Annotated in this window: 38 protein-coding genes, 1 tRNA gene, 3 pseudogenes and 1 riboswitch; of the genes and pseudogenes, 22 read left to right on the plus strand and 20 right to left on the minus strand. The window is 56.5% G+C overall.

What is annotated here, in order from left to right; genetic code table 11:
- Window positions 1–1,442, plus strand: a 1,442-nt coding sequence (gene fruA / locus HA43_RS13050) for a PTS fructose transporter subunit IIBC (protein WP_128083817.1), incomplete at its 5' end; no start/stop codon positions are given.
- A 49-nt stretch (window positions 1,443–1,491) separates the two neighbouring features.
- Here the strand turns inward: fruA and nfo are convergent.
- Both nfo and HA43_RS13060 read right to left on the minus strand, forming a co-directional pair.
- Window positions 1,492–2,340 carry a deoxyribonuclease IV gene (gene nfo / locus HA43_RS13055; protein WP_094111857.1) on the minus strand — a complete coding sequence of 283 codons (849 nt, stop codon included), beginning with the start codon at window positions 2,338–2,340 and terminating at the stop codon, window positions 1,492–1,494.
- Between the two features lie 56 nt (window positions 2,341–2,396).
- Window positions 2,397–3,437 carry a YeiH family putative sulfate export transporter gene (locus HA43_RS13060; RefSeq protein ID WP_071668033.1) on the minus strand — a complete coding sequence of 347 codons (1,041 nt, stop codon included), beginning with the start codon at window positions 3,435–3,437 and terminating at the stop codon, window positions 2,397–2,399.
- Window positions 3,438–3,540: 103 nt separating this feature from the next.
- Between HA43_RS13060 and HA43_RS13065 the strand changes: the two genes are divergently transcribed.
- The 5 genes from HA43_RS13065 (at window position 3,541) to HA43_RS13085 (ending at window position 8,582) form a co-directional block, all read left to right on the plus strand.
- Complete coding sequence (locus tag HA43_RS13065) at window positions 3,541–3,918, plus strand: YkvA family protein (RefSeq protein ID WP_039385465.1); 378 nt, start codon at window positions 3,541–3,543, stop codon at window positions 3,916–3,918.
- Between the two features lie 9 nt (window positions 3,919–3,927).
- A complete protein-coding gene (gene yieE, locus HA43_RS13070; protein WP_071668032.1) occupies window positions 3,928–4,794 on the plus strand; it encodes a DNA-binding transcriptional regulator YeiE in 867 nt (288 codons plus the stop codon).
- Window positions 4,795–4,926: 132 nt separating this feature from the next.
- Complete coding sequence (locus HA43_RS13075) at window positions 4,927–6,393, plus strand: amino acid permease (RefSeq protein WP_094111858.1); 1,467 nt, start codon at window positions 4,927–4,929, stop codon at window positions 6,391–6,393.
- A gap of 321 nt (window positions 6,394–6,714) precedes the next feature.
- The gene (locus HA43_RS13080) at window positions 6,715–7,794 is read left to right on the plus strand and encodes a FecCD family ABC transporter permease (protein WP_094111859.1); all 1,080 of its coding nucleotides are present in this window, start codon (window positions 6,715–6,717) and stop codon (window positions 7,792–7,794) included.
- A complete protein-coding gene (locus HA43_RS13085) occupies window positions 7,794–8,582 on the plus strand; it encodes an ABC transporter ATP-binding protein (protein WP_094111860.1) in 789 nt (262 codons plus the stop codon). Before HA43_RS13080 ends, HA43_RS13085 begins: the two co-directional genes overlap by 1 nt.
- Before the next feature lie 237 nt (window positions 8,583–8,819).
- Here HA43_RS13085 and HA43_RS13090 read toward each other — a convergent pair whose 3' ends face one another.
- Window positions 8,820–9,290, minus strand: a complete 471-nt coding sequence (locus HA43_RS13090; RefSeq protein WP_094111861.1) for a hypothetical protein — start codon at window positions 9,288–9,290, stop codon at window positions 8,820–8,822.
- Window positions 9,291–9,385: 95 nt separating this feature from the next.
- Between HA43_RS13090 and HA43_RS13095 the strand changes: the two genes are divergently transcribed.
- The 5 genes from HA43_RS13095 to HA43_RS13115 all read left to right on the plus strand — a co-directional run bounded on the left by HA43_RS13095 (window position 9,386) and on the right by HA43_RS13115 (window position 15,805).
- Entirely contained in the window at window positions 9,386–10,231 is an 846-nt protein-coding gene (locus tag HA43_RS13095; RefSeq protein WP_039385452.1) for a helix-turn-helix domain-containing protein, read from the plus strand.
- A 755-nt stretch (window positions 10,232–10,986) separates the two neighbouring features.
- Window positions 10,987–11,508 carry a fimbrial protein gene (locus HA43_RS13100; protein WP_094111862.1) on the plus strand — a complete coding sequence of 174 codons (522 nt, stop codon included), beginning with the start codon at window positions 10,987–10,989 and terminating at the stop codon, window positions 11,506–11,508.
- A gap of 43 nt (window positions 11,509–11,551) precedes the next feature.
- Entirely contained in the window at window positions 11,552–12,220 is a 669-nt protein-coding gene (locus HA43_RS13105; protein ID WP_039385448.1) for a fimbrial biogenesis chaperone, read from the plus strand.
- Window positions 12,221–12,312: 92 nt separating this feature from the next.
- Window positions 12,313–14,787: a fimbria/pilus outer membrane usher protein gene (locus HA43_RS13110; protein WP_244555233.1), complete on the plus strand. Its 2,475-nt coding sequence runs from the start codon at window positions 12,313–12,315 to the stop codon at window positions 14,785–14,787.
- Between the two features lie 10 nt (window positions 14,788–14,797).
- Window positions 14,798–15,805 carry a fimbrial protein gene (locus HA43_RS13115; protein ID WP_094111864.1) on the plus strand — a complete coding sequence of 336 codons (1,008 nt, stop codon included), beginning with the start codon at window positions 14,798–14,800 and terminating at the stop codon, window positions 15,803–15,805.
- Between the two features lie 108 nt (window positions 15,806–15,913).
- Here HA43_RS13115 and fghA read toward each other — a convergent pair whose 3' ends face one another.
- The 3 genes from fghA to ptrR are packed head-to-tail and all read right to left on the minus strand — an operon-like array spanning window position 15,914 to window position 18,868.
- Window positions 15,914–16,756, minus strand: coding sequence for an S-formylglutathione hydrolase (fghA, locus tag HA43_RS13120; RefSeq protein WP_094111865.1), 843 nt, complete (start codon window positions 16,754–16,756; stop codon window positions 15,914–15,916).
- Window positions 16,757–16,767: 11 nt separating this feature from the next.
- Window positions 16,768–17,892 carry an S-(hydroxymethyl)glutathione dehydrogenase/class III alcohol dehydrogenase gene (locus tag HA43_RS13125; RefSeq protein ID WP_039385441.1) on the minus strand — a complete coding sequence of 375 codons (1,125 nt, stop codon included), beginning with the start codon at window positions 17,890–17,892 and terminating at the stop codon, window positions 16,768–16,770.
- A 49-nt stretch (window positions 17,893–17,941) separates the two neighbouring features.
- Entirely contained in the window at window positions 17,942–18,868 is a 927-nt protein-coding gene (gene ptrR, locus HA43_RS13130; RefSeq protein ID WP_039385440.1) for a putrescine utilization regulator PtrR, read from the minus strand.
- A gap of 305 nt (window positions 18,869–19,173) precedes the next feature.
- Between ptrR and folE the strand changes: the two genes are divergently transcribed.
- The 6 genes from folE to mglC all read left to right on the plus strand — a co-directional run bounded on the left by folE (window position 19,174) and on the right by mglC (window position 26,151).
- A complete protein-coding gene (folE, locus tag HA43_RS13135; RefSeq protein ID WP_039385439.1) occupies window positions 19,174–19,839 on the plus strand; it encodes a GTP cyclohydrolase I FolE in 666 nt (221 codons plus the stop codon).
- Between the two features lie 47 nt (window positions 19,840–19,886).
- On the plus strand, window positions 19,887–21,047 hold the full coding sequence (yeiB, locus tag HA43_RS13140) for a DUF418 domain-containing protein YeiB (RefSeq protein WP_094111866.1): 1,161 nt from the start codon (window positions 19,887–19,889) through the stop codon (window positions 21,045–21,047).
- A gap of 141 nt (window positions 21,048–21,188) precedes the next feature.
- Entirely contained in the window at window positions 21,189–22,229 is a 1,041-nt protein-coding gene (gene galS, locus HA43_RS13145) for an HTH-type transcriptional regulator GalS (RefSeq protein ID WP_039385437.1), read from the plus strand.
- Between the two features lie 307 nt (window positions 22,230–22,536).
- A complete protein-coding gene (gene mglB, locus HA43_RS13150; protein ID WP_071668025.1) occupies window positions 22,537–23,532 on the plus strand; it encodes a galactose/glucose ABC transporter substrate-binding protein MglB in 996 nt (331 codons plus the stop codon).
- A 69-nt stretch (window positions 23,533–23,601) separates the two neighbouring features.
- The gene (mglA, locus tag HA43_RS13155) at window positions 23,602–25,122 is read left to right on the plus strand and encodes a galactose/methyl galactoside ABC transporter ATP-binding protein MglA (RefSeq protein ID WP_071668024.1); all 1,521 of its coding nucleotides are present in this window, start codon (window positions 23,602–23,604) and stop codon (window positions 25,120–25,122) included.
- Window positions 25,123–25,140: 18 nt separating this feature from the next.
- The gene (gene mglC / locus HA43_RS13160) at window positions 25,141–26,151 is read left to right on the plus strand and encodes a galactose/methyl galactoside ABC transporter permease MglC (RefSeq protein ID WP_094111867.1); all 1,011 of its coding nucleotides are present in this window, start codon (window positions 25,141–25,143) and stop codon (window positions 26,149–26,151) included.
- Between the two features lie 67 nt (window positions 26,152–26,218).
- Here the strand turns inward: mglC and sanA are convergent, their stop codons facing one another.
- From sanA to metG, 6 genes and pseudogenes are all read right to left on the minus strand, one after another.
- Window positions 26,219–26,938, minus strand: coding sequence for an outer membrane permeability protein SanA (sanA, locus tag HA43_RS13165; protein ID WP_094111868.1), 720 nt, complete (start codon window positions 26,936–26,938; stop codon window positions 26,219–26,221).
- A 131-nt stretch (window positions 26,939–27,069) separates the two neighbouring features.
- Window positions 27,070–28,767: an NAD-dependent malic enzyme gene (locus HA43_RS13170; RefSeq protein WP_039385428.1), complete on the minus strand. Its 1,698-nt coding sequence runs from the start codon at window positions 28,765–28,767 to the stop codon at window positions 27,070–27,072.
- Window positions 28,768–28,924: 157 nt separating this feature from the next.
- A complete protein-coding gene (gene cdd, locus HA43_RS13175) occupies window positions 28,925–29,821 on the minus strand; it encodes a cytidine deaminase (protein WP_094111869.1) in 897 nt (298 codons plus the stop codon).
- Between the two features lie 124 nt (window positions 29,822–29,945).
- Window positions 29,946–30,637 (minus strand): annotated as a pseudogene (locus HA43_RS13180) (CidB/LrgB family autolysis modulator).
- A complete protein-coding gene (locus HA43_RS13185) occupies window positions 30,630–31,016 on the minus strand; it encodes a CidA/LrgA family protein (protein WP_094111870.1) in 387 nt (128 codons plus the stop codon). The pseudogene HA43_RS13180 and the gene HA43_RS13185 overlap by 8 nt, the downstream one beginning before the upstream one ends.
- Before the next feature lie 166 nt (window positions 31,017–31,182).
- Window positions 31,183–33,215: pseudogene (metG, locus tag HA43_RS13190) on the minus strand (methionine--tRNA ligase).
- 162 nt (window positions 33,216–33,377) lie between these two features.
- Here metG and apbC point away from each other — a divergent pair.
- Window positions 33,378–34,490: an iron-sulfur cluster carrier protein ApbC gene (apbC, locus tag HA43_RS13195; RefSeq protein ID WP_094111871.1), complete on the plus strand. Its 1,113-nt coding sequence runs from the start codon at window positions 33,378–33,380 to the stop codon at window positions 34,488–34,490.
- Window position 34,491: 1 nt separating this feature from the next.
- Here apbC and HA43_RS13200 read toward each other — a convergent pair whose 3' ends face one another.
- A complete protein-coding gene (locus HA43_RS13200; RefSeq protein ID WP_094111875.1) occupies window positions 34,492–34,938 on the minus strand; it encodes a GNAT family N-acetyltransferase in 447 nt (148 codons plus the stop codon).
- A 261-nt stretch (window positions 34,939–35,199) separates the two neighbouring features.
- Here HA43_RS13200 and ahpC point away from each other — a divergent pair, with 261 nt between their 5' ends.
- Window positions 35,200–35,763 carry an alkyl hydroperoxide reductase subunit C gene (ahpC, locus tag HA43_RS13205; protein WP_039385421.1) on the plus strand — a complete coding sequence of 188 codons (564 nt, stop codon included), beginning with the start codon at window positions 35,200–35,202 and terminating at the stop codon, window positions 35,761–35,763.
- Window positions 35,764–35,834: 71 nt separating this feature from the next.
- Entirely contained in the window at window positions 35,835–37,403 is a 1,569-nt protein-coding gene (gene ahpF, locus HA43_RS13210) for an alkyl hydroperoxide reductase subunit F (protein WP_094111872.1), read from the plus strand.
- 56 nt (window positions 37,404–37,459) lie between these two features.
- Here the strand turns inward: ahpF and HA43_RS13215 are convergent, their stop codons facing one another.
- Window positions 37,460–37,663, minus strand: a complete 204-nt coding sequence (locus HA43_RS13215) for a hypothetical protein (RefSeq protein ID WP_104085202.1) — start codon at window positions 37,661–37,663, stop codon at window positions 37,460–37,462.
- Window positions 37,664–37,853: 190 nt separating this feature from the next.
- Window positions 37,854–37,950, plus strand: a riboswitch (TPP riboswitch).
- A gap of 69 nt (window positions 37,951–38,019) precedes the next feature.
- Between HA43_RS13215 and thiD the strand changes: the two genes are divergently transcribed.
- Complete coding sequence (gene thiD / locus HA43_RS13220) at window positions 38,020–38,820, plus strand: bifunctional hydroxymethylpyrimidine kinase/phosphomethylpyrimidine kinase (RefSeq protein ID WP_094111876.1); 801 nt, start codon at window positions 38,020–38,022, stop codon at window positions 38,818–38,820.
- 58 nt (window positions 38,821–38,878) lie between these two features.
- Here thiD and HA43_RS13225 read toward each other — a convergent pair.
- A tRNA-Asn gene (locus tag HA43_RS13225) sits at window positions 38,879–38,954 on the minus strand.
- Between the two features lie 264 nt (window positions 38,955–39,218).
- Between HA43_RS13225 and HA43_RS13230 the strand changes: the two are divergent.
- Window positions 39,219–40,339, plus strand: a pseudogene (locus HA43_RS13230) (Gfo/Idh/MocA family protein).
- 74 nt (window positions 40,340–40,413) lie between these two features.
- On the opposite strand, the gene yegS reads toward HA43_RS13230, so the two are convergent.
- The 5 genes from yegS to mdtD form a co-directional block, all read right to left on the minus strand.
- A complete protein-coding gene (gene yegS / locus HA43_RS13235) occupies window positions 40,414–41,313 on the minus strand; it encodes a lipid kinase YegS (RefSeq protein ID WP_094111873.1) in 900 nt (299 codons plus the stop codon).
- Window positions 41,314–41,541: 228 nt separating this feature from the next.
- Window positions 41,542–42,912 (minus strand): prephenate-dependent tRNA uridine(34) hydroxylase TrhP, encoded by a 1,371-nt coding sequence (trhP, locus tag HA43_RS13240; protein ID WP_039385414.1) that lies wholly within the window; start codon window positions 42,910–42,912, stop codon window positions 41,542–41,544.
- A 136-nt stretch (window positions 42,913–43,048) separates the two neighbouring features.
- Window positions 43,049–43,756, minus strand: a complete 708-nt coding sequence (gene baeR / locus HA43_RS13245; RefSeq protein WP_039385412.1) for an envelope stress response regulator BaeR — start codon at window positions 43,754–43,756, stop codon at window positions 43,049–43,051.
- A gap of 9 nt (window positions 43,757–43,765) precedes the next feature.
- Window positions 43,766–45,148: an envelope stress sensor histidine kinase BaeS gene (gene baeS / locus HA43_RS13250; RefSeq protein WP_039385410.1), complete on the minus strand. Its 1,383-nt coding sequence runs from the start codon at window positions 45,146–45,148 to the stop codon at window positions 43,766–43,768.
- Complete coding sequence (gene mdtD, locus HA43_RS13255) at window positions 45,148–46,545, minus strand: multidrug transporter subunit MdtD (RefSeq protein WP_094111874.1); 1,398 nt, start codon at window positions 46,543–46,545, stop codon at window positions 45,148–45,150. The genes baeS and mdtD overlap by 1 nt, the downstream gene beginning before the upstream one ends.
- Window positions 46,546–46,750 lie beyond the last annotated feature (205 nt).

The raw sequence follows: 46,750 nt of genomic DNA on the forward strand, positions 1-46,750 counted from the left end.
GGCAGCCCGCAACCGCACCGGCAGCCGGGGCTGCCGCAGCACCGGTTACGGCCAGCGCGCAAAAGCGCATTGTCGCCGTTACCGCCTGTCCGACCGGCGTCGCACACACCTTTATGGCGGCAGAAGCGATTGACGCGGAAGCGAAAAAACGCGGCTGGTGGGTAAAAGTCGAAACCCGTGGTTCCGTTGGCGCGGGCAACCCGATTACTCCGGAAGAGGTGGCCGCCGCCGATCTGGTGATCGTGGCAGCGGATATCGATGTGGACCTGGCGAAATTTGCCGGCAAGCCGATGTACCGCACCTCCACCGGCCTGGCGCTGAAGAAAACAGCGCAGGAGCTGGATAAAGCGCAGGCGGAGGCGAAAGTTTATCAGCCCTCCGGCAGCCAGAGCGCCAGCGCACAGGGCGACAGCAAAGAGAAAGCGGGCGCCTACCGTCACCTGCTGACCGGTGTCTCCTACATGCTGCCGATGGTGGTTGCAGGCGGCCTGAGCATTGCGCTGTCGTTTGCGTTCGGGATCACCGCGTTTAAAGAGCCGGGCACGCTGGCAGCAGCGCTGATGCAGATCGGCGGCGGCAGCGCATTTGCGCTGATGGTGCCGGTACTGGCAGGCTTTATTGCATTCTCCATCGCCGATCGTCCTGGCCTGACGCCTGGCCTGATTGGCGGCATGATTGCCACCAGCATCAATGCCGGTTTCCTGGGTGGTATTATCGCCGGCTTTATCGCCGGTTATGCGGCGAAGTTCCTGAGCAGCAAAGTGAAGCTGCCACAGAGTATGGAAGCCCTGAAGCCCATTCTCATTATTCCGCTGGTTGCGAGCCTGATCACCGGCCTGCTGATGATCTACGTGGTGGGTAAACCGGTTGCCGGTATCATGAGCGGCCTGACCAGCTGGCTGGCCAACATGGGCACCGCAAACGCCGTGCTGCTGGGCGCCATTCTTGGCGGTATGATGTGTACCGATATGGGCGGTCCGGTCAACAAAGTGGCCTACGCGTTTGGCGTCGGGCTGCTGAGTTCGCAAACCTATGCGCCGATGGCCGCGATTATGGCTGCGGGCATGGTGCCACCGCTGGCGATGGGTTTGGCGACGCTGGTTGCACGCCGCAAGTTCAATAAAGGGCAGCAGGAGGGCGGCAAAGCGGCGCTGGTGCTGGGTCTCTGCTTTATCTCTGAAGGGGCCATTCCGTTTGCGGCGCGCGATCCGATGCGCGTGCTGCCGTGCTGCATCATTGGCGGAGCCGTGACCGGCGCCATCTCAATGGCGATTGGCGCGAAGCTGATGGCACCTCACGGCGGTCTGTTTGTGCTGCTGATCCCGGGTGCGATTACGCCGGTGCTGGGCTATCTGCTGGCGATTATCATCGGTACCGCGATTGCCGGTCTCGGTTACGCCGTGCTGAAGCGTCCGGAAGAGGAGCTGGCGAAAGCTGCGTAACCCGACGGACATAAAAAAAGGGAGCTAAGGCTCCCTTTTTTATTGTCCGCTATCCGGCGTGCTGCTCAGCTTTAAGCCAGGCGATCTCATCTTTCCAGATATCGGGATTGATGGTTTCCAGGATCAGCGGAATGTTATCGAAGCGCGCATCTTTCATCAGCCAGCTGAACACGGTTTTGCCGATGTTGCCTTCACCCAGACTGTGATGGCGATCGACGCGGCTGCCAATGGCACTTTTGGCATCGTTCAGATGCATACCGCGCAGATAGTTAAAGCCCACCACGCGCTCAAATTCGGAAAAGGTAGCGACACAGTCAGCTTCGGTGCGCAGATCGTATCCGCCGGCGAAGGTGTGACAGGTATCAAGACAGACCCCCACGCGCGATTTATCCTCGACGTGCGCAATAATGGTCGCAAGATGCTCAAAGCGATAGCCGAGGTTACTGCCCTGGCCGGCGGTATTTTCAATCACCGCGACGACATTTTGCGTTTTATCCAGCGTGATGTTGATCGATTCGGCGATGCGCTTCAGGCACGTCTCTTCATCAAGCTGCTGCAGATGGCTGCCGGGGTGGAAGTTCAGCAGCGTCAGGCCAAGCTGGTCAGCGCGCTGCATCTCATCCAGAAACGCGGCGCGTGATTTCTCCAGCGCTTCGGCCTCCGGGTGACCCAGGTTGATCAGAAAGCTATCGTGCGGCAGGATTTGCGCGGAAGAGTAGTTATACCGCGCGCAGGCGCTTTTGAACGCGTCAATGGTCTGCGCAGAGAGCGGTGCGGCTTTCCACTGACGCTGATTTTTTGTAAAGAGCGCAAAGGCGGTGGCCTCCAGCTCATGGGCGCGGATCACTGCCTGATCCACGCCGCCGGATGCGCTGACGTGTGCACCGATATATTTCATGCCGCTCTCCTGTATGGGCGTTAACTAAAGCAAGGCGCACATGATAGCGGAAGCGGCTATGCCATGAAATGTTGCACCAGCAAATTCAGTGCGCCGCCGCCGACGATGAGCCAGCAGAACATCATCAGCCCCAGCAGCAGCGGTTTTGCGCCCGCCTGTTTCAGCGCGGAGAAGCGCGTGGTCAGACCCAGCGCTGCCATCGCCATCGCCAGCAGCAGGTTGGCCAGCTGGTTCAGCGCGCTAACCACTCCGGCTGGCAGCAGCTGCAGTGAATTCACCAGCGCGACCGCGATAAACAGCAGTGCAAACCACGGAAAGCTGCGTGCAGACGTTGCCGTGCGCGGGCCGCGCTGCCGGAGCCAGCTGCCCAGCAGCAGCAGGAAAGGGGCCAGCATCATGACGCGCAGCATCTTGGTGATCACCGCCATATTCTCTGCTTCAGCGCCTATGGCGTGCCCGGCGGCTACCACCTGCGCCACCTCATGCAGCGTGGAGCCGGTAAAGATGCCAAACTGCGCGGCGCTGACAGCGGGCAGCAGTGCAAACAGCGCGGGATAAAGCAGGATCCCGGCGGTACCAAACAGCACCACAGTTGCCACCGCTACCGCCACTTTTGAGGCGTCAGCTTTGACCACGGGTTCCGTCGCCAGCACCGCCGCCGCACCGCAGATGCTGCTGCCGGCACCGATCAGCCACACCGTCTCGCGATCCATCTTTAGCAGCCGGATGCCAGCCAGGCAGGTAAGCAGGAACGTTGTGCCGATAATCAGCGTATCGATAATCACGCCGCGCAGGCCGACGCCGGCTATCTGCTGAACGGTGATGCGAAAACCAAAAAGAATAATGCCGAGGCGCAACAGGCGCTGTTTTGCCAGCAGCACACCGCTGTCGCAGTGGCTGGCGATACGCGGGTAAAAAGTATTGCCGGCAATAATGCCGCCAACGATCGCCAGCGTCAGCGCGCCCAGACCGACGTGAGACAGCCACGGCAGCGAGGTAAGCCAGGCGGCGCAGCCTGCCAGCGCCGCCGTGAGTGCCAGACCCGCCACCACCCGGCAGGGCGGGAGCACCGGTTTTATTATGCTAAATTCAGCCATTAACCACCTCCTGAGTATGGCAATAGCCTGCGCCTCTCTGATATAAAAGTGAAATTGATAATATCTTTATAATCGACCGGAATAAGTGATAAGGAGAAAGGCTATGTTTGTGCGTCTGCGCCGCTGGGCAAAGCTGATTAAGCGGGATGTCCTGACGCTGTGGTTTGCCTGTCGCGATCCGCGTACGGCATGGTGGTTCAAACTGATGGCGTTTGGGCTGGTGGCCTATGCGCTCAGCCCGATTGACCTTATTCCGGACTTCATCCCGATTATTGGTCTGCTGGATGACGCCATCATTGTACCGCTGGGCGTGATTATTCTGCTGCGCCTGCTGCCGCGCGATATTCGTATCAGCAGCGCTGAACGCGCGGAAGTACAGCGCGCGCGCGGAGTAAAAATTGTCAGTCGCGCCGGATTTGGCCTGATCCTGCTGATCTGGATCGGCATTATCGTCTGGCTGATACAGCGCTATATGGCCTGAGGAGCAAGCATGCATATTACGCTACGCCAGATTGAAGTGTTTACTGAGGTGCTGAAGAGCGGTTCCACCACCCAGGCCTCGCAGGTGCTGTCACTGTCGCAGTCGGCGGTGAGCGCGGCGCTGGCGGATCTCGAAAACCAGCTGGGAGTACAGCTGTTCGATCGCGTAGGCAAGCGGCTGGTGCTGAATGAGCATGGGCGGCTGCTCTATCCGCGCGCCGTCGGGCTGCTGGAGCAGGCGGGTGAAATTGAGCAGCTCTTCCGGGAAGATAGCGGGGCGATCCGGCTGTTTGCCAGCAGTACCATCGGTAACTATTTGCTGCCGGGCATGATTGCCGCCTACCGGCGCGATTTTCCCGCACTTCCGCTGGAGCTGAGCGTCGGCAACAGTCAGGATGCGATTCAGGCCGTTGCAGATTTTCGCGTGGATATCGGCCTGATCGAGGGACCGTGTCACGAGCCGGATATCATCAGCACGCCGTGGCTGGAAGATGAGCTGGTGGTGTTTGCAGCACCCGACTCGGCGCTGCTGCAGCAGCCGGTGACGCTGGTAAGCCTGGCGGCGGCACCGTGGATCCTGCGTGAACGCGGCTCCGGTACGCGTGAAATTGTTGATTACCAGCTGCTGTCGCATCTGCCGCAGTTTCAGCTGGGTATGGAACTGGGTAACTCCGAAGCGATCAAACATGCGGTACGGCACGGCATGGGCATCAGCTGCCTGTCGCGCCGGGTCATTGCCGACCTGCTGGAAGCGGGCACGCTGGCAGAAGTGGCGGTTCCGCTGCCGCGCCTGACGCGCACGCTCTATCGCATTCACCACCGGCAAAAACATCTCTCAAACGCGCTCAATCGCTTTCTTGCCTACTGCTGTGAATAGCCGGCGGCGGCGGGTGCTGCTAATAATCGCCCGCCGATCATGAAGGTAACTAATAACCCGAGGTGAATGCTATACAGCGCAGGGTTAGCTGCTACAATCGCGCCTTATTTTTATCCGGCATAGCGTTTACACATGCATAATGACTCAAAAACAACACAACAACCTGGGCTGCGCCGTGAATTAAAAGCGCGCCACCTCACTATGATCGCCATCGGCGGCTCCATTGGTACCGGCCTGTTTGTCGCTTCCGGCGCCACCATTTCACAGGCCGGACCCGGCGGCGCGCTGCTCTCCTATGCCCTGATTGGGCTGATGGTCTACTTTCTGATGACCAGCCTCGGCGAACTGGCTGCCTTTATGCCGGTTTCCGGCTCTTTTGCCACCTATGGCGCAAAATATGTTGAAGAGGGCTTTGGCTTCGCGCTGGGCTGGAACTACTGGTACAACTGGGCGGTGACCATTGCTGTTGATCTGGTCGCCTCGCAGCTGGTGATGAACTACTGGTTCCCCGATACGCCAGGCTGGATCTGGAGCGCCACTTTTCTCTGCCTGATGTTCCTGATTAACTTTATCTCGGTTAAAGGTTTTGGCGAAACAGAGTACTGGTTCTCGCTGATTAAAGTCGTCACCGTCGTTATTTTTATCGTGGTGGGGATTCTGATGATCACCGGCATTATGCGCGGTGCGGAACATGCAGGCTGGCACAACTGGACCGTGGGCGATGCGCCTTTTGCCGGCGGGTTTTCTGCAATGATCGGCGTGGCGATGATTGTCGGCTTCTCTTTTCAGGGCACCGAGCTTATCGGCATCGCCGCCGGTGAATCTGAAGATCCGGCCAAAAATATTCCGCGCGCGGTGCGGCAGGTTTTCTGGCGTATTCTGCTGTTTTATGTGTTTGCGATTCTGATCATCAGCCTGATCCTGCCCTATACCGATCCGCAGTTGCTGCATAATGACGTGACCGATATCAGCGTCAGCCCGTTTACGCTGGTGTTCCAGAATGCCGGTCTGCTCTCAGCGGCGGCGATCATGAACGCAGTCATCCTGACGTCGGTGCTTTCAGCGGGTAACTCCGGTATGTACGCCTCAACGCGCATGCTGTTTAATCTCGCCCGTGAGGGCAAAGCGCCGCGCATCTTTGCAAAACTCTCCAGAGGCGGCGTGCCGCGCAATGCGCTGATTGCGACCACCGTGGTAGCGGGTCTCTGCTTCCTGACGTCAAAGTTTGGTAATCAGGAAGTTTACCTGTGGCTGCTTAATACCTCAGGTATGACCGGTTTTATCGCCTGGCTGGGCATTGCCATCAGCCACTATCGTTTCCGTCGCGGCTATGAAGCGCAGGGGCGCGATCTGGCCGATTTACCTTACCGCTCCGGCTTTTTCCCACTGGGCCCTGTCTTCGCCTTTGTGCTCTGCCTGATTATTACGCTGGGGCAGAACTATCAGGCGTTCCTCGCCGACACCATCGACTGGTACGGCGTGGCGGCAACTTATATCGGTATCCCGCTATTTCTGATTATCTGGATGGGCTACCGGCTGACGCGCGGCAGCCGCGTAGTGAAATATAGCGAGATGGAGTTCCCGGTTTTTAAACAGTAAAACCTGGCGTGGCGGCATTCCAATCCAGACGTAGGGGGCGCATTTTTGCGCCCCTGGTTTCAGGCGATTCACCCAACCCAGGGCGGCATTAATGCCGCCCCTGTGATTGCACGATATGCAGGGGACGCATTTATGCGTCCCTGGTTTCATGCGATTCACCCGGACCAGGGCGGCATCAATGCCGCCCCTACGCATTTATGTGTTCCTGGCATATTGATGCATCCCTGCCGGTTTGAGCTTTGTTACAGAGATATAATTGATAATTATTATCACCTGCTCTATTGTGTCAGCCGTTATGATTACGGCTATACAGGTAGACTCATGCGTACGACGGATTCCGTGCTGATAGCGGAACACCCCCCTGAAGCTGACACCCTGACACGTTATCGTCAGGTGCTGCGTCAGCGACTGCTGCTGACTGGCGCACTGGTTGTTGCTATTCTCGCCTCGGTTATTCTCGATTTCACCCTCGGTCCGGCCGGGCTTACGCTGGAAACGCTCGGGCAGACCTTGCTGCATCCGGCCGCGATGGATGCCGGTACCCGCGTCATCGTCTGGGATATCCGTCTGCCCTATGCGCTGATGGCGGTGGTTGTCGGGCTGGCGCTGGGACTGGCGGGTGCCGAGATGCAAACCATTCTGAACAACCCGCTGGCGAGTCCTTTTACGCTGGGCGTCTCTTCCGCTGCAGCCTTTGGTGCCGCGCTGGCAATTATCCTCGGCGTCGGTTTTCCCGGCCTCTCCGATCAGTGGTTTATCTCCGCTAACGCCTTTGTGTTTGCGCTGTTTGCCGCGCTGATGCTGGATGGCATTACGCGCTGGAGCAAAGTCTCGACCTCCGGTGTGGTGCTGTTTGGTATTGCGCTGGTATTTACCTTCAACGCCCTGGTTTCCATGATGCAGTTTATCGCCAGCGAAGATACGCTGCAGGGACTGGTGTTCTGGACCATGGGTAGCCTGGCGCGCGCATCGTGGGAGAAGCTGGGCGTGCTGAGCGCTGCGTTTGCGCTGCTGGTACCGTTTTCCATGCTCAGCAGCTGGAAGCTGACCGCGCTGCGGCTGGGGGAAGATCGCGCCATTAGTTTTGGTATCGACGTGCGCCGTCTGCGACTGGCAACGCTGTTACGCATCAGCATTCTCTCGGCGCTGGCAGTAGCCTTTGTCGGCCCGATTGGCTTTATCGGCCTCGTCGCCCCGCATATCGCCCGCATGATGTTTGGCGAAGATCATCGTTACTATCTGCCCGCCAGCGCGCTGGTGGGCGCATTGGTGCTGTCGCTGGCCTCGGTTGCGTCGAAAAACCTGATCCCGGGCGTGATTATTCCGGTGGGGATCGTGACCTCGCTGGTCGGCGTTCCCTTCTTTCTGAGTATTATTCTGCGTCACCGGGGGAGCGTGTAATGGATTCAGGCTTACGTATTGAGCAGTTCAGCGCCGGTTACCCTAAGCGTCAGGTGATCGACAATCTGGACGTTGCCACGCTGCCGCGCGGCAAAATCACCGTGCTGCTTGGCCCGAACGGCTGCGGTAAATCCACGCTGCTGCGCGCGCTGGCGGGCCTGGGTAAAGGCGAGGGCGCACTCTGGCTGAACGGCGTTGATTTAATGGCGCAGCCCTTCACGCAGCGAGCAAAGCGGGTGGTCTACCTGCCGCAGACGCTGCCGGCCGGGGTTCATCTGCACGTACTGGAATCGATTATCGTGGCGCAGCGCGCCTCGGGCGGCCTCCATAGTGCGGACAGCGAAGCAGAAATTATGGCGCTGCTTGAGCAGCTGGGTATCGCTCATCTGGCGATGCGCTACCTCGATCAGCTCTCAGGCGGGCAGAAACAGCTGGTAGGTCTGGCGCAGTCGCTGATCCGCCGGCCGGAGCTGCTGCTGCTGGATGAACCGCTGAGCGCGCTGGATCTCAACTATCAGTTTCACGTGATGGATCTGGTACGACGCGAAACCCGGCTGCGCAATATGGTCACGGTGGTGGTGGTGCACGATATCAATATTGCGCTGCGGCATGCTGACCACGCGCTAATGCTGAAGCAGGGCCGGCGTCTGGCGGATGGCATACCCGCAGAGGTGATTACGCCGCAGACGCTGGCGCAGGTGTATGGCGTGCGCGGCCGGATTGAGCACTGCTCGCAGGGCATGCCGCAGGTAATGATTGACGGGCTGGTGGCAGAGTCGCTGATGTAGCTATATCTGCAATGCCAAATCTATAGTGTGATGGCTTGCCTGCCCACTGCTCGATCGGCCAGCCTGTCTCCTTCACCGGTATCAACACCTGTCAGGCCCCTTCGCCCTTTCAGCCCTGCAGTTAAGCGACAGGTTCACCATGAATGGCTATGAGGCCATGCAGGGGGCATGACCTCTTAAGGCCAGAGATATGCCAGCATGGCGTGAGATGGACTTAACCTGCACGATTTTTTCATTTCAAAATATCGATGAGAGCTTATCAATATTAAGCTTTTTAAGCGCTGAATGTCGCTGAGAATAAAACGTTTTAATGCTGCAGCTCCAGTCAAGCTTCCTGGTTTTCGTTAGCAGCGTTGTCTTTAATGCTTCAAATTCCCTTGGCGTAATGATTTTTTTATTGCTGCTGCATTTATACAGATTGCCCATAACGGCAGAGTAGATATTACCATTGTCAAATATAATGATTTTGCTGGAGCGGTAAGCCAGGCTGATAGCTAAAGGCATCATATCTCTGGACACCAGCAGTAAGATGATTTCATCAGCCCGCTCATTCTCTTCGCAAAAGCAGATGAAATCTTTTAGTGATGCTTTGTTAAGCAGGAAAACCGATGCTTTACTAAAATGAAAAAGAAAGCGCTCTTGCAGATAAAGTTCGCTAAATCCCCTCTCCAGAAAGTAGTTTTCTTTTTGAATTAAATTAACATCCATATTACACCCCGTTAACAGTATGGTTGATTTTATTTCCATTCTTTTGCTTTTAGCCGTAGCATATAATTCCCAGGGCCATAGGATCGGGAATTCTTATGAAAACAGGTGTAAAAGCAACTACAGTCAGAGATATCGAAAATTGCTATAGCAAAATAATGCAAAGCGAAAATTTTCATGCGGCTTTGATGACGCATGCAAATATGATCTGTAAAGAGTTCGCATCCAATAAGATGTTCTATAAATACATTTTCAAAAATAACAGATTTCTTGCATCCGTGATTATCACGTGTGTCTTCTTTAAAAAAGAGAAGCCTTGCCTGAATGATATAAAGTATCAGTGCATCAGAACCAATATGATCAGTCCTAATACTGTCTCTTCTCTGCTATTACTGTTAAAAACGGGTAGCTATATATCCACCAGAAAAGACACTATTGATAAGAGAAAAACGCATTTTTCAATTACTGACCGGGGATTGAAGTCAGCGATGTCGTTAACAAAGACGGTGGCTATTCCATTAGATGAAATGGGTATAACGGATTTCAAAGTCAATAACTTCTCAGTAGAGAATATGCAAAGCTTCTTTAAAAGATACTATGACATATTTCATCACGATATCCATCTTATTAATATTGCTGACAAAGCTGATATTTTTATCAACAAAGACTCCGGTCATATGATTATGACTCATCTATATCTTCACGGAACTACCGCACAAGACTGCGGTGAGGCATTAACCATCATCAGCCTGGCGAAGCGCTGCGGCGTATCACGCTCGCATCTTCGTAACATCATATTAGAAGCGAAAGAAAATTCCCTGGTGGATTACGATCCGAAATCAGGCCGCATACACATTCTGGAGTCTTATAATGCGATGTATCATAAATATATGGCGTATTATTTTTCTTTTGTCCTTTATGCCGCCGAGAATTTCAAAGATTAGTTGCTCTTCCTTTCTGCATTGCGGTAACACTGGTAATGCAGAAAGAGTAAGTAATCCTCCTGGCTTTGTAAATGTTAATGATTAGACCCAAAAAAAAACACCTGATCTGGACAGGTGACTTCCCCTGAACGCAAAGAGCTGAATAAAAGATCGCATTTAGCAAGCATTCTTTCTTAGCAAGCAAGGCACGATACTAAAAGCGTTGCATTTCGGCGATAATGCCGAACTATGATTATAACTAATTGTTTTTGATCAATAATATGCAATGATAGTTGTCATGATAGACCCATCTGCTTTTGTGATTCAAATTTTTAATTCATAATAGCTAATGTAAATGATCAACGGTGATTATTATTACACAGGTAAACCGATCATTGTTTCTTAACTGAATCATTAAAGAAAACGTATTTTGCTATCCTGGTTAGCTGTTTATTCGAAATGCGAGTTAGGATTTTTCTCAATACCGATCAGTATGCCTGGATACATATAGGAATATAATAAAATAGGATGATTTAAATAATCTTATTACCTGGTTTTTAATTTTACATAAACGTGCTCTGAACGGGCTAAAGCAGATATAAATTCTGTCTCTGCCGTTATGTCATTTTTTTATTTCAATTTATTCCGCTGTTTTTTTTTCAGGTTTACCGGGTTAGCTCGTAACTCTACTCTCTGGCTTCCCTGGTCAGGGATTGATAGTTAGGGCGATAGCTGTTTTTCGGCAGCATTCGGTTATCTTGAGACGAGGTATAATTATGAAAAAAAAGACACTTATTGCTGTGCTGGCGGCTGCCGGCATGTGCCCGGCCGTATTTGCTGCCGATGGCACAATAAATTTCACCGGGAGTATCCGCGATACAGCCTGCACCGTTAATACCAGCTCTGCTACGCAGACCGTCAATCTGGGCACTGTAGCCGCCAGCTCTTTTGGCGCGGCCGGTACGCAGGCCTCGGCAACGCGTTTTACCATTAACCTTACCAGCTGTCCGACAGCGGTGACGTCAGCCAGCATCCGCTTTGACGGTCCGCTGGCGAGCGGCAACTCCAGCCTGCTCGGCCTGACGTCCGGAACCGGCGTGGCTACCGGCGTTGGTATCGGTATCTATGAACAGAACAGCACCACGCTGATTCCTGTCGGGCAGGCATCTGCGCCTGTCACGCTCTCTTCTACCGGCACCAATGCCCTTAATTTCATCGCCAAATATGTGTCAACTGCTGCTACCGTTGGCGCAGGTACGGCGAATGCTGCTGCCACGTTTACCGTTGCCTATAACTGATAATGCGAGCCGCTTGCGGCTCCTTCTCTTCAGGGAAGACTTCATGATTCGTTTTTGTATTCTATTGATAGTGCTGATCAATCCACTGATGAGCCTGGCAGGGGTTGAGATAGGGGGTTCACGGCTCATTTATGAGGGGAATGCGCGGCAGGCTGCGCTGAGCATCAGTAATCCGGATGATTATCCCTACCTGATTCAGGCATGGGTAGATAAAGATCCTACACAACGTCACAGTGACAACACGTTTATTGCCACGCCGCCCCTGTTCCGGCTGGAGCCGCATACGCAAAATTCTGTCCGCATTGTCTATACCGGCGCGGCGCTGCCTGCCGATCGGGAATCTCTGTACTGGCTGAGCATTAAGTCCGTGCCGGGCACGCCGAAAGAGGAGACCAATCGCCTGTTAATCACCGTAAAAAGCGTCTTCAAACTCTTTTACCGGCCGGCAGGGTTACCAGGCGATGCGGCGACAGCGTTTGAAAAAATCACTTTTCGTCGTCAGGGCGACCGTATTTACGCTTCTAATCCCACGCCGTTTTATATCTCCTTTTATGAACTGAAAATGGGCAACGCTAAGCTGAAATCGCTGCCTGTGCTCAGTCCATTATCAGAGCAGGCTATCGATTTTCCGCCGGGAACCGCAGGCACGCTATCCTGGCGGGCGATTAATGATTACGGCGGTATTACCGACGTCAGAACTGCAAAAATCTGATTAAGGCCTGACCATCAATGCGGACGACGCTTTTTACCCGCCAGTCAGGCCGGTCGGCGTCAGCGATGACAGGCTTCATGCTGGCAGCGCTGATGAGCCCTCCCGGATCTGCAACAGATTATTTTGATCCTGCCGCGCTCGAGCTGCGCGGGCAGGTGAGTGCTATCGACCTCTCGGCACTGGAACAGCCCGGCGGTCAGATCCCCGGACGATATCGGACGGAAATCTATCTGAACAGCCGCTATATGGCTGAAAGAATACTAAATTTCACGCTGGGTGAGCGTGGACTTATCCCGGAGATCACTAAAGAAGATCTGCTTTCCTGGGGCGTGCGCAGCCAGGCGACACCGGCATTTTCAGCGATGAGCAAGGGATCACTCCGCCAGCCGATCGATCGCGTCCTGCCCGACGGCCAGCTTAGCTATGACTTTGCTCAGCGGCGTCTGGATATCAGCATTCCTCAGGCGTTTATGCAGCAGAGTGTGCAGGGAGCGGTCTCCCCTGAAGAGTGGGATGACGGGCTGCCTGCTGCCTTTGTGAATTACGCCTACAGCGGTGCCAGCAGCCGCAGCGACGCTCGTCAGGGAACGGTTCAGAATAATTATCTGAATCTGCGCAGTGGCGTAAACCTGGGAGCATGGCGTCTCAGAAACTATTCATCCTGGTCTGATAACAGGCGCTCGCGCCAGTGGAACAGCATCAATACTTACCTGCAGCATGACGTTAAATCACTTAACGCGCAGTTTGTGGCGGGTGACAGCTATAGCCCGGCAGGCGTGTTCGATAGCGTCGCTTTTCGCGGCGTGCAGCTCTACTCTGATGACAATATGCTGCCGGAAAGCCGGCGTGGATTTGCCCCGGTCATTCGCGGCATCGCGCAGAGTAATGCGCGCGTTACCATTCGCCAGGATGGAAACATCATCTATCAGGCTTATGTTTCACCAGGACCTTTTGCAATTACCGATCTCTATCCTGTCTCCTCAGGCGGCGATCTCAGCGTCTCAATTCGCGAAGCAGATGGCACAGTGCGTCAGTTTGTTCAGGCATTCTCAGCAGTGCCGCTGATGCTGCGTGAAGGTCAGGCTAAATATGCACTGACGGCGGGTAAGTATCGGGTGGTTGCCGCTGATAATGCCGCCCGGTACGAACCACTCTTTTTGCAGACAACCGGGAGCTATGGTCTGACGAATGCCAGCACGCTCTACGGCGGAATAATTCTGTCCGGCGATTATATGAGCAGTAGTCTGGGATCGGCTAAAGGGCTGGGTTATCTGGGTTCGGTCTCGATAGACGGAACCTGGGCGCATGCGCAGTCAGGTGAGATCGAAAAACAGGGGGCATCGTTCCGTTTTCAGTATGCCAAAGATTTTACCGCCAGCGGAACCACGTTTAATCTGGCCGGCTATCGCTACTCAACATCCGGCTATATGGATTTTAATGAGGCAAATGGCTATTACAATACACCCCCGCTTAATGCCAGCAATGATGAGCTGATTGGTTCAAAGCAGGCGCAACGCGTCTGGACGGAGTGGCGCAATCGCCACAATAAACGCAGCCGGGCCGAGCTAAACATCAATCAGAGGCTGGGCGATTTTGGCAGTCTCTATCTGTCTGCTTATCAGCAACAATACTGGGGCATAAGCGGCCGGGAAAATACGTTTAATCTCGGCTACAGCATCAGCCACAATGCGGTGAGCTATACGCTTAACTACATGCGTTCGTCCTCGCCCTGGCTAAGCCAGCAGAATAACGTGTTTTCGCTGGCCGTTCAGATTCCGTTTGAACGCTTTATGCCGAAAAGCTGGCTTAACGTCTCAGCCAGCCAGACAAACAGTAGTGGATTGATGGCATCAGCCGGTATTGCGGGCGTGGCGCTGGCGGATAACACGCTTAGCTATAACATTCAGCAGGGTTATGCCAGCCGGGGAACCGGCGGGTCGGGCAGCGCAACCCTCGACTATAAAGGTTCTTCCGGTGAATATCTGGCGGGCTATAACGTAACCCGCCAGACGCGACAGCTTAATTATGGCGTCATGGGGGGGATCCTGGTTCACCCCTGGGGCCTTACTCTATCGCAGCCCTTAGGCGATACGATGGCGCTGGTAAGGGCAGACAAAGCGGCAAATGTGAAGGTAGAAAATAGCACTGGTGTTTATACCGATAGCCGGGGTTATGCCGTGGTGCCCTATCTCTCTCCCTACCAGCGAAACATCATCAAACTAGATTCCGGCACGCTGGCCGACGACATCGATCTTACTGCAGATACCCGTCGTGTTGTGCCAGGACAGGGCGCGCTGGTTCTGGCAGATTTCCCGACAGCGGCGGGGCAGAAAATAATGCTGACGCTGAATTCAGAAAAAACTATTCCTTATGGCGCGTCGGCCACGGTAACCAGCGGCAGCCAGACATCATCAGGTATCGTAGACGATCGTCATCAGGTTTATCTGAGCGGCGTGCCGTCGCGCGGCACGGTAAAGGTGGTCTGGCAGCACGACGGATGTCAGGCCGATTACGTCCTTCCCGGCGACAAGCCGGTTATACAACTTATTAGCCTGCAATGCCGGTAAAGGATTAACCATGCGAAAAATTCTGCTGCTTATTATTCTGGCTCTGCCCGGTGCCTTTACGGTGCAAACGGCTTACGCCTGGAACTGTTCCGTTGCGACAGCGACAAGCGTTATCACGCCGCCAACGCTGGTGGTACAGAGAGATCTACCGGTTGGCGCCATGATCGGGAGCGTGCTGACCTCAGATATGGCGGGAAGATTTAGCTGTTCAGATACGCCTGCGCCGGCGCTGACCTATCAGGAGTTTGGCATCAAGAGTCATGGCAAAAATGTCAAGATTATTGACGGACGCAATATCTACAGTACCGGTATTGCAGGCATTGGCTACGCATTCGGCGGGCTGTCCGGGAATAACTGTGCCGGCACGTCAGGGTGGGTGGATAGTGTCTGGGGACCGAACGTTCAGCAGCTCTGCAAAAGCAGTGGCCTGCTGGCCAGTCAGCCGATGACGGGGCAGGCGCTGGTGCAGTTCTATAAGACGGCGCAAACCACCGGCAGCGGTAGCGTCGGCGCGCAGCTGATTGGCTCATTTATCCTGCGCAACAATCAGTCAGCCTGGATGTGGCCGGAGGCATATATCAACCTCGGTGCATTGACGGTAACGACGGTGGCCTGTTCGGTAACCAATAGCGCGCTTTCGGTCACAATGGGTACGGTGCAGAAGCGGGCCTTCAGGGGCGCGGGCACCGGACCGGGCGACAGTTTTACCCGCACGCTGACCATTCCGCTGAACTGCAATGCAGGTACGCGGGTAAACGTGCAGATCGATGGCAGCGTTCAGGATGCGGCAAATGGCGTACTCAATCTGACCGGCGGAACTGGCAGTGCAACAGGAGTGGGCATTCAGCTGCTCTACAACAATGTACCGTTAACGCTGCAAAAGCCAATTAACACCGGCAGTGCGGACACAGCCGGAACGTTCAGTATCCCGCTGCAGGCGCGCTATTATCAGACCGGAAGTGATATTACGCCCGGTACAGCAAATGCCACCGCCACCTTTACAATTACCTATCAGTAATGGTGCGACGCCTGCCGGGAAGGTCTAATCGCAGTGAACCGGTCAGAGATAAGCGGAAGGGGCAGCTGATAGCCAGCCCGGGCTGAGAAGCCCGCGGCTGGCAAAGGACTATACCAGCAGATGTTTCGCGTGAAAGCGCAGGTGATCTTCCACAAAAGTGGCGATAAAGAAGTAGCTGTGGTCGTAACCCGGCTGAATGCGCAGCTCCAGCGGGAATCCCTGTTCGCGCGCAATCGCCTCAAGGCGCTCCGGACGCAGCTGGTCCGCGAGAAACTGATCGCCGTCGCCCTGATCGATCAGCAGCGGCAGACGCTGCTCCGCCTCCTGCATCAGCAGGCAACTGTCCCATTCCCGCCACGCCTGGCGGTCGTCGCCGAGATAGGCAGTAAACGCCTTTTGTCCCCAGGGGACGTCGCAGGGATTCACAATCGGTGCAAAGGCTGAAGCGGAAGCAAAGCGTCCGCCGAGGCGCAGTGCCAGTACCAGCGCACCGTGTCCTCCCATTGAGTGGCCCATAATCGACTGCCGATCGCTCAGCTTGAAGTTATCCGCCAGCAGCGCCGGCAGCTCCTCGCTGAGGTAGTCAAACATACGATAGTGCGCCGCCCACGGCTGCTGCGTTGCGTTGAGATAGAAGCCGGCGCCCTGGCCGAGATCGTAACTCTCATCGTTAGCCACCGCGTCCCCGCGCGGGCTGGTGTCCGGCATAATCAGCACCAGACCCAGCTCTGCGGCCACGCGCTGCGCGCCCGCTTTGGTGGTGAAATTTTCGTCGCTGCAGGTCAGTCCGGCGAGAAACCAGACCGCAGGCGGCGGCGTATCAGCTTTGGGCGGCGGTAAAAAAATGCTGAACGTCATCGGGCAGTTCAGCACCGATGACTGATGTCGCCAGCGTTGTTGCCAGCCGCTAAAGATGCGGTGTTCTTCCAGCAGTTCCAGCGTGGATGCCATAACGCCTCCGGTTATTTGTTGAAGTGCACCACAGAGCGAATCGATTTCCCTTCGTGCATCAGATCAAAGGCGTCGTTGATCTCATCCAGCGCCATGGTATGGGTGATGAAATCGTTCAGCGCAAACTTGCCATCCAGATAATCCTGCACGATACCCGGCAGCTGGCTGCGGCCTTTCACGCCGCCAAACGCGGAACCCCGCCAGACGCGGCCCGTGACCAGCTGGAACGGGCGGGTGGAGATCTCTTCACCGGCACCGGCCACGCCGATGATGACCGACTCACCCCAGCCTTTATGACAGCACTCCAGCGCCGAACGCATGACGTTGACGTTACCGATACACTCAAATGAGAAATCGACGCCGCCATCGGTCAGCTCAACGATGACATCCTGAATAGGCTTATCGTAATCTTTCGGGTTGATCAGGTCGGTGGCACCCAGCTTGCGGGCCAAATCAAATTTGCTGGTATTGATATCGATAGCGATAATGCGGCCCGCTTTTGCCATCTGCGCACCGATGATCGCCGAGAGGCCAATACCGCCGAGACCAAAAATTGCCACGGTGTCGCCCGCTTTAACTTTAGCGGTATTCATCACCGCGCCCATGCCGGTGGTCACGCCGCAGCCCAGCAGGCACACCTCTTCCAGCGGAGCTTCTTTACTGATTTTCGCCAGCGAGATTTCCGGTACAACGGTGTACTCGGAAAAAGTAGAGGTGCCCATATAGTGGAAAATAGGCTGGCCATCTTTAAAGAAGCGCGTAGTGCCATCCGGCATCAGTCCCTTGCCCTGGGTGGCGCGGATCGCCTGGCAGAGGTTGGTTTTGCCGGAGAGACAGAACTTACATTTGCCGCACTCCGGAGTGTAGAGCGGGATAACGTGATCGCCCACGGCGACGCTGGTAACGCCTTCGCCCACCGCTTCCACCACGCCGCCACCTTCATGACCGAGAATGGCCGGGAAAACGCCTTCCGGATCTTTGCCGGAGAGCGTATAGGCGTCGGTATGGCAAACGCCGGTAGCAACGATGCGTACTAACACTTCGCCTTTCTGCGGCGGCATCAAATCCACTTCTTCGATTTTCAGCGGCTCGCCAGGTGCCCAGGCAACGGCGGCACGGGTTTTAATCATGTTCATGCAATCCCTCTTGCGGTAGATGCGGGCCAGTGGCCCTGGTGGTCATTACTTATTTCAGCAGCGTCTGCTCGCTGTCCGGCAGCGGATGCAGCAGGCCGTCGTGCTGTGGCCGGTCATCAAACATATCGATAATCAGGTATTTCAGCGCCTCGACGTTCGGCGTAAACGCATCGCGTCGCCACATCAGCCAGGTAGCGGTATCGCGATAGAGCGGCGGCAGCGCGTGCTCCTGTACCCGCTCGCGTGCCGGCATCTGCGCCAGCACGGAGGCGGGCAGCATTGCCACGCCGCCGCCGCCCGCCACGCAGGCAACCATCGCGTGATAGGACTGGATCTCCATGACGTTGCGCGGTGCGCTCTGGCTGTCGCGGTACCAGCTCTCCAGCCGGGTGCGGTAGGAGCAGCTGTTGCCAAAGGCAAACAGCGTATCCTGCTGGGTATCGCGTGCGCTGAGGATCGGCGGATGTTCAGGGCTGGAGATCAGCACCATCTCTTCGCTGAAGGCGATACAGCCGTTCAGGTCATCATAGGGAGCCGGACCATCAACCAGCGCCGCCGCCAGCGTGCCGGCGCGCACTTTGTCGATGATATCGCCCGATGTGCCGGTCACCAGGGAGAGCGCCACCGCCGGGTAGCGCTGATGATAGGCGGCCAGCAGCGCCGGCAGGCGGGTAGCTGCCGTGCTCTCCATTGAACCAAAAGCAAAATTGCCGCCTGGCTCACCGGCGCGGGCGATATTCAGCGCTTCATCGCTCAGCGCCAGAATACGGCGGGCGTAGTTGAGAAAATTATGCCCCATCGGTGACAGACGCATGCGCTGCTTCTCGCGGATAAACAGGTCAACCCCGATCTCCTCTTCCAGCTGGCGCAGGCGCGTAGTGAGATTAGAGGGCACGCGATGCAGCTGTTCAGCGGCTCGCGCCAGAGAACCGGTATCGGCTACACAACAGAACATTCGCAGCTGAACTAAATCCATCCTCTCATCCCGTAAGCAACAAGTGCAATGTTATTCATATTTTGTGAGTCTAAACTGCCCGCCGGCGGCTGGCAAGTGCGTTATTGCCGCTTTTGCAGTTTAGCCAGGCGCGCTGCTGATAAGTGTAGTGATAGCGACAGCAACAGCCGCTTTTTTGCGCCTTTTGGTACCGCGCACGCGCACGTGCTGATTGCCAATCAGATTGATTACTGGATTAAGCCTGCGTTGTGTTTCACAATACGCGCTCAGAATTTCCCCCGCGGGCTATGTTCCGCGGGCGCATCACCTGCCGGAGAATGAGAACGATGAGCACCTTAAGTCAGGAAGCCGCCCTGGTTCATGAAGCGCTGCTGGCGCGCGGTCTGGAAACGCCGTTACGCGCCCCGGTGCGCGAAATGGATAGCGAAACGCGCAAGCGTGAAATTGCCGGTCACATGACGCAAATCATGCAGCTGCTGAATCTGGACCTGGAAGATGACAGCCTGATGGAGACGCCGCATCGCATCGCAAAAATGTATGTGGATGAGATTTTCTCAGGTCTCGATTACGCCAACTTCCCGAAAATCACCGTTATCGAAAACAAAATGAAAGTGGACGAGATGGTGACGGTGCGTGACATCACGCTGACCAGCACCTGCGAACACCATTTTGTGATCATCGATGGCAAGGCGACGGTGGCCTACATTCCCAAAGACAAAGTGATTGGCCTGTCGAAAATCAACCGCATCGTGCAGTTTTTCGCCCAGCGCCCGCAGGTGCAGGAGCGGCTGACGCAGCAGGTGCTGGTCGCGCTGCAGACGCTGCTTGGGACGACTAACGTGGCGGTGTCGATTGATGCAGTTCATTACTGCGTAAAAGCGCGCGGCGTGAAAGATGCGACCAGCGCAACCACGACCACGTCGCTGGGCGGGCTGTTTAAATCGAGCCAGAATACGCGTCAGGAGTTCCTGCGCGCGGTACGTCATATCTGATCCCCAGGCGGCCCCGGTGCCGCCTTTTTTGATGGCTGAGGGCCGCAATGCAACGCTACCAGGCGCTGGATTTTATTCGCGGATGCGCGGTTCTGGGCATTTTGCTGCTCAATATTACCGGCTTTGGCCTGCCGTCAGCCGCCTATCTTAATCCCGCCTGGCAGGGCAGCGTTACGCCGCAGGATGCCTGGACCTGGGCGATACTGGACGGGCTGGCGCAGCTGAAATTCCTCACGCTGTTTGCACTGCTGTTTGGCGCCGGACTGGCGCTGCAGATCCCCCGCGGTAAGCGCTGGATCAGCACGCGCCTGACGCTGCTGGTGCTGCTCGGGTTTATCCACGGCGTCTTCTTCTGGGAAGGGGATATTCTCCTCGACTATGGGCTTATCGGCCTGATTATCTGGCGTCTGCTGCGTGAAGTGCCCTCTGAGCGTGCGCTGTTTCAGACCGGCGTGCTGCTCTATCTGGTCGGCTGTGCGGTGCTGCTTATCTTCGGAGCGATCTCCGGCAATCAGAGCAGCAGCGGCTGGCAGCCAGGTGCCGCTGTGCTGGAATATGAAAGTTACTGGAAGCTGGTGGGCGGCTGGGAAGCGGTACGCAACCGGCTCGATCTGCTCGCATCGGGCCTGATGGCGCTGGCATCCCAGTATGGCTGGCAGCTGGCGGGGCTGATGCTGATGGGTGCCGCGCTGCTGCGCTGCGGCTGGCTGACCGGTGAGTTCAGCCTGCAGCACTACCGGCGCGCCGCACTGCTGCTGCTGACGACCGGCTGGCTAATCGCGGTGCCGGGTATCGTTGCGCAGTGGCAGCTGCAGTGGGCGCAGCGCTGGACCAGCTTTTATCTGCAGGTGCCGCGCGATCTCGCCTCGCCTTTTATCAGCCTCGGCTATGCGGCGCTCTGTCTCGGCTTCTGGCCTGCGCTCGCGCGTAACCGGCTATGCAACCTGATTCAGGGAGTGGGGCGCATGGCGCTGAGCAACTATCTGTTACAGACGCTAATCTGTACCACGCTTTTCTACCGGTTTGATCTCTTCCTGTACTTTAACCGGTTACAGCTGCTGGCGCTGGTGCCCGTTATCTGGGTAGTCAATCTTCTCTTCTCAGCGCTCTGGCTGCGCTATTTTCGTCAGGGGCCGCTGGAGTGGCTGTGGCGCTGGCTGACGCAGCGTCTCTCTGCAACCGGCACCGCAGTGCCGCCTGTCAGATAATGACCTGCATCACAAAGATCGCATAAAGCAATGTAACCGTTTTCATTGATGTGAGCTGTTTCACGTAGCTGAAGTCTGCGGCCTGACACTATAGCGCTATTACGCGCCCGTCGCGTCTTTCAGCCTTTGTGGAACCGCTGCATGATAACGATTCGTGATGTCGCCCGACTGGCGGGAGTTTCTGTTGCCACCGTGTCGCGCGTGCTCAATAACAGCAGTGCCGTCACCTCTGATACCCGCGACGCCGTGCTGCAGGCGGTGGAATCGCTGGGCTATCGTCCGAACGCCAACGCACAGGCGCTCGCCACCCAGGTCAGCGACACGATTGGTGTCGTTGTCATGGATGTCTCCGATCCCTTTTTTGGCGCGCTGGTGAAAGCGGTGGATACCGTGGCGCAGCGGGTGCATAAGCATGTTCTCATCAGTAATTCCTGGCATCAGGAAGATAAAGAGCGGCACGCCATTGAGGTGCTGATCCGTCAGCGCTGCAATGCGCTGGTGGTACATGCGAAAACGCTTTCAGACGCTGAACTCACGCAGTTTATGGATCAGGTGCCGGGAATGGTGCTGGTTAACCGGGTGATCCGCGGCTACGAGCATCGCTGCGTCTGTCTCGACAATGTAACCGGTGCGCAGGTTGCCACCCGCATGCTGCTGCAGCAGGGGCATCAGCGTATCGGCTATCTCAGCTCCAGCCACCCGATTGAAGATGTGGCTCAGCGCCGCGATGGCTGGCTGCAGGCGCTGTCAGAGCAGGGTATCCAGCCGGCAGAGGCGTGGATCGCCCATGCTGAACCCGATATGCAGGGCGGTGAAGCCGCGATGGTGGAGCTGCTCGGGCGCAATTTGCATCTGACCGCCGTGTTTTCCTATAACGATGGCATGGCGGCTGGCGCCCTGACGGCGCTGAAAGATAACGGCATTCAGGTGCCGCAGCATTTTTCTGTCATCGGTTTTGATGACATTCCTATTTCCCGTTACACCGATCCCCAGCTGACAACCGTACGCTATCCCATTGTTTCTATGGCAAAACTGGCAACAGAGCTGGCGCTGAAAGGCGCAGCCGGTGAGCTGGATCCTCAGGCATCGCACTGCTTCATGCCTACGCTGGTGCGGCGTCACTCAGTGGCCCAGCGACAAATTGTGGAGTCGATCACTAATCCAGGCGATAGCGCCATGTAACCGTTTCCAATATGTGATTACATTCACAGTTAATTACCAGACCGCTCACTATGATGGCAGCGTCTTACCGGACTGAAACATCATGAAACGCCGGGTCACGCCTCTCCGGACAGGTTTCAGTAGCCGATTGAAATGGTTCACAACACTCTTCAGGAAGCGGTTACGTACAGGGAAGTCAGGATAGGGAGAGCGGTCCGGCTAACGCCCGCGCCTGCTCCAGAATGATAGCGTTTCAACCGACTGCGTTCGCTGCCCGCAGGCAGCAGGGCGCAATGAAATACCCTGCATAATTAAAACCGGAGATACCATGAATAAGAAGGTTTTCACGCTCACAGCACTGGTTGCCAGCATGATGTTTGGTGCAACTGCACACGCCGCCGATACCCGCATTGGCGTGACCATTTACAAATATGATGACAACTTCATGTCAATGGTGCGTAAGGATATCGAGAAAGAGGCGAAAACGCTGGGCGGCATTCAGCTGCTGATGAATGACTCGCAGAATGACCAGTCCAAACAGAACGATCAGATTGACGTGCTGATGGCCAAGGGCGTGAAAGCGCTGGCAATTAACCTGGTAGATCCGGCAGCGGCAGCGGTAGTCATCGACAAAGCAAAAGCCAATGACGTACCGATTGTGTTTTTCAACAAAGAGCCGAACGCCAAAGTGCTGGCCAGCTATCCGAAAGCCTATTATGTCGGTACAGACTCAAAAGAGTCAGGTATCAAACAGGGCGAGCTGATTGAGAAGCACTGGAAATCGACGCCAGCCTGGGATCTGAACAAAGATGGACAGATTCAGTTTGTCCTGCTGAAAGGCGAGCCAGGCCACCCGGATGCTGAAGCGCGTACCAAATATGTTATCGACACCCTGAACAAAGATGGCATCAAGACGCAGCAGCTGGCGATGGATACCGCAATGTGGGATACCGCTCAGGCGAAAGATAAAGTCGATGCGTGGCTCTCCGGTCCGAACGCTAACAAAATTGAAGTGATTATTGCCAACAACGATGCAATGGCAATGGGCGCGGTTGAAGCGCTGAAAGCACACAACAAATCAAGCATTCCGGTGTTTGGTGTCGATGCGCTGCCAGAAGCGCTGGCGCTGGTGAAATCGGGTGCGATGGCGGGTACCGTGCTGAACGATGCGGAAAACCAGGCGAAAGCCACGCTGGATATCGCGAAGAACCTGGCAGATGGCAAAGAGCCAACCGCGGGCACTAACTTCAAGATGGAAGATAAAGTGGTTCGCGTGCCTTATGTCGCCGTAGATAAAGAGAACCTCTCTCAGTTTGCGAAGTAATCTATTCCGGGCGCGGCAATTTGCCGCGCCTTATTGCATCTGCATACGCTTTTTTTAGCCAGGTAAATTATGGCCAGTGAGAATCCGACCACACAGCGTGAATATCTGCTGGAGATGACGAATGTCTCGAAATCATTTCCAGGGGTGAAAGCCTTAGATAATGTGAATTTGAAAGTGCGGCCGCACTCCGTCCATGCCTTAATGGGTGAAAACGGCGCCGGAAAATCGACATTATTAAAGTGCTTATTTGGCATCTATAAAAAAGATACGGGGAGTATTCTTTTTCAGGGCCAGGAGATTGACTATAAAAGCTCCAAAGAAGCGCTGGAAAATGGCGTCTCAATGGTGCATCAGGAATTAAACCTCGTGCTGCAGCGCAGCGTGATGGATAATATGTGGCTGGGTCGCTACCCGCGTAAAGGGCCATTTGTCGATCAGGACAAAATGTATCGCGATACCAAAGCGATCTTTGATGAGCTCGATATTGATATCGATCCGCGCGATAAAGTGGCGAATCTTTCTGTATCGCAGATGCAGATGATTGAAATTGCCAAAGCGTTCTCCTATGACGCCAAAATTGTCATTATGGATGAACCGACCTCTTCGCTGACGGAAAAAGAAGTTAACCACCTGTTTACTATTATTCGTAAACTAAAAGATCGCGGCTGCGGTATTGTCTATATCTCGCATAAGATGGAAGAGATCTTTCAGCTGTGCGACGAGATCACCATTCTGCGCGACGGACAGTGGATCGCCACTCAGTCGCTGGAAGGGCTGGATATGGATAAGATCATCGCCATGATGGTGGGCCGTTCGCTTAATCAGCGCTTCCCGGATAAGAGCAACGTGCCGGGCGAGGTGATTCTGGAGGTCCGCAACCTCACTTCACTGCGTCAGCCCTCGATTCGCGATATCTCATTTGACCTGCATAAAGGGGAGATCCTCGGTATCGCCGGGCTGGTGGGTGCCAAGCGTACCGATATCGTTGAGACGCTGTTTGGCATTCGCGAGAAGTCGGGCGGAACTATCCGGCTGCACGGCAAAGCGATCAACAACCACAGTGCAAACGAAGCGATTAACCACGGTTTTGCACTGGTGACAGAAGAGCGTCGCTCCACCGGGATCTACGCCTATCTCGATATCGGCTTTAACTCGCTTATCTCCAATATTAAAAAATATAAATCCAGTATCGGCCTGCTTGATAATAAGCGTATGAAGAGCGATACCCAGTGGGTTATTGACTCGATGCGGGTAAAAACGCCAGGTCACCATACGCAGATTGGCTCGCTTTCAGGCGGTAACCAGCAGAAGGTCATTATTGGCCGCTGGCTGCTGACCCAGCCGGAAATATTAATGCTTGATGAACCTACGCGCGGTATTGACGTAGGGGCTAAATTTGAAATTTATCAGCTGATTTCAGAACTGGCCAAAAAAGAGAAGGGCATTATTATTATCTCCTCAGAAATGCCAGAGCTGCTGGGTATAACCGATCGTATTCTGGTAATGAGTAACGGTCAGGTAGCCGGTATTGTCGATACAAAAACGACCTCGCAGAATGAAATCCTGCGTTTAGCGTCATTACACCTTTAATGAAGCAAGGGCTTTAAAATGAAAGCGACTACTAAAAAGAATGCGCTAACCTGGTTAAAAGAGGGCGGTATTTACGTCGTCCTGTTTGTTCTGCTGGCGATTATTATTTTCCAGGATCCGACGTTTTTAAGTTTAATGAACCTGAGTAACATCCTGACGCAATCGTCGGTGCGTATTATTATCGCGCTGGGCGTGGCCGGGCTGATTGTGACTCAGGGTACTGACCTCTCCGCCGGGCGGCAGGTTGGCCTGGCGGCGGTAGTGGCGGCGACGCTGCTGCAGTCGATGGATAACGTGAACAAGGTTTTCCCGCATCTGGAAACCATGCCGATTCCGCTGGTTATTCTGGTAGTGTGCATTATCGGCGGCGTGATTGGCCTGGTAAACGGCGTGATCATCGCATACCTCAAGGTAACGCCGTTTATTACCACGCTGGGTACGATGATCATCGTGTATGGTATTAACTCCCTCTACTACGATTTTGTCGGTGCCTCGCCGATCGCTGGCTTCGATGCGGGCTTCTCCACCTTTACCCAGGGTTTCCTGCGCTTTGGTGACTTCAAGCTCTCGTTTATCACCTTTTACGCCATTATCGCTATCGTGTTTGTCTGGATCCTGTGGAACAAAACCCGCTTCGGTAAAAACATTTTTGCGATTGGCGGTAACCCGGAAGCGGCAAAAGTTTCAGGCGTTAACGTGCCGTTCAACCTGATTCTGGTCTATGCCCTGTCAGGTGTGTTCTATGCGTTTGGCGGTCTGCTGGAAGCGGGCCGTATTGGCAGCGCCACCAACAACCTCGGCTTTATGTATGAGCTGGATGCGATTGCCGCCTGCGTGGTGGGCGGCGTCTCCTTCGCCGGCGGTGTGGGTACGGTCGCAGGCGTCGTGACCGGGGTAATTATCTTTACCGTAATCAACTACGGCCTGACTTACATCGGCGTGAACCCTTACTGGCAGTACATCATCAAGGGCGGCATCATTATCTTCGCCGTGGCGCTGGATTCACTGAAATACTCGCGCAAGAAATAAGCGTGAAGTAACGGAAAAAGGCTGCGCTGGCGCAGCCTTTTTTTATGGCTGCCGGCCGCAGCAAAGGCTACTTGCGCAGCTTCTCTTCCAGCTCCAGCAGCTGTTCAGGCGTGACCGCCGGATAGCTCTGCGCATCTTCCGGCACCGTATGCACTGCCGGAATTGGCACCAGCGGTCCGAGAAAACGCGGCTCGCGCTTCATCAGATAGAGATCGGCCATGGCGCCCAGCCGGGCACCGACTTCGCGTGCGCGCACCGACAGCATATTTTTCGGCGAGGGTACGGCATAGCACTGTGCCTGAATGCCAAGGTGCAGCGCAATGTAGAGCGCCCGCTCGCAGTGAAAGCGCTGGGTGATAATAATGAAGTCGTTGGTGTCAAACACCTTGCGCGTGCGCACAATGGAGTCGAGCGTGCGAAAACCGGCATAATCCAGCACGATATCGGCTGGATCGACGCCAGCTTTAATCAGATCGCGTCGCATGGTGGCGGGCTCGTTATAGCTCTGCTGGGCGTTGTCGCCGCTCAGCAGCAGGTAGTTAACTTTGCCGCTGTTATAGGCGTTGAGCGCGCCCTGCATGCGATAGAGGTAATACTGATTAATGACGCCGGCACGATAATATTTCGCGGTGCCCAGTACCACGCCAACCTGACGATGCGGCAGCGAGGCGACATCTTCATAGATAAACGGCGCGGTTTTCCAGCTGATCCAGCGATCAAGGCCGAGCGCGGTCGCCACCATCGCTAAGATGATGATGATCAGAGCAAAGAAAACGCGTTTCAGCATGCGCGCGGCAACTCAACAGGCAGGATTCAGGGTGCTTCAAGGCTACTTGAGCCGGGGCGGCTAAGCAAGCTCACCCCGGCTGGCTGATGTTTTTTTCGGCAGTGCCGGATCGAAATCCGGCGCTGAGGCGATCAGATAGAGGTACGGCGGTAGTGGCGATACTGCGGCAGCCAGAAGTTGTTGTGAACCGCTTTAGAGAGCACATCCTCCGACGTTACCACGGCAACGCCAGCCAGCTGTGCCGCTTTGCCCACTTCCATCGCAATCAGTTTAGAGACGCCCTGAATATCTTTGATCTCCGGCAGGACCGGACCTTCGCCGTCGTTAACCAGCGGCGAGCAGTCAGCCAGCGCGCGGCTGGCGGTCATCAGCATGGAATCGGTCACGCGCGTTGCGCCCGCGGCAATCACGCCGAGTCCGATGCCCGGGAAGATATAGGAGTTGTTGCACTGGGCAATCGGATAGGTTTTGCCTTTCCAGGTCACCGGTGAGAACGGGCTGCCGGTGGCAACCAGCGCGGCACCGTCGGTCCAGGCGATGATATCCGCCGGCGTCGCTTCCACGCGTGACGTCGGGTTAGAGAGCGGCATCACTATAGGGCGTTTGCAGTGCTTGTGCATCTCGCGAATGATCTCTTCGGTAAACAGGCCTGGCTGGCCCGATACGCCGATCAGAATATCGGGCTGCGCGTTGCGCACCACATCCAGCAGCGAAATCGTGTCGCTGGTGACGTCCCAGGCTTTCAGATTGTCACTTTTCTGCACCAGCCTGCTCTGGAAGTCGAGCAGGTTTGGCAGCTTATCGGTGAGCAGACCAAAGCGGTCAACCATCATGACGCGCGAACGCGCTTCATCATCGCTCAGTCCTTCCGATTTCATCTGCGCAACGATCTGTTCAGCGATACCACAGCCTGCAGAACCGGCGCCGAGGAAGACCACTTTCTGCTCGCACAGGCGGCTGCCTGCGGCGCGGCTGGCGGCAATCAGGGTACCAACGGTAACGGCTGCGGTGCCCTGAATATCGTCGTTGAAGCAGCAGATTTCATCGCGATAGCGCTGCAGCAGTGGCATAGCGTTTTTCTGTGCAAAATCTTCGAACTGCAGCAGGACGTTTGGCCAGCGACGTTTCACCGCCTGAATAAATTCATTCACAAACGACTCATACTCTTCGCCGCTAATGCGCGGATGACGCCAGCCCATATAGAGCGGGTCGTTGAGCAGCTGCGGGTTATTGGTTCCGACATCCAGCACCACCGGCAGGGTATAAGCCGGACTGATGCCGCCGCAGGCGGTATAGAGCGACAGTTTACCAATCGGAATACCCATGCCGCCGATGCCGAGGTCGCCCAGGCCAAGAATGCGCTCGCCATCCGTGACCACAATAACCTTCACATTCTGCTTGGTGGCGTTCTGCAGCATGTCTTCGATGCGATCGCGATTGTTGTAGGAGATAAATACGCCGCGCGCGCGACGGTAAATTTCGGAGAAGTGCTCGCATGCCGCGCCCACGGTCGGGGTGTAGATAATCGGCATCATCTCTTCCAGATGATTATCCAGCAGGCGGTAGAACAGGGTTTCGTTGGTATCCTGGATATTGCGCAGATAGACGTGCTTGTCGTTATTGTTTTTGAAATCCAGGAACTGACGCCAGGCGCGTTCCGCCTGCTCTTCAATGGTCTCAACCGCATCCGGCAGCAGGCCATTAAGATTAAATTCGTTTCGCTCTTCCAGAGAGAAGGCGCTGCCTTTATTCAGCAGCGGAAATTCCAGCAGAATCGGACCCGCATAGGGGATATAGAGCGGGCGTTTACTTTCGTACTCGAGTTCCATGCAATGTTTGCTCCGGTTGCAGTGTTTGCTGACGTATCGCTACGAAAAGGTCACGCCAGATCTGATTATTGTGAAGGTCTGGCGCCCGATCCTATGAAAATTCCGGCAGATGTACAGCTTTTGTTAACAGCAGGTCACAAAAGCGGTAAAAGGATCACTAAACGGATGTTTTTGAAACTAAAGTAATCGTCAGCTCGCGGCAGCCGAGCGCGGCGAGCGTCGCCCGCGTGGCGTCCGCCTGCGTCAGCGTACCCTCTGCAGACTCGGCCAGCGCCGCGCGGCGAATAGTTTCCAGCGGTTCATGATGCATATTCATCAGGATCAGCGCGGCCTGCAGCGGCGGCAGGCTCGGGTTGAAGGCGGCATTCTCCGCATAGCGGCCGCTGTAAATGGCGCCGCTGTGGCTCTCCAGTGCCACGCCGCTGTAGCTGAAGCTATAAGGCGCGTGGCTCTGGCTGGCAGCCCGGATTGCCGCCTGCTGCAGCGCATCGCCGGCAGGAGCAAAGGCATGGTCAACCGGCGTCATCAGCCGTTCGGTAATATTGAGGTCGGCAGGACCAAATGCATCGGGCAGGTAGTGGGCCAGCGTGTTCACGTCACGGCCCGGCAGGCTGATGCGGATCGCCGTGCCGCTGTTCAGCTCATTCATAAACTGACGGCAGTGGCCGCACGGCGTGTAGTTAACCGTAATCGCCTCGATCCCGGTTTCACCGCGCAGCCAGGCGTGGGTAATCGCGCTCTGCTCAGCGTGCACTGTCTGCTGCATCGTGGCACCGCGAAACTCCATATTCGCCCCAAAATACCAGTGGCCGCTGACGCCGCGCGCGATAGCGCCAACGCTGAAGCGCGAGAGCGGTGCAACCGCGCAGCAGGCGGCAAGCGGCAGGAGCGCCAGCGCCAGCGCATCCTCTTCCAGTCCGGTCGCCTGCTGCAGCGTTATCCGCTCATCGGGGCGGAGAACGCCGTGAAAATCGGGCGCGTCCAGCAGCGGCTGCAGCGCCTGCTGCAGGGGCAACGGCAGGTCGGAGAAAGCGGAAGAGAATCGTGGATGCATGGTATCAGGCCTCATTAACTCATCAGCGGCGGTGCGCCGCCTGCTGAGTTATATGTGATCCATGTCGCTATGACAATGCAAGCTCATTGAGTTGTTTCAACTTTGCGAGATCTCTCGCAAACTTTCAGCCAAACCATGCCAGCAGCAGCGGAAAGATAAACGGCGCCAGTAAAGAGGTGATGATGCCGCAAATCACCAGCGCCAGCGAACTGAACGCCCCTTCCTGATAGTCGAGTTCCGCCGCGCGCGCCGTGCCCAGCGCGTGTGACGCGTTGCCAATCGCCAGGCCACGCGATGCTTTGCTGCGAATGCGCAGGAGGTTCAGCAGCATGTGCCCGAATACGGCACCAAATACGCCCGCGATCAGCACGCAGATAGCGCTGATGGCCGGAATACCGTGCAGTGAGGCAGAGACCGCCATCGCAATCGGGGTGGTGACTGACTTGGGCAGGAGCGTCGCGGCGATCTCCGGTGTGGCGCCCAGCCACAGCGCCATCGCGGTACCAGAAACCATGGCGGTCAGGCTGCCAATAAAGCAGACGCTGATGATGGTTTTCCAGCGTGCGCGGATCTGATGCATCTGCTCATAAAGCGGCAGCGCTAAGGCCACGACCGCCGGTTGCAGCAGCTGATTCAGCAGTGCGCTGCCGGCAAAATAGCGCGTATAGGGGGTATGCGTGAGCAGCAGCAGCGGGATAATGATGGCCATAGCTACCAGCAGCGGATTAATCAGCGAGATTTTGAGCTTTGCCGCCAGTCGCGCGCCACAAAATAAGCAGCCAGCGTCAGCGGCAGGGACCACCAGGCGTCACTCATGCGGCTGCTCCGGTTTCGGACGCTGCAGGCGTTCAGCGCTAAAACCTACCACCACCAGCACCATCAGCGTGCTGGTGAGGCAGGAGACCACGATCGGCCCAAACTGCGCGGAAAGTACATCGGTATAGCTGATGACGCCGACGCTTATCGGGACAAACAGCAGCGCCATATAGCGGATCAGCAGATGGCAGCCGGGCTTTACCCAGCGGACCGGCAGAATTTGCAGTCCCAGCAGGAGAAACAGCAGCAGCATACCGATAATACTGCCGGGAATAGTAAAGGGAAGCAGGGCGGCGATCGCGATACCGGCATAGAGCGCGGCATAGATAATCGTAAAGGCGCGCAGATAGCGCCAGCAGGCAGTTAACACGTCAGGCATCTCCGGCGTCTGTCATCGGTTTACATCATACGCATTACGCGCTTAGCGTGCCAGAGTCCGGCCTGCGTGCGCGGCAGAACTGGCGTAGAGGGTCGTTCAGGAAGAGGGCGGGAGCGGAAAAGCAGCCCTCTTCGCAGCGGAGAGGGCTGTAAACAAAGAAAAGCGATTACTTAACCGGCATGCCGGGCTGTGCGCCGCTGTCCACCGAGAGCACAAACAGATCGCTGCCGCCAGAGCCGGCTGAGAGCACCATTCCTTCCGATACGCCAAAGCGCATCTTACGCGGTGCCAGGTTGGCCACGATAATGGTCATCTTGCCCACCAGTACCGAAGGATCGGGGTAGGCAGCACGAATGCCGGAGAAGATCTGACGCTTCTCACCGCCGAGATCGAGCTGCAGGCGCAGCAGCTTGTCTGAACCCTCAACCAGTTCCGCTTGCTCAATCAGCGCTACGCGCATATCGACTTTGGCGAAATCATCAATGGTGATGGTGTCGCCAATCGGCGCATCAGCAAGCGGGCCGCTCACCGCAGGCTGACTGGCCGCCGCCGCATCCTCTTTCGATGCCTCAATCAGCGCCTCCACTTTTGCCATCTCAATACGGCCATAGAGCGCTTTGAACGGTGCCACGCTGTGATTCAGCAGCGGCTGCGCGATGCCATCCCAGCTCAGCTCGCTCTGCAGAAACGCCTCGGCGCGCTCGCTCAGCGACGGCAGTACCGGCTTCAGCCAGGTCATCAGCACGCGGAACAGGTTGATGCCCATTGAGCAGATCGCCTGCAGGTCAGCGTCACGGCCTTCCTGTTTCGCCACCACCACGGTGCCTGCTCATCAACATAGCGGTTCGCCAGATCGGCCAGCGTCATGATCTCACGGATAGCGCGGTTATATTCACGGTTCGCCCACGCCTCGCCAATCTTCTCTGATGCGGCCACAAAGGTCTGATACAGCGCCGGATCGGCGAGTTCAGCGGCCAGCTCGCCGTTAAAGCGTTTGGTGATAAAACCGGCGTTGCGCGAAGCCAGGTTAACGACTTTGTTCACTACGTCAGCGTTAACGCGCTGCACGAAATCTTCCAGATTCAGGTCGATATCATCAATGCGCGAAGAGAGCTTGGCCGCGTAGTAGTAGCGCAGGCTGTCGGCATCAAGATGCTTCAGCCAGGTGCTGGCTTTGATAAAGGTACCGCGCGATTTTGACATCTTCGCGCCGTTTACCGTGACATAGCCATGTACAAACAGGTTGGTCGGCTTGCGGAAGCCGCTGCCTTCCAGCATTGCCGGCCAGAACAGGCTGTGGAAATAGACGATATCTTTACCGATAAAGTGGTAAAGCTCGGTCGCGGAATCTTTCTGCCAGAATTCGCTGAAGTCGATATCGCCGCGCTTGTCGCACAGGTTCTTGAACGAACCCATATAGCCGATTGGCGCATCCAGCCAGACGTAGAAATATTTGCCCGGCGCATTCGGAATCTCAAAGCCAAAGTAGGGCGCATCGCGGGATATATCCCACTGCTGCAGTCCCGACTCAAACCACTCCTGCATCTTATTGGCGACCTGCTCCTGCAGCGCGCCGGAACGCGTCCACGCCTGCAGCATCTCGCTGAACGCCGGCAGATCAAAGAAGAAGTGCTCAGAGTCACGCAGTACCGGCGTAGCGCCGGATACCACTGACTTCGGCTCAATCAGCTCGGTCGGACTGTAGGTGGCGCTGCACACTTCGCAGTTATCGCCATACTGATCGGCCGCTTTACATTTCGGGCAGGTGCCTTTCACAAAGCGATCGGGCAGGAACATCCCTTTTTCCGGGTCGTAGAGCTGCGAAATGGTGCGCTTCTTAATGAAGCCATTTTCATTCAGGCGCGTGTAGATCACCTCAGCCAGCTGACGATTCTCATCGGCATGCGTTGAGTGATAGTTGTCATAGCTGATATTAAAGCCGGCGAAGTCAGTTTCATGCTCCTGCTTCATCTCGGCAATCATCTGCTCCGGCGTGATGCCCAGCTGCTGTGCTTTCAGCATAATCGGCGTGCCGTGCGCATCGTCTGCGCAGATGAAGTAAACCTGGTTGCCACGCATTCGCTGGTAACGGACCCATACATCAGCCTGGATGTGTTCCAGCATGTGACCAAGATGGATAGAGCCGTTTGCGTACGGCAGGGCGCACGTTACCAGTAATTTTTTAGCGACTTGAGTCATGATTTGCGTAGCTTTCCGTTAATGAAAAATCGGGGTTAGATGTTAACCGAAGCACCCTCCGGCGTAAACACAGGAGGCGCGTCGCGCTCTTTTTCGCGCTGCTCTGATATGATTGACCTTATACCGCTACATTCTGGCGTCATGATGAAATAAGGAGAGGGGATGAGCACACAATCCCGGGATTATCATTCACCTGAAGCGTTGCGTGCCGTGGTCAGCGGCGTGCTGAGCGCATTTACGCACCCTACGCTGCAGCAGAATCTCACTACGCTGAAAGCGCTGCGGCACGTGGCGCTGCTGGATGAAAAACTGCATATCGAGCTGGTTATGCCGTTTATCTGGCGCAGCGCGTTTGAGGATCTCAAAGCGCAGGTCAGCGCGGAGCTGCTGCGGCTGACGCAGGCGCGCGCCATCGACTGGCGTCTGCGTCACGATATCGCCACCCTGAAGCGGGTAAAAAATCAGCCGGGCGTGAACGGCGTGAAAAATATCATTGCGGTCAGCTCCGGCAAAGGCGGCGTCGGCAAGTCGAGTACGGCGGTTAACATGGCGCTGGCGCTGGCCGCCGAAGGGGCGCGCGTGGGGCTGCTGGATGCGGATATTTACGGTCCCTCCATTCCGAATATGCTGGGAACGGAAGCGGAGCGTCCGACATCGCCTGACGGCACGCACATGGCACCGATTATGGCGCACGGGCTCGCGACCAACTCAATTGGCTATCTGGTTACGGACGATAATGCGATGGTGTGGCGCGGACCGATGGCGAGCAAGGCGCTGCTGCAGCTGCTCAACGAGACGCTGTGGCCCGACCTCGACTATCTGGTTCTCGATATGCCGCCCGGCACCGGCGATATCCAGCTGACGCTGGCGCAGAGCGTACCGGTCACCGGCGCAGTGGTGGTGACCACGCCGCAGGATATTGCGCTGCTGGACGCGCGCAAAGGCATCGTGATGTTTGAAAAAGTGGCGGTGCCGGTGCTGGGGGTGGTGGAGAACATGAGCATGCATATCTGCAGTGAGTGTGGCCATCATGAGCCTGTTTTCGGCACCGGCGGCGCTGAGCGGCTGGTACAGGATTACCACACTCGCCTGCTGGCACAGCTGCCGCTGCATATTCACCTGCGGGAAGACCTGGATGACGGGACACCTACGGTGATCCGCCGGCCAGAGAGCGAGTTTACCGCCCTCTATCGCCAGCTGGCGGGACGCGTAGCCGCTCAGCTTTACTGGCAGGGCGAGGTGATCCCGGGCGACATCGCCTTTCGGGCGGTATAACTCACGCCGTTTCGCTGGCGCGCCCCGCCAGCGGATAGTGCATCAGCACATAGGTACCCTGTTCGCCTTCGCCGCTGGCGACGCGCTGCCAGCCGTGATGCTGGTAGAACGCCAGCGCGGCCCGATTCGCAGCCAGACATTTCAGCGCGCCGGTTGAGGTAAAGCGTGCTGTAACCTGCTGTAGCAGCGCGCTGCCCACACCCTGACCCTGATACGCCGGGTCAACATAGAGGCTGTGCAGAAAATTGTCGTTATCGAGAATGCCGGCAAAACCCGCGCGTTCGCCGCCGATCTCCGCTACCAGCACCGTTTCACCCAGGATCACCGCATCAAAATCCTCCAGCTGCCACGCATCACCGTTAAGCCACGTCCAGCTTTGCCGGCGCGCGGCGAGAAACAGCGTGCGCAGAAACGGGCGATCGCTCTCCTGAAAAGATCGGATATTCACGTACGGGGTCTCCTGAATCGCAAGCATCGCTTATGGCACGCGGTCATACGTACCAGCCTGTAAAAAAAATAGCAGTTTTGCCGCATTCTGAGAAAGCCTGTTATCGCCGCCGCTTTTCTGTGTAGAATGCCGCGGCAAGCCGCACCGGATCTGGTCTCGCTGCATTGATAGCTTTTGTTTATCTGAGTGATAACGTCTGCGTATTAGCACCTGGCCTGAAAAAACTGTAGCCTGCATCACATCTTTTTAACGGAGGTCACTATGTCAATCATTAACACCAAAATTAAACCGTTCAAAAACGCAGCGTTCAAAAACGGCGAATTCATCGACGTAACCGAGAAAGACGTTGAAGGTAAATGGAGTGTTTTCTTCTTCTACCCGGCTGACTTCACCTTCGTATGCCCGACCGAACTGGGTGACGTTGCAGACCACTACGAAGAGTTCCAGAAACTGGGCGTAGATATCTACTCCGTTTCTACTGACACGCACTTTACCCACAAAGCCTGGCACGGTTCTTCCGAGACCATCGGCAAGATTCAGTATGCCATGATCGGCGATCCAACCGGCGCGCTGACCCGCAACTTTGAAATTATGCGTGAGGCAGAAGGTCTGGCCGATCGCGGTACGTTCATCGTTGACCCGGAAGGCATCATCCAGGCGATCGAAATCACCGCTGAAGGCATTGGCCGCGACGCTTCTGACCTGCTGCGCAAAGTGAAAGCTGCACAGTACGTGGCTTCACACCCAGGCGAAGTCTGCCCGGCTAAATGGAAAGAGGGCGACGCCACGCTGGCTCCGTCACTGGATCTGGTCGGTAAAATCTAAGTTACCTGACGCCATTCGGTCTCTTTTTTATCGGGTGCTGCGGCACCCGATTTTCTTCACAGGAACTCACTATGCTCGACACCAATTTAAAAACCCAGCTTAAGGCTTACCTTGAGAAACTAACGAAACCGGTTGAGTTGATTGCTACCCTGGATGAGGGCACCAAATCTGCTGAGATCCGTACGCTGTTAGCAGATATTGCCGCGCTCTCTGACAAAGTCAGCTTCCGTGAAGAGAACGATCGTCCGGTACGCAAACCGTCGTTTCTGATCACCAACCCAGGCAGTCAGAGCGGTCCGCGCTTTGCCGGCTCGCCGATGGGTCATGAATTTACGTCACTGGTGCTGGCGCTACTCCAGACCGGTGGACACCCCTCTAAAGAGGCGCAGAGTCTGCTGGATCAGGTGATGTCACTTGATACCGATCTGCACTTTGAAACCTACTACTCGCTCTCCTGCCATAACTGCCCGGATGTGGTGCAGGCGCTGAACCTGATGGCGGTACTGAATCCGCGTATCAGCCACACCGCCATTGATGGTGGCGTGTTCCAGAATGAAATTACCGAGCGCAACGTCATGGGCGTGCCGGCCGTCTATCTGAACGGCAAAGAGTTTGGACAGGGCCGCATGAGCCTGGCCGAAATCGTCGGAAAAGTTGATACCAACGCTGACAAGCGTGCGGCAGAAGAGCTGAATAAGCGTGACGCTTATGAAGTCCTGATTATCGGCAGCGGTCCGGCAGGCGCCGCAGCGGCTATCTACTCCGCGCGTAAAGGTATTCGCACCGGCCTGATGGGCGAGCGTTTTGGTGGTCAGGTACTGGATACAGTAGATATTGAAAACTACATCTCGATACCAAAAACAGAAGGGGCGAAGCTGGCGGGTTCACTGCGCGCGCACGTCGATGATTACGCGGTAGATGTGATTGACACACAGAGCGCCATTAAACTGATTCCCGCCGCGCAGGAAGGGGGATTGCACGCCATTGAAACCGCTTCCGGCGCGGTGCTGAAATCACGCAGCATCATCATCGCCACCGGCGCGCGCTGGCGCAACATGGGCGTACCGGGCGAAGATCAGTATCGCACCAAAGGCGTGACCTATTGCCCGCACTGCGACGGCCCGCTGTTTAAAGGCAAGCGCACCGCGGTTATCGGCGGCGGTAACTCCGGCGTGGAAGCGGCCATCGATCTGGCCGGTATTGTTGAGCACGTTACGCTGCTGGAGTTTGCCGGCGAAATGCGCGCTGACAAAGTGCTGCAGGATAAACTGCGCAGCCTGAAAAACGTCGACGTGATCCTTAACGCCCAGACCACCGAAGTTAAAGGCGACGGCAGCAAAGTCACCGGGCTGGCGTATCTGGATCGCACCACCCAGACTACGCACGAGCTGGCGCTGAGCGGCATCTTTGTTCAGATTGGTCTGCTGCCTAATACCGGCTTCCTTGAAGGCGCGGTAGAGCGCAACCGCATGGGTGAAGTGATTATCGATGCGAAGTGCGAAACCAGCCTGAAAGGCGTATTTGCCGCCGGCGACTGCACCACTGTGCCGTATAAGCAGATTATCATCGCCAGCGGCGAGGGCGCTAAAGCGTCACTCAGCGCCTTTGATTATCTGATCCGCACCCAGCCAGCACAGTAAATCTCGCTGTCCGGCCCGCGCCCCGCACCTTGCTGCGGGGCTTTTTTTGCGCTAAATCAGCCGAGCCAGCGGCGCGCTTCGCTATCGCTGAGGTCGCGGTAGTAGAGCTTATGCAGCTGTACACCACAGCTGCGACAGCGCGCGGTGATAAAGGTAGCCTGACAGTAACGTCCGGCAGGATTCAGAACGCCGTGGCGGCTGATGGTAATCTGATGCCAGCGGTGAGCGTGCGGAATAAGATGGCGCAGCAGGTTAAGCATGGTGATATCCGGCAGGGTGATCCGGCAGCAGATTAAGCATGCTGCCGCGTTGTCGCGGCTTGCGCTGTATCAATAAACTGGTCACTCCAGCGGTCTGTCTGCTTCTGCTACCGCGCAGATCAAGCTTTCTGCTCTCTGCGGCTTGCTTCGGGCGATCGCTTCCCCTAAGCTGCCGGTGTGTCGTAACAGACACCATGACTCGGGGTGCCCTTCTTTGTGAAGGCTGAGAAATACCCGTATTACCTGATCTGGATAATGCCAGCGTAGGGAAGTCAGATGCCTGCGCGCATTCGCCTTCCTGTACGCCTGACAGGAGCGCTATGATGACCCACCCTTCCTCTGTTTTACCGCGCGGCTTGCCCCGTATAAATGCCCTGACTATTGCCGGTACCGATCCCAGCGGCGGCGCGGGTATTCAGGCCGATCTCAAAACCTTTTCCGCGCTCAGCGCCTACGGCACCAGCGTTATTACCGCGCTGGTGGCGCAAAACACCTGTGGCGTACAGTCGGTCTGTTACATTTCACCGGCGTTTGTCGCCGCCCAGCTGGATTCGGTGCTGAGCGATATTCGTATCGATACGGCAAAAATCGGCATGCTGGCAGAGAGCGCTATTGTAGAGGTGGTGGCAGAGAAACTGGCGCGCGCGCGGCTGCCGTTTGTAGTGCTGGATACGGTAATGATTGCCAAAAGCGGCGATGCGCTGCTGGCGCCAGAGGCGGTGGCGGCGATGCGTGAGCGGCTGCTGCCGCAGGCTTCGCTGATCACGCCTAATCTTCCGGAAGCCGCGGCGCTGCTGGAAACAACACCTGCCCGCGATGAGCGCGCCATGCAGCAGCAGGGGGAGGGGCTGCTCGATCTCGGCTGTGCCGCGGTGCTGATGAAAGGAGGACATCTGGAGGATGCGGAAAGCCCGGACTGGCTGATTACCCGCAGCGGACGTTTCCGCTTTACGGCCCCGCGCGTAGCGACGCGCCATACTCACGGCACTGGCTGTACCCTCTCGGCGGCGCTGGCAGCGCTGCGGCCGCGTCATGAGAGCTGGGCTGATACGGTGACGGCGGCAAAAGGCTGGCTGCAGCAGGCGCTACTGCAGGCCGATTCGCTGGAGGCAGGAAAGGGCATCGGGCCGGTGCACCACTTTCATCACTGGTGGTAGGGCGGATAACACGCAGGCATAAAAAAAGCAGCCTTACAGGCTGCTCTTTTTAAGAATCTGGCTCCTCTGACTGGACTCGAACCAGTGACATACGGATTAACAGTCCGCCGTTCTACCGACTGAACTACAGAGGAATTGTGTGGAACGGGGCGCATAATATCGGGCAGCCTGCTGCGTGTCAAAGCCCTTTTGCAAAATTTTTACTGACTGCTGAATAAACCGCCACTGCCTGACTTAATGTGAGGAATATCACCAAAGTACTGCAAAATTACAGCGGGATTTGTTGATTTTGTCGTGTGCTCCACATCAATGATCACAGATATTTCATTTCGCCATTGTGGCGCTAAAAAATGAAACATATATTCCGCGAAACCTCCTCCACTTTTCACGGGTGCAGCATGAACAGAGTCAGAATCGGAATGATCGGCAGCGGATATATCGGGCGGTGTCACGCTATCGCCTATGCGCAGGCGCCCACGGTGTTTGCCCTGAAAGGTGAGATCGTGCGGGAGATGCTGGCTGAAGTCGATCCGGCACTGGCGGCAAAGCAGGCGGCCACGTTTGGCTTCGCCCGCTCCACTGGCGACTGGCGCGAGCTGGTCAGCGATCCGCAGATCGACGTTGTCGATATCTGCGCGCCCAACTTCCTGCATAAAGAGATGGCGCTGGAGGCGATCCGCCACGGCAAACATGTCTACTCGGAAAAGCCGCTGTCGCTGAGCGTGGCGGATGCAGAGGAGATGGTGCAGGCGGCAGAGCGGGCGGGTGTAAAAACGCTGGTGGGTTTTAATTACATGAAAAATCCGACCAGCCAGCTGGCGCGGGAGATCATCGCGCGCGGCGAGATTGGTGAAGTGGTGCACTTTTACGGCACGCATAATGAAGATTACCTCGCCAGCCCGCAGACGCCGCTGGACTGGCACTGTCAGAAAAAACTGGCAGGGCTGGGCGCACTCGGCGATCTGGCCGCGCACATCGTCAATATGGCGCACTATCTGGTGGGTGACATTGAGGAGGTCAGTGGCGACATGATGACGGTAATCGCGCAACGCCCCGACCCTAAAAATCCTGCGCGTCTGCTGCCGGTAGAGAATGAGGATCAGCCAGCGCGCTGCTGCGCTTTAGCAATGGCGCGCACGGCGTGATTGAGACTTCACGTATTGCCTGTGGCAGCAAGATGGGGCTGACCTATGTGGTCACCGGCACCCGGGGTACGCTGCGCTATACCCAGGAGCGTATGGCCGAGCTGGCGCTCTATATCCACGACGAACCAGCCGGACGGCAGGGCTTTAAAACGCTGCTCACCGGACCGGCGCATCCCGACTACGCCAGCTTCTGCGTCTCCGCCGGGCACGGTATCGGGTTTAACGATCAGAAAACCGTGGAGATCCGCGATCTGATCAACGGCATTGCGGCAGGCGATCGCATGTGGCCAGACTTTGCCGAAGGGTTACAGGTACAGAAAGTGCTGGAAGCCATCGCAATTTCGGCCACCGAGCGGCGCTGGATGAAGGTGTAACGCGGAAGGTTAAGCCGTTTTGCCCGGCAAACCACCCGGTGCGCATCAATGCGCACCCGGCGATGCGTGCGGCGTCAGGCCAGCAGCGCGCACTGTGGCGGCAGGCGACAGCTGAGCGCGCCTGGCAGCACGTCAATAGTAAACTCGCTGCCGCTCAGCGGCTCACCGTCCAGATTAAACGTCATCTCATGCGGCGAACGAATAGTCAGCGAGTCGAGCTGAGCCGACACAATATTGGGGTTCTCATCATCGCGCGTCAGCGAATGCAGCAGCGTTGGCAGCAGCTCCTGCGCGGTAACAATGCTGAGGTTAAGCTGACCATCGTTGATCAGCGCATCGGGGCAGAGGCGCTGCCCGCCACCCGCCTGACGACCGTTACCGATACCGATAACCAGCGCATCACCCTGCCAGCTGAAGCCAGGCCCGCTGATTTCACAGCTGTCAGGTTTGAGCGCATCCACGCGCATCAGGCCGTGAATAAAGTAGGAGACGCCACCCAGCGCGGATTTCAGTTTCTCCGGCGTTTCGGTGGTAATACGCGTACCAAAGCCGCCGGTCGCCATATTGATAAAGTAGCGGTCGCCATTCACCCGCGCCAGATCGATAGCGGTGGCTTTACCCACCACGGCAAGGCGCAGCGCCGGCTCCATCTCCGCCGGAATGCCCACGCTGGTGGCAAAATCGTTGGCGGTGCCGAGCGGCAGAATGCCGAGTACCGGACGTGAGGCCTCGGGTATAGCGGCCAGCGCGGTGGCAATCTCATTTATGGTGCCGTCGCCGCCGCCTGCAACAACGGTTTCCGCCTGCAGAGCAACCGCTTCCTGTACATAGCGATCGCCATCACCTTTTTCCCAGGTGACGCGCACGGCCAGATTAAAGCCCTCTTCGCGCAGCGTATTAACGGCCGCGCGCAGATCTTCATTGCCGGCGCCTTTTCCATTCAGGATCAGCAGCGTGAGCGGTGTAGTGTGCATCTTCAGTTCCTTGAAACGTGAGACAGGGATGTGGTTATAGCATAGCTGCGGCGGGAACTTTATCGGCAGGCGCTGAAAAAAGAAAACCCGCGCGGGGGAGCCGGGCGGGTAAATGAGGTGGTTCCTGGTCGTGCACGCTGGATATTGTTACTCATTAGCAGCAGGCGGGATTCTAAAGCGCGGCGCTGTAACCGTCTGTGATCCTGTTCTAACTTCGCCGCCTTTTTTTCATTTTGTGCGATTTTTGCCGTGCGGATCGCTGGTAGTATTGCCTTCAGTGAGGTTGCGCAGCAGCAGCGCAAAGCGGAGATCCACCTCTGCCGGCACCGGGATCCAGACCCGATGACCGTCGCCAGGAGCGACGGTGACCGCCTCGCCGCGATCGTTTTCCATCGCCTCCAGCGTGCAGGTCAGGTTGCCCTGCGGCGTCATGATCTCTGCCACATCGCCCTGCAGGAATTTGTTTTTCACCGCAATCTGCGCCCGGTCGCCGCGCCGCTCGCCGGTAAATTCGCCCACAAACTGCTGACGTTCAGAAACGGAAAAGCCCTGCTCATAGTTCTGGTAGCTGTCGTGGGTGTGACGCCGCAGGAAACCCTCGGTATAGCCACGATGCGCCAGACCTTCCAGCGTGGCGAGCAATGAGGTATCAAAAGGTTTACCCGCTGCGGCGTCGTCAATCGCGCGGCGATAGACCTGCGCGGTGCGCGCGCAGTAGTAGAACGATTTGGTACGCCCTTCAATTTTCAGCGAATGAATGCCCATTGCGCTCAGCCGTTCCACATGCGCCACCGCACGCAAATCTTTTGAGTTCATGATGTAGGTACCGTGCTCATCTTCAAACGCGCTCATCACCTCGCCCGGTTTCATCTTCTCTTCCAGCAGAAACAGCCGGTCGGTTGGCGCGTTGTGGCCGGGCACGGGAGCCTGCTGCTCTGCCGGTTCATGGATACCGGTAATATTGCCGACCTCATCCTGCTGGCCTTCTGAGACCTTATACGACCAGCGGCAGGCGTTGGTACAGGTGCCCTGGTTTGGATCGCGCTTGTTGAGATAGCCGGAGAGCAGGCAGCGACCGGAGTAGGCCATGCAGAGCGCGCCGTGGACAAAAATCTCCAGCTCCATCTCCGGCACCTGCGTGCGGATCTCCGCAATCTCCTCCAGCGACAGCTCGCGTGACAGAATGACGCGCGTCAGCCCCATCTGCTGCCAGAATTTCACCGTGGCCCAGTTGACGGCGTTGGCCTGCACGGAAAGGTGGATCGGCATCGCCGGAAACGCCTCGCGCACCAGCATAATCAGTCCCGGATCGGACATGATCAGCGCGTCGGGCTGCATCGCCACCACCGGTGTAAGGTCGCGAATAAAGGTTTTCAGTTTGGCGTTATGCGGCGCGATATTGACCACCACATAGAACTTTTTACCCAGCGCGTGCGCTTCGGCGATCCCCTGTGCCAGATTGTCATGCGTAAATTCATTATTGCGGACGCGCAGACTATAGCGCGGCTGGCCGGCATAAACGGCGTCAGCGCCGTAGGCAAAGGCGTAGCGCATATTTTTCAGCGTTCCCGCCGGGGAGAGCAGTTCAGGTTTAAACATGGAAGACTCACTGATGTCAGGTCAGCTGACCATCGCGGATGGCCACAGCAGAAGCCGCGGCGTGCGGCTCTGCAAAAGAGGCGGAAATTGTAGGCAGGGTGCGGAGTGAAGTAAATTGATCGGGATCAATAACAGGCTATGCCAGCCGGCACATATCCGCTTCCCAGCGATAGCCGATGCCATATACCGCACGAATAAACGGCTGATCGGCATCCAGCGCCTCAAGCTTGCGGCGCAGATTCTTGATATGGCTGTCTATGGTACGGTCAGTTACCACGCGGTAATCATCATAAAGCTGATTGAGCAGCTGCTCGCGGGAAAAGACTTTGCCTGGCTCCAGCGACAATGTTTTCAGCAGGCGGAACTCCGCCGGCGTCAGCTCCAGCGGCGCAGTACGCCAGCTGGCCTGAAAGCGGCCCTCATCAATCAGCAGCAGCGACGCCTGCTGCGTCTCTTCCGGCGATTTACGCGCGCGGCGCAGAATGGTTTTCACCCGCGCCACCACTTCGCGCGGGCTGAATGGCTTACAGATATAGTCATCCGCGCCGGTTTCCAGCCCCAGCAGGCGATCAATCTCTTCGGTACGGGCGGTGACCATAATAATCGGCAGATCGGAGTGGCGGCGTATCTCGCGGCACAGCGTCATGCCGTCGCAGCCCGGCAGCATCAGATCGAGCAGCATCAGCGCTGGCGTAGTGTGCTGCAGCCAGGCCTGTACCTCGCCGCCATTAGCAATATGGTGCGTGCGGTAGTTTGACGCCTGCAGATAATCGATCATCAGCTGCGCCAGTTTGGGTTCATCTTCAACAACAAGAATTAGTGGATCGCTATTTTCCGGGCTCATACGGGCTTTCTACTGGGGAACATAGGGCAAGTTTAGCCTGATTTGCACGCCACCTAAATCAGAGTGCTCCGCAGAAATCGTGCCGCCGTGCGCCTCGACGATATTTTTACAGATAGCCAGTCCCAGGCCGGACCCTCCGCTGGCACGATTGCGGGAGTTTTCCGCACGGAAAAAACGCTCAAACAGCTGCGCCCGCTGCGCCGCCGCTACGCCAGGCGCGCTGTCATCAATACAGAGCAGCCACTGATTCTCCTGCTGCCGCATGGTGATGCGGACTTCGCCGCCGGGATGGGTATAGCGCAGGCTGTTTTCCAGCAGATTCGTAAACAGCTGCATCAGGCGGTCAGGATCGCCAAAGCTGCTGGCTTCAGCAGGCAGCTGCAGCTGCAGCGTCAGCTGGTGCGTGCGATAGCGTCCGGCAAAGCTGCCGGCGATCACCTCCAGCAAGTTAACCAGATCCAGCGGCTGTTTACGGTAGGCGAGGGCGCCCGCATCGGAGAGCGAAAGCTGATGCAGGTCATCCACCAGCTTGGTCAGTACCACCACTTCACTCTGCAGCGAACTTATCGCCTCGGGCGTGACCTGCCGGACGCCATCCTGAATCGCTTCCAGTTCACCACGCAGGATCGCCAGCGGCGTGCGCAGCTCATGGGAGATATCCGCCATGAACGCGCGGCGATTACTCTCATTTTTCTCCAGCGACTGCGCCAGCTGATTAAAGTCGCGCGCCAGTTGACCGATTTCATCACCGCTATCCACCTCAACCCGGGTAGCAAATTTTCCCGCAGCCAGCTGATGGGTGCCCTCTACCAGTCGTTTAACCGGCGCCAGCAGGCCGCGTGCCAGCAGCCAGGTGACCAGCGCCGCCAGCAGAGTGGAGAGTGTGACGATCATCCAGTTGGTCTGGCGCTGCTGCCGGTCAAAATTGATGTCGGTGCTGCGCGTCAGGTTTTCCGCCGGAGAGGCAATTACCCAGCCGACAATTTTACCGCTGCTGGTGGTGATGTTACGCCGCGGCCCTTTTGGCGGAATCGGGGCGCGCGGGCCTGACAGCACCTTATATTGCTGATCGATGATCCAGAACTGCGTGCGCCAGCCGTGCGGCGGCAGCGGATTGTGGCTGCCTGGGTTCTGCTCCAGCGAGCGCAGAATGGTGAAGATCAGCCGATCGTTCTGGCGCAGAAAATCCCAGCTGCCGTGCTGCTCATACTGATCTGCCAGCGCATCACTCAGCAGCGTCAGCCGCTGTTCGTTGCCTTTTTTGATGTAGTCAACAAAGCCATGCTCAAAGCTGAGCCGTACGCCCCAGTGCATAGTAATGATGACCAGCATGCAGGTACCAAAAATCGCCATAAAGAGTTTGGCGCCAATGCCGGGCCGGAAACGCGCCATCACTTTTTACTCCTGGTTCTGAGATCAACACTTTTACTGAGTGCTTCCGGTACCCGCCAGAACACCAGCGCCGGCAGGGCGATGACGACCACCATACAGAGCCAGGTCCAGGCAAACGTCTGCTGCGCCATGTCGCTGCCCGCGGCAGCCTGCTGGCCAAAAGCGCCGAGCAGCAGACCCGCCAGCGTGACGCCGATACTCATCGACAATTGCATAATCATCGACAGTAAGCTGTTGCCGCCGGAGGCGAGATCGTCCGGCAGATCTTTCAGCGTCAGGGTATTCATAGCGGAAAAGCGCAGGGCATTGACCATGCCGAGCAGCAGTAATACCAGCGGCAGGAGCCAGATCCAGCCAGCCAGCGCGACCACGGCAAACAGCGCCACGACAAGCGCCAGCGCGAGCGTGCTTCCCACCAGTACGCGGCGATAGCCAAACAGGTTAACAATGCGCACCACCACCCGCTTGATGCCCATATTTCCCAGCACCATCGGGATCATCATTAACCCGGCGTGAAACGGCGTAAAGCCCAGACCTACCTGCAGAAATACCGGCGTCATAAACGGCAGCATGCCGCTGCCGATGCGCCCGGTAAAGCTGCCCAGCAGACCAATCGAATAGAGGCGGTTATCAAACAGGCGCAGGCTGAACAGCGCGTTGTCATTGTGGCGGCCGTGCATCAGATAAAACAGCAGTGACAGCACGCCTGTCAGAATCAGGAAGCCGGGCAGCAGCGCGCCATTGCCGCCGCCATCCAGCGCCAGCGTCAGCGCCGCCATGCCGGCCGCCAGCAGCAGAAAACCGGCAAAATCAAACCGGCGCGTCTGCATGGTGTAGTTCGGCATCAGCATCAGCGTGGCGACAGCGCCAATAATGCCGACCGGAATATTGATAAGGAAAATCCAGTGCCAGCTGGCGTACTCAACCAGCACGCCGCCGAGGGCCGGACCGAGCAGCGGGCCAATCTGGCCCGGCAGGGTAACAAAGGTCATGGCGGACATATATTGCTCACGCGGTACAATTTTCATGACCGTTAAGCGGCCCACCGGCACCATCATTGCACCACCGATACCCTGAACCACGCGCGCCACAACCAGCTGATTAAGCGTGGCAGCCAGCGCGCAGAACAGCGATCCGACGCTGAACAGCACAATCGCGCTGAAAAAGATGTTACGCACGCCAAAACGGTCAGCCAGCCAGCCGCTCAGCGGCAGCATCACCGCAACCGTCAGAACGTAAGAGACGATAACGGAATGCATATGCAGCGGGCTGACGCCAAGATCGCGCGCCATTGAGGGCAGCGCGGTATTGACAATGGTGGTATCCAGCGTTTGCATAAAAAAGCCAAACGCCACAATCCATAGCTGCCAGCGTACCGTGGTGGCAGGTTTGTTCATCTTCTCTCCTCCAGCATAAGGCGCGTTTGTTTACCCCGGGGTGCATTAATGCAGCAATCGTCCCCGCAGGGGCGCCATTAATGGTGCCCTGGTTTCGTACGTGTTGATTGCCCAGGGGCGCATAAATGCGCCCCCTGTGAAACCGGGTGGCATGTTCCCCTGTAGGGGCGCCATTAATGGCGCCCGGGTTTCGTGTGCGTTGTTT

It is taken from the genome of Pantoea eucrina (assembly GCF_002095385.1).
GTDB classification, from domain to species: domain Bacteria; phylum Pseudomonadota; class Gammaproteobacteria; order Enterobacterales; family Enterobacteriaceae; genus Pantoea; species Pantoea eucrina.

Excerpts from the sequence above, each read along its gene's own strand:
- HA43_RS13215 (WP_104085202.1), bottom strand. The coding sequence starts at position 37,663 with ATGCTTAACCTGCTGCGCCATCTTATTCCGCACGCTCACCGCTGGCAT.
- ahpF (WP_094111872.1), top strand. The coding sequence starts at position 35,835 with ATGCTCGACACCAATTTAAAAACCCAGCTTAAGGCTTACCTTGAGAAA.
- mglB (WP_071668025.1), top strand. The coding sequence starts at position 22,537 with ATGAATAAGAAGGTTTTCACGCTCACAGCACTGGTTGCCAGCATGATG.
- sanA (WP_094111868.1), bottom strand. The coding sequence starts at position 26,938 with ATGCTGAAACGCGTTTTCTTTGCTCTGATCATCATCATCTTAGCGATG.
- folE (WP_039385439.1), top strand. The coding sequence starts at position 19,174 with ATGAGCACCTTAAGTCAGGAAGCCGCCCTGGTTCATGAAGCGCTGCTG.
- HA43_RS13095 (WP_039385452.1), top strand. The coding sequence starts at position 9,386 with ATGAAAACAGGTGTAAAAGCAACTACAGTCAGAGATATCGAAAATTGC.
- ptrR (WP_039385440.1), bottom strand. The coding sequence starts at position 18,868 with ATGGATTTAGTTCAGCTGCGAATGTTCTGTTGTGTAGCCGATACCGGT.
- trhP (WP_039385414.1), bottom strand. The coding sequence starts at position 42,912 with ATGTTTAAACCTGAACTGCTCTCCCCGGCGGGAACGCTGAAAAATATG.
- HA43_RS13105 (WP_039385448.1), top strand. The coding sequence starts at position 11,552 with ATGATTCGTTTTTGTATTCTATTGATAGTGCTGATCAATCCACTGATG.
- HA43_RS13060 (WP_071668033.1), bottom strand. The coding sequence starts at position 3,437 with ATGGCTGAATTTAGCATAATAAAACCGGTGCTCCCGCCCTGCCGGGTG.
- HA43_RS13100 (WP_094111862.1), top strand. The coding sequence starts at position 10,987 with ATGAAAAAAAAGACACTTATTGCTGTGCTGGCGGCTGCCGGCATGTGC.
- yegS (WP_094111873.1), bottom strand. The coding sequence starts at position 41,313 with ATGCACACTACACCGCTCACGCTGCTGATCCTGAATGGAAAAGGCGCC.
- HA43_RS13170 (WP_039385428.1), bottom strand. The coding sequence starts at position 28,767 with ATGGAACTCGAGTACGAAAGTAAACGCCCGCTCTATATCCCCTATGCG.
- ahpC (WP_039385421.1), top strand. The coding sequence starts at position 35,200 with ATGTCAATCATTAACACCAAAATTAAACCGTTCAAAAACGCAGCGTTC.
- fghA (WP_094111865.1), bottom strand. The coding sequence starts at position 16,756 with ATGGCATCCACGCTGGAACTGCTGGAAGAACACCGCATCTTTAGCGGC.
- mdtD (WP_094111874.1), bottom strand. The coding sequence starts at position 46,545 with ATGAACAAACCTGCCACCACGGTACGCTGGCAGCTATGGATTGTGGCG.
- mglA (WP_071668024.1), top strand. The coding sequence starts at position 23,602 with ATGGCCAGTGAGAATCCGACCACACAGCGTGAATATCTGCTGGAGATG.
- baeS (WP_039385410.1), bottom strand. The coding sequence starts at position 45,148 with ATGGCGCGTTTCCGGCCCGGCATTGGCGCCAAACTCTTTATGGCGATT.
- yeiB (WP_094111866.1), top strand. The coding sequence starts at position 19,887 with ATGCAACGCTACCAGGCGCTGGATTTTATTCGCGGATGCGCGGTTCTG.
- HA43_RS13065 (WP_039385465.1), top strand. The coding sequence starts at position 3,541 with ATGTTTGTGCGTCTGCGCCGCTGGGCAAAGCTGATTAAGCGGGATGTC.
- cdd (WP_094111869.1), bottom strand. The coding sequence starts at position 29,821 with ATGCATCCACGATTCTCTTCCGCTTTCTCCGACCTGCCGTTGCCCCTG.
- apbC (WP_094111871.1), top strand. The coding sequence starts at position 33,378 with ATGAGCACACAATCCCGGGATTATCATTCACCTGAAGCGTTGCGTGCC.
- baeR (WP_039385412.1), bottom strand. The coding sequence starts at position 43,756 with ATGAGCCCGGAAAATAGCGATCCACTAATTCTTGTTGTTGAAGATGAA.
- HA43_RS13080 (WP_094111859.1), top strand. The coding sequence starts at position 6,715 with ATGCGTACGACGGATTCCGTGCTGATAGCGGAACACCCCCCTGAAGCT.
- galS (WP_039385437.1), top strand. The coding sequence starts at position 21,189 with ATGATAACGATTCGTGATGTCGCCCGACTGGCGGGAGTTTCTGTTGCC.
- HA43_RS13185 (WP_094111870.1), bottom strand. The coding sequence starts at position 31,016 with ATGCCTGACGTGTTAACTGCCTGCTGGCGCTATCTGCGCGCCTTTACG.
- HA43_RS13090 (WP_094111861.1), bottom strand. The coding sequence starts at position 9,290 with ATGGATGTTAATTTAATTCAAAAAGAAAACTACTTTCTGGAGAGGGGA.
- HA43_RS13125 (WP_039385441.1), bottom strand. The coding sequence starts at position 17,892 with ATGAACATGATTAAAACCCGTGCCGCCGTTGCCTGGGCACCTGGCGAG.
- HA43_RS13115 (WP_094111864.1), top strand. The coding sequence starts at position 14,798 with ATGCGAAAAATTCTGCTGCTTATTATTCTGGCTCTGCCCGGTGCCTTT.
- HA43_RS13110 (WP_244555233.1), top strand. The coding sequence starts at position 12,313 with ATGAGCCCTCCCGGATCTGCAACAGATTATTTTGATCCTGCCGCGCTC.
- yieE (WP_071668032.1), top strand. The coding sequence starts at position 3,928 with ATGCATATTACGCTACGCCAGATTGAAGTGTTTACTGAGGTGCTGAAG.
- HA43_RS13085 (WP_094111860.1), top strand. The coding sequence starts at position 7,794 with ATGGATTCAGGCTTACGTATTGAGCAGTTCAGCGCCGGTTACCCTAAG.
- mglC (WP_094111867.1), top strand. The coding sequence starts at position 25,141 with ATGAAAGCGACTACTAAAAAGAATGCGCTAACCTGGTTAAAAGAGGGC.
- HA43_RS13075 (WP_094111858.1), top strand. The coding sequence starts at position 4,927 with ATGCATAATGACTCAAAAACAACACAACAACCTGGGCTGCGCCGTGAA.
- nfo (WP_094111857.1), bottom strand. The coding sequence starts at position 2,340 with ATGAAATATATCGGTGCACACGTCAGCGCATCCGGCGGCGTGGATCAG.